General features: G+C 65.1%; 39 protein-coding genes and 4 pseudogenes (1 of these 43 running past the window's edge). 10 read left to right on the top strand and 33 right to left on the bottom strand.

The features are described from left to right. Positions 1 to 1,455: 1,455 nt before the first annotated feature. The 6 genes and pseudogenes from QM841_RS35365 to QM841_RS35340 all read left to right on the top strand — a co-directional run bounded on the left by QM841_RS35365 (position 1,456) and on the right by QM841_RS35340 (position 5,722). Complete coding sequence (locus QM841_RS35365) at positions 1,456 to 2,424, top strand: hypothetical protein (RefSeq protein ID WP_283335543.1); 969 nt, start codon at positions 1,456 to 1,458, stop codon at positions 2,422 to 2,424. Positions 2,425 to 2,441: 17 nt separating this feature from the next. Then, positions 2,442 to 3,719 carry a CHAT domain-containing protein gene (locus QM841_RS35360; RefSeq protein WP_283335542.1) on the top strand — a complete coding sequence of 426 codons (1,278 nt, stop codon included), beginning with the start codon at positions 2,442 to 2,444 and terminating at the stop codon, positions 3,717 to 3,719. Beyond that, a complete protein-coding gene (locus QM841_RS35355; RefSeq protein ID WP_283335541.1) occupies positions 3,695 to 4,024 on the top strand; it encodes a hypothetical protein in 330 nt (109 codons plus the stop codon). The genes QM841_RS35360 and QM841_RS35355 overlap by 25 nt, the downstream gene beginning before the upstream one ends. A gap of 215 nt (positions 4,025 to 4,239) precedes the next feature. Then, positions 4,240 to 5,049: a putative transposase gene (locus QM841_RS35350; RefSeq protein ID WP_283335540.1), complete on the top strand. Its 810-nt coding sequence runs from the start codon at positions 4,240 to 4,242 to the stop codon at positions 5,047 to 5,049. Next, positions 5,036 to 5,404: pseudogene (locus QM841_RS35345) on the top strand (IS1634 family transposase); the annotation flags it as partial. The gene QM841_RS35350 and the pseudogene QM841_RS35345, both read left to right, overlap by 14 nt. Before the next feature lie 147 nt (positions 5,405 to 5,551). After that, positions 5,552 to 5,722 carry a hypothetical protein gene (locus QM841_RS35340; protein ID WP_283335538.1) on the top strand — a complete coding sequence of 57 codons (171 nt, stop codon included), beginning with the start codon at positions 5,552 to 5,554 and terminating at the stop codon, positions 5,720 to 5,722. A 9-nt stretch (positions 5,723 to 5,731) separates the two neighbouring features. Here the strand turns inward: QM841_RS35340 and QM841_RS35335 are convergent, their stop codons facing one another. From QM841_RS35335 to QM841_RS43595, 24 genes are all read right to left on the bottom strand, one after another. Continuing rightward, the gene (locus QM841_RS35335) at positions 5,732 to 8,866 is read right to left on the bottom strand and encodes a phage tail protein (RefSeq protein WP_283335537.1); all 3,135 of its coding nucleotides are present in this window, start codon (positions 8,864 to 8,866) and stop codon (positions 5,732 to 5,734) included. Between the two features lie 635 nt (positions 8,867 to 9,501). Next, positions 9,502 to 11,781, bottom strand: a complete 2,280-nt coding sequence (locus QM841_RS35330; protein ID WP_283335536.1) for an ATP-binding protein — start codon at positions 11,779 to 11,781, stop codon at positions 9,502 to 9,504. Next, a complete protein-coding gene (locus QM841_RS35325; RefSeq protein ID WP_283335535.1) occupies positions 11,778 to 13,736 on the bottom strand; it encodes a hypothetical protein in 1,959 nt (652 codons plus the stop codon). Before QM841_RS35325 ends, QM841_RS35330 begins: the two co-directional genes overlap by 4 nt. A gap of 3 nt (positions 13,737 to 13,739) precedes the next feature. After that, on the bottom strand, positions 13,740 to 14,960 hold the full coding sequence (locus QM841_RS35320) for a hypothetical protein (RefSeq protein ID WP_283335533.1): 1,221 nt from the start codon (positions 14,958 to 14,960) through the stop codon (positions 13,740 to 13,742). A gap of 22 nt (positions 14,961 to 14,982) precedes the next feature. Next, positions 14,983 to 16,521, bottom strand: coding sequence for a COG1361 family protein (locus tag QM841_RS35315; protein ID WP_283335532.1), 1,539 nt, complete (start codon positions 16,519 to 16,521; stop codon positions 14,983 to 14,985). Next, positions 16,521 to 18,236: a hypothetical protein gene (locus QM841_RS35310; protein WP_283335531.1), complete on the bottom strand. Its 1,716-nt coding sequence runs from the start codon at positions 18,234 to 18,236 to the stop codon at positions 16,521 to 16,523. Before QM841_RS35310 ends, QM841_RS35315 begins: the two co-directional genes overlap by 1 nt. Further along, positions 18,233 to 19,435 carry a hypothetical protein gene (locus tag QM841_RS35305; protein ID WP_283335530.1) on the bottom strand — a complete coding sequence of 401 codons (1,203 nt, stop codon included), beginning with the start codon at positions 19,433 to 19,435 and terminating at the stop codon, positions 18,233 to 18,235. The genes QM841_RS35310 and QM841_RS35305 overlap by 4 nt, the downstream gene beginning before the upstream one ends. Positions 19,436 to 19,456: 21 nt before the next feature. Continuing rightward, the gene (locus tag QM841_RS35300; RefSeq protein ID WP_283335529.1) at positions 19,457 to 21,643 is read right to left on the bottom strand and encodes a phage tail protein; all 2,187 of its coding nucleotides are present in this window, start codon (positions 21,641 to 21,643) and stop codon (positions 19,457 to 19,459) included. After that, positions 21,640 to 23,685: a putative baseplate assembly protein gene (locus QM841_RS35295; protein ID WP_283335528.1), complete on the bottom strand. Its 2,046-nt coding sequence runs from the start codon at positions 23,683 to 23,685 to the stop codon at positions 21,640 to 21,642. Before QM841_RS35295 ends, QM841_RS35300 begins: the two co-directional genes overlap by 4 nt. After that, positions 23,682 to 24,119 (bottom strand): GPW/gp25 family protein, encoded by a 438-nt coding sequence (locus QM841_RS35290; protein ID WP_283335527.1) that lies wholly within the window; start codon positions 24,117 to 24,119, stop codon positions 23,682 to 23,684. The genes QM841_RS35295 and QM841_RS35290 overlap by 4 nt, the downstream gene beginning before the upstream one ends. Position 24,120: 1 nt before the next feature. Further along, positions 24,121 to 24,474, bottom strand: coding sequence for a PAAR domain-containing protein (locus tag QM841_RS35285; protein ID WP_283335525.1), 354 nt, complete (start codon positions 24,472 to 24,474; stop codon positions 24,121 to 24,123). Between the two features lie 47 nt (positions 24,475 to 24,521). Continuing rightward, positions 24,522 to 25,100 (bottom strand): phage baseplate assembly protein V, encoded by a 579-nt coding sequence (locus QM841_RS35280; RefSeq protein ID WP_283335524.1) that lies wholly within the window; start codon positions 25,098 to 25,100, stop codon positions 24,522 to 24,524. After that, the gene (locus QM841_RS35275; RefSeq protein WP_283335523.1) at positions 25,101 to 26,219 is read right to left on the bottom strand and encodes a phage late control D family protein; all 1,119 of its coding nucleotides are present in this window, start codon (positions 26,217 to 26,219) and stop codon (positions 25,101 to 25,103) included. Further along, positions 26,216 to 26,905 carry a CIS tube protein gene (locus QM841_RS35270; RefSeq protein ID WP_283335522.1) on the bottom strand — a complete coding sequence of 230 codons (690 nt, stop codon included), beginning with the start codon at positions 26,903 to 26,905 and terminating at the stop codon, positions 26,216 to 26,218. The genes QM841_RS35275 and QM841_RS35270 overlap by 4 nt, the downstream gene beginning before the upstream one ends. Further along, entirely contained in the window at positions 26,906 to 27,109 is a 204-nt protein-coding gene (locus QM841_RS35265; RefSeq protein WP_124395755.1) for a hypothetical protein, read from the bottom strand. Position 27,110: 1 nt separating this feature from the next. Then, the gene (locus QM841_RS35260; RefSeq protein WP_124395756.1) at positions 27,111 to 27,551 is read right to left on the bottom strand and encodes a phage tail protein; all 441 of its coding nucleotides are present in this window, start codon (positions 27,549 to 27,551) and stop codon (positions 27,111 to 27,113) included. Then, positions 27,544 to 29,235: a phage tail sheath family protein gene (locus QM841_RS35255; protein WP_283335520.1), complete on the bottom strand. Its 1,692-nt coding sequence runs from the start codon at positions 29,233 to 29,235 to the stop codon at positions 27,544 to 27,546. The genes QM841_RS35260 and QM841_RS35255 overlap by 8 nt, the downstream gene beginning before the upstream one ends. Next, on the bottom strand, positions 29,232 to 29,669 hold the full coding sequence (locus QM841_RS35250; protein ID WP_124395758.1) for a phage tail protein: 438 nt from the start codon (positions 29,667 to 29,669) through the stop codon (positions 29,232 to 29,234). Before QM841_RS35250 ends, QM841_RS35255 begins: the two co-directional genes overlap by 4 nt. 19 nt (positions 29,670 to 29,688) lie before the next feature. Beyond that, complete coding sequence (locus QM841_RS35245) at positions 29,689 to 31,332, bottom strand: phage tail sheath family protein (RefSeq protein WP_283335519.1); 1,644 nt, start codon at positions 31,330 to 31,332, stop codon at positions 29,689 to 29,691. Between the two features lie 30 nt (positions 31,333 to 31,362). Further along, positions 31,363 to 32,337, bottom strand: coding sequence for a serine/threonine-protein kinase (locus tag QM841_RS35240; protein WP_283335518.1), 975 nt, complete (start codon positions 32,335 to 32,337; stop codon positions 31,363 to 31,365). Then, positions 32,334 to 32,951, bottom strand: a complete 618-nt coding sequence (locus tag QM841_RS35235) for a Pvc16 family protein (protein ID WP_124395761.1) — start codon at positions 32,949 to 32,951, stop codon at positions 32,334 to 32,336. Before QM841_RS35235 ends, QM841_RS35240 begins: the two co-directional genes overlap by 4 nt. A gap of 126 nt (positions 32,952 to 33,077) precedes the next feature. Next, positions 33,078 to 33,470 (bottom strand): hypothetical protein, encoded by a 393-nt coding sequence (locus QM841_RS35230; RefSeq protein WP_283335517.1) that lies wholly within the window; start codon positions 33,468 to 33,470, stop codon positions 33,078 to 33,080. Further along, a complete protein-coding gene (locus tag QM841_RS35225) occupies positions 33,467 to 34,546 on the bottom strand; it encodes an outer membrane factor lipoprotein domain-containing protein (RefSeq protein WP_283335516.1) in 1,080 nt (359 codons plus the stop codon). The genes QM841_RS35230 and QM841_RS35225 overlap by 4 nt, the downstream gene beginning before the upstream one ends. Positions 34,547 to 34,664: 118 nt before the next feature. Further along, on the bottom strand, positions 34,665 to 35,339 hold the full coding sequence (locus QM841_RS43595) for a LuxR C-terminal-related transcriptional regulator (protein WP_502943306.1): 675 nt from the start codon (positions 35,337 to 35,339) through the stop codon (positions 34,665 to 34,667). Positions 35,340 to 36,137: 798 nt separating this feature from the next. Here QM841_RS43595 and QM841_RS35220 point away from each other — a divergent pair. After that, entirely contained in the window at positions 36,138 to 36,329 is a 192-nt protein-coding gene (locus tag QM841_RS35220; RefSeq protein ID WP_283335515.1) for a hypothetical protein, read from the top strand. A gap of 426 nt (positions 36,330 to 36,755) precedes the next feature. Further along, positions 36,756 to 38,684, top strand: a complete 1,929-nt coding sequence (locus QM841_RS35215) for a WD40/YVTN/BNR-like repeat-containing protein (protein ID WP_283335514.1) — start codon at positions 36,756 to 36,758, stop codon at positions 38,682 to 38,684. A gap of 3 nt (positions 38,685 to 38,687) precedes the next feature. On the opposite strand, the gene QM841_RS35210 is transcribed toward QM841_RS35215, so the two are convergent. The 3 genes and pseudogenes from QM841_RS35210 to QM841_RS35205 all read right to left on the bottom strand — a co-directional run. Continuing rightward, on the bottom strand, positions 38,688 to 38,882 hold the full coding sequence (locus QM841_RS35210) for a hypothetical protein (RefSeq protein ID WP_283335513.1): 195 nt from the start codon (positions 38,880 to 38,882) through the stop codon (positions 38,688 to 38,690). A 419-nt stretch (positions 38,883 to 39,301) separates the two neighbouring features. After that, positions 39,302 to 39,655: a transposase family protein gene (locus QM841_RS43590; RefSeq protein ID WP_502943307.1), complete on the bottom strand. Its 354-nt coding sequence runs from the start codon at positions 39,653 to 39,655 to the stop codon at positions 39,302 to 39,304. Between the two features lie 262 nt (positions 39,656 to 39,917). After that, positions 39,918 to 40,304 (bottom strand): annotated as a pseudogene (locus QM841_RS35205) (alpha/beta fold hydrolase); the annotation flags it as partial. 84 nt (positions 40,305 to 40,388) lie between these two features. On the opposite strand from QM841_RS35205, the pseudogene QM841_RS43585 reads away from it, so the two are divergent. Continuing rightward, positions 40,389 to 41,455, top strand: a pseudogene (locus QM841_RS43585) (lipase family protein); the annotation flags it as partial. Here the strand turns inward: QM841_RS43585 and QM841_RS35185 are convergent. The 4 genes and pseudogenes from QM841_RS35185 to QM841_RS35175 all read right to left on the bottom strand — a co-directional run bounded on the left by QM841_RS35185 (position 41,456) and on the right by QM841_RS35175 (position 42,720). Then, complete coding sequence (locus QM841_RS35185; protein WP_283335510.1) at positions 41,456 to 41,587, bottom strand: hypothetical protein; 132 nt, start codon at positions 41,585 to 41,587, stop codon at positions 41,456 to 41,458. A 32-nt stretch (positions 41,588 to 41,619) separates the two neighbouring features. Next, positions 41,620 to 41,769, bottom strand: a pseudogene (locus QM841_RS43580) (alpha amylase C-terminal domain-containing protein); the annotation flags it as partial. Positions 41,770 to 41,983: 214 nt separating this feature from the next. Next, positions 41,984 to 42,274 (bottom strand): hypothetical protein, encoded by a 291-nt coding sequence (locus QM841_RS35180; protein ID WP_283335509.1) that lies wholly within the window; start codon positions 42,272 to 42,274, stop codon positions 41,984 to 41,986. Positions 42,275 to 42,543: 269 nt separating this feature from the next. After that, positions 42,544 to 42,720 (bottom strand): hypothetical protein, encoded by a 177-nt coding sequence (locus QM841_RS35175; protein WP_283335507.1) that lies wholly within the window; start codon positions 42,718 to 42,720, stop codon positions 42,544 to 42,546. A 291-nt stretch (positions 42,721 to 43,011) separates the two neighbouring features. Here QM841_RS35175 and QM841_RS35170 point away from each other — a divergent pair, with 291 nt between their 5' ends. Beyond that, positions 43,012 to 43,971 (top strand): hypothetical protein, encoded by a 960-nt coding sequence (locus QM841_RS35170; protein ID WP_283335506.1) that lies wholly within the window; start codon positions 43,012 to 43,014, stop codon positions 43,969 to 43,971. A 333-nt stretch (positions 43,972 to 44,304) separates the two neighbouring features. On the opposite strand, the gene QM841_RS35165 is transcribed toward QM841_RS35170, so the two are convergent. Both QM841_RS35165 and QM841_RS35160 read right to left on the bottom strand, forming a co-directional pair. After that, positions 44,305 to 45,564, bottom strand: coding sequence for a glycoside hydrolase family 183 protein (locus QM841_RS35165; protein WP_283335505.1), 1,260 nt, complete (start codon positions 45,562 to 45,564; stop codon positions 44,305 to 44,307). 13 nt (positions 45,565 to 45,577) lie between these two features. Beyond that, positions 45,578 to 46,954, bottom strand: partial view of a M15 family metallopeptidase gene (locus QM841_RS35160; RefSeq protein WP_283335504.1) — the 3' portion only. 138 nt of this gene lie beyond the right edge of the window; the window shows 1,377 of its 1,515 coding nt (coding positions 139-1,515); its start codon lies off the right edge, out of view — the gene reads right to left on this strand; it ends in the stop codon at positions 45,578 to 45,580.

The following is a 46,954-nucleotide window of genomic DNA, read 5'->3' as shown; positions in this document are numbered from 1 at the left end:
GCGCTGCCCCCGGCGCTTCGCGCCGTGAGGCGGGGGCGAGTCGCGTCGCTCCCCGCCCGGGAGCCGCTGCGCGGCTCGCAGTGGGCCGATTCCCGTTGCCGTCGATCGAGTCGCTTCGCTCCTCTGAGTTTCCGAAATTAGCTTCTCACCTGTGCTTTTAATCGTTCCGTTCGATCCGGTCCCCCGGAAACCCAACGAGGCTGGGGACTCGGGGGTGCGCCCGACTCCCCAGCCACTCGCCTTCCCGCTCCGTGTCATACCCACAGCATACCACCCACCCCCACATACCCCAAAACAGTCGAAAATCTCAAAACACCCAATTTTGTTGATCAACAACAGATTACGAACCTTGCAAGCTGACATTTGTGCACAACATACGTAAAACCTTACTTAACAATTAGTTATCCAAACATGTTGTCAATCAACAACTTTCAAAAACGGCGAAATCGGACGAAACAGACACCCGCGCGCCCGCCGACACCCCGGCGCCGGCACTCCCCCGACACCCCCACATCACAAACCGGGGACATGTCATCACACCAGGTCACAGCACCATTACGCCCGCAAGTACCGACGTCGCGTTGATCCCACCCATAACCCCTATTCGCTGCCCAGGACCACCCAGAGCAGGGAATTCAGCAGCGGTTCGCGTCGCGCGGCGACGCTCGGGAAGGCGTGCGTGATGTTCGAGAGATTCTCCGATCAAGCCCGCCAAGTGGTCGTCCCCGCCGCCCACACACACCACCACGACTCCGTCGGCACCGAACACCTGCTCGCCCCAGATCCTCGGCGCCGGCGGCCCCGCAGCCGCAGCACCGACCTCATAGGCTGTCACCCCGCCCTCGACAACAAACTCGACACCGGTACCGGCGCCGATCGCCGGGCCGCGTCCCCGATGCCGGTGGTTGTGACGTCTGTCGACGTTGCGGTTTGCCGTGAACGAGACGTGAGGGCGGACGGCTGGGTCCGCGGTCGGGAAGGTCGCGGTAGTGCCGCCCGAACGAAACGCACTGCATGCGTATGCAACCCATCCCATCGAGGGATCCGGGTATGGTTGCCGCCGAATTCCCCTTCCCAAGGTTTGATTTCCCCAGAAACCCGTGGCGAAACACAGTTTCGGGCCGCGAATCCAGAACTCAAGCCCGCGCCTTCATCATCGCTGCGCTGTCAGCAGCGTTTTCAAGAATAATCGGAGTCGGCCAATCGGCTGAAAAGAGCAGTCGACAAGGTTAACACTGAAAGGGTGAACGCCAAGGAGACGTGGGCCCCTGCCCACTCCTATACGACGGGGTACTCGCCTATCGCGCACCAGCCTGAATCGCCGGAGAGGGTCTTCGGACGCCGCGGGTCGACCAGATTCGCCAATGTGGGGCATACCGAACGGTGGCCCACTCTTCCTTGCAGGGTGTCAAGCAAGACCTCTTCGGTGTGGCGCCAATGCCTACGGGGGCGGAAATGGCAAGAATGACAAGAGAGCCAGCATCGCCTAGCGCACGTTACGACGCCCTGTTGGCGGTGATCCTATTCCTTGCCATAACCCTGAGCCTCTCCGCGATCGTCTGGATGCTTAACCGGACGCCAACGGCTCAGACCTTGACAATCATAGGTGGGCTCTCCGGAGCCAGTGCTGCGCTCATCGCGCTAATGTTGCGCGCTGCTCAAACCCCCGAGGCAACCGCTAACATCCGCTCAAGGCGCATCTCTGCAGTGTTTACTTACCCTGCGGGGTTTCTCGCCGGGGCCTTCTCACTGTTGGCATCGCTAGCCACCCTCGGCCTTAATGTTAGTAACGCCAGTATGCCCGGAGCAGCCATGCTTGGAGGTCTCTACGGTCTTGTCCTCGGAGCATACTGGGCCAAAGCCGTCGAATCAGCCGCCGCGAGCGATACGCTGCTAGCTCCAAGCGTAAGCGCATTGGAGAGTAGGTTCACGACACCTGCCAGTACGCGCACCAATTGGTCCGGCGACGTTGTGATCTCCGCCGATGGCGCCAAGGGCGATGTTGTCGTTGGAGAAATACGGGTTCGATTTGAACCCAAGCTCTTGCCGAAGCCTGGATATAATGGACCGCGACGAGAGGCGAGAGAGAAGTCCGCCGTCGCGCTCTCCCGGACACCACTCAGAATTGAAGATGGAAACGACGGAACCCATGCGGAGTTCGTAATTACAGTTTCCGGAGGAAGTGGCCGATCCGCTTTTCCTCGTCGTCAGGTGGCGCGGGTGCCAACCGACAAAGTCTCTCCCGAGTACCTCTTCAAATTAATCACAGACGACATGGATAGGGATGCACCAAGGCATGGTGAGGAGCAAATAGAAGAGCGCTCGATTAATACTTCTGGGCCCATCCTCGTAGATATCTCCATGGCAGGAAGAACAGTTCAGGTTGTTGAGACGCATTTGACCTGGCCGGAACAACGGCCATGAATCGCACATCACCGGCCATGCTGATATTCGAATATATCCAGGACCAGCAAGCCTTGGTCCTTACGGGTGAAGCTGTGGCAGCTTGGGATGAGGCGGACCGGATGATCGGTAGGCTAAGCATGGCGGAGCTGATGGAACACAAACGCGCCTTCCGGAATGATGTTCGGAACTTGGAACAGAGACACAGTAAATGCCTGAGCTATAAGCACCATCCCGGCTATGTCGCCGCCATGTTGACAGAATTGTTCATGGCTGGGCGTAAATTCTGGAGAACAGTTTCCGGTGGTCAGCTTCCTTGGCTCTTGCCTCTCGGGGAGGCACTCACACACCACATGGGCGCCCAATGGTGGATGATTGAAGACGCTCGTGCGATCAGCAGCCATGTCTATCACATTGAGAGCAAGGGCCCACCGCAGGCGTTGTTGCCACTGGACTCCCTGCCGTTGGGTGAGATGGAAAAGGCTGTGGTCTCGTCTGATGAGGCCGACGTTCGTTTGCTAGCCGCCCTTTTCGGAGGCTTTAACTCGATCGTCCGCTATACGCCTCTCCAGGCTGGAGAGTTCCTTCATCCCCACGTGCCTGGAAAGATGGTCACACTCTTCTTGCGAAGTACCGCCGTTGATGCTCTTGATGAGATGCGTGCGGTTCTAGGCAAGGGGAAGGGCGTCCTGTTAGGACCTTTCCCATCGCGCGGGGCTTATGAAGATCCGGCCGACATAGCGAGGTCCTTGCTACTTTCGGAGCCTGCCCGCGGTCCGAACCCTCTAGTTCCGGACTTGGTGCAGATATACGCCCATGCAGCGGAGAATCCGGGTCTGGCCGCGTCCTTGACTATCACCTTCGCTTTTGGGAGGAACAAACCCGTAACGGTCATGCGAAGTAGCCACGTAGAAAATGTACTCATGGAGTTAGAACGGCTCCGGCGCGGTGCAAGAATCACTGAACTGGGCCCGCTTGTCATATTCAACGCGTGCGAGGCCCTCGGAACAATCGGTAACGAACCAACGAGCACTGGGCTGGATCTCTCCTTGAACGGCAGCAGGGCAGTAGTCGGACCCAGGGAAGAAGTCCTCGCCCAGTTCGCAGTTCGTTTCAGCGAAACTATTCATACAGCATTGGACGAAGGACACTCCATAGGCGAGGCGGTCGTCAGGGCGCGATGGACCACACTTGGCGACCTTCTGAATCCATCAGGCTTACTCTATGCGACATTTGGGGACGTTGAAACGACCAGAGGTGTTCCCTTCGAAGACCCGGGAGGCGAAAAGACATGGAAACCAGTGCCACTGTCATAAGCATCGGCGCGATCTGCTTTGGCCTTGTAGTAGGTTTTGTGACATACAGAACCCTCGTCTTCAAGGAAGGCGCGTCGGTGAGCGATATTGCTGCGGTGGTAGCGGCCTTAGGCGGTGGCGTCGTAACCGTGTGGTTCGATCGCGCCGAGGGAGATAGTTTCGCTTGGTATTCGATAGGCCTTTTAGCCGGAATGGTCGTTTACTATCTACACACGACCTTCCGAGGCACCAATGATCAGAAGCGCAAACTCAAGGCGACACAACAAGACGATGGGCTTCCGATCCTTAAGGCGCCCCCCAAGTAGTACGCGAAACCTATGTCTATGGCGCGTGATGACGTCGAAGCCACCCCGTTTCGTGACCGACCTGGCGCAAGGGCCCCGCCGACGACGTCGACGAGGCCCTGTTCGCCGAACACACCCACACCGACTCTCGCGGCCGCCGCCACCGCTGGGAACTCGCCGACACCCGGGTCGAGCTGCCCATCGCCGACGGGCCACGCCAGGGTGAGGTGTTCGGGATGCGGCAGATCAGCCTGTTCGACCCCGCCCGGACCCGGCAGATGCACATCCTGACCACCCGCACCGACCTGCCGCCCGCGGAGGTCCGTTACCGGATGGGATCACGCTGGCGGCAGGAAAACTACTTTCGCTACGCCCGCATGCGTTTCGATTTCGATTCCCACGACACCTACCGGACCGGCGACGACGACGGAACCCGGATGGTCCCCAACCCGGCGAAGAAGCTCGCCTACCGCGACGTCGAGAAGGCCCGACGGACACTGCAACACGCCGAAACAGTCAGAGACAGTGAACTATTGAAGGTGTCGTCGCCGCCGCCCGGCACCTCGGTGGTGTTGACCACCGAACTGGTCAACGCGATCAACGCCGATGTCCACACCGCCGACAAGACACTGGACGCGGCGCTCGCGGCCCACCAGGCGATCCCCGCCCGGTTACCGCTTGCGCAGGTCAACCCCGGTCAACAAGTCCTCGACACCGAGACGAAACTGATCCACCACGCCATCCGGATGGCCGCGTTCAACACCGCACAATCCCTCGCCCGCGCCATCACCACGGGCACCGGCTACTCCCGCGCCGACGACGAAGCCCACACCCTGATCCGCACCGCCCTCGCCGGCTCCGGCGACATCATCCCCGACGGCGACACCCTGCACATCCGCCTCGACCCGCTCCCCGCACCCCGGCACACCGCCGCCATCGACGAACTCTGCCAAACACTCAACGACACGAACACCGTCTACCCCGGCACCACCCTCACCCTGCGCTACAGCACCAAACCCCACCAGCGACCGCACATCAATTCCTGAACCCATGTCCGGAGTCCTGGTCATGGAGCCGGGCGAGGTCATCGCCAAGTATCACGACCTCTGGCACGTCGAGCAGTCGTTCCGCATGTCCATGACAGATCTACAGGCGCGGCCGATGTTCCACCACACCCGCGACGCCATCGAAGCACACCTGACCATCGTGTTCGCGGCACTCGCTGTCGCCCGCTGCATTCAGGACCAGACCGGAGTCTCGATCGCGAGACTGGTCAAACAGCTCCGGCCCCTGCGGACCTCGACCATCGTCATCAACGGGGTCACCGAAGACTTCCCACCCGAGATTCCGCCAACTCAGCACGAAATCCTCGCCCGCCTCGGCCTCGACTCGGGGCACTAAGCGAAATGTCCTAAGTCAGGTCAACGATGGGCTACACCCGGATGGGCAACTGCGGCCTGAACTTCACCTCCAGCGGAACCCCAGAAACCAACGCGAATGCGGTGGCGTACAGCACGGCGCACAGCGGCAGGGTCAACGGCGGGGCTCATGACCACCAACGACGCCTACGGCGACTCGGTGGCGGCGGCAGCGAAGGCGATCTGGCCTCGGCACGGCAGCGCGGCGGGTGACATCGGCCTCGGCGGCGGGCAGCTCAGAGTTGGTGAAGAACGGGTGGTATCGCCATACCGGGAACAGCGAACGCCAGCGATGAAGTAAAAGGAATCCTTATGGAGCCGATTTCGGGGTTGCTTGGTTTAGCCTTTCGTACGCAGTCTTGATCGCCCCAGTCTTTGCACCCTGGATGTTACTGCACGATTTGCAGTGAATATTCGTCGTCTGTCGAGCCGCCTCTCCGTGGATTCCTGCATCTGCCAGAATCTCACCCGGAATCTTAGCCAAGACATAACTGGGCGGTATGTGATCAACAACAAACCCACCTGTTATCACCTTTCCGCATGAGTGACACCGCATTGGTCCAGTCATGAATGGCAGCAGTTCCTTTGCAAACACCTCTCTCTCCTTCTTTGTGGTGTGCGAAACGCGCGGTTTCCACTTCTCATGAGAGATCTCAGGTGCGATCTTGAGGCCAAGCGCGTAAGGACCGCGGCGCATTAATGGGTCCTTTAGACGCTTAACAAGTTCTTCGCGCAGTTGAACCGGGTCCATCGCCTTGGCAGAGGTCAGCTTCGTCTTCTTGGGATTCACTTCGCCAACAACAGCCCAGTTCGTCCCAACTTTCACGAGCTCGAGTCGATTAAGGCGGTAGAGCACTCGAATTGTGGCCAGAGTCGGACCAAGCACAAGCTCTCCGACTGCCTTGCCCGAAAACTTGTTGACCACGGATACCGCGGCGGCCATCCCTCGATCAAGCCGCTTCTGACCTGAAGGGTCGCCTTTTTCGTCCTTCCCGAATCCAACCGCCTTCGCGATCGACTTAACTAGACTTACGGATTTCTTTATCAACCAGTCGATCATCTTATTGACTGGCTCTTGGATCTTCTCAATCACTTTCTTGATGTCCGCACTCAAGTTGCCGAGACCGGCAAGGCTTGCGAGGAACCCAATTGCCACAGGTACAGCCTTTGCCAAGGCTCCTTCAACTGCCTCTGCCGCAACCCCGATCTGCCCTTTCGCGATCGCCAAGACAGAGTCCAGCACCGCGTTCACGAACTCCAGAATCTGCTGTCCGCGGTCGATAATGAAGGAGACGATGTCGACTATCGCCATGCAGGCTTTGACGAACGCGCTCGCTGGGTTCAGTAAGCCTAGAAGCCATTTCAGGCCCGCCTTGACGACGCTTTCAATGACGAATGATTTGATGCTTTCTTTGAGTGTTTCCAAGAGTGTTGCAGCTTGTTCTTTGACGTACTCCCACAGCCCGGCTGGCCCTTTGGTGATCAGGATGGTCACGACCTCGGACGCCGTTTCAAGTGCTTTGACAACATTTTCACCGAGGATGGCGACCGCACGTTTGCGGATGTTCGTCCAGGTCAGTCCCAGTACCTGAAGGACGATGCTCATCAGTCCGCTTAGGTCAAACTTGTCGGGCAACTGGATTCCGGCGCCGGCGAGTGCGCCGAAGAGCCACTCGAGCAGTCCTTTCTTGAGGTGGGTGCCGATGTTGTTGACGAAGTTCAGTACCCCTTGTTTGATCCCTGCCACAAGGTTGCTGAGGAAGCCGATCGGGTCGGCGATGATGAGGTCGATTGCCTCCTGCGCCTTGGCAAGCGCGGAGAGCAGCAGTTCCTTCATTTTCAGGATCGTGTCGATCACTCCGCTGACCGACTCGAGTGCGAGATCGATGAGTGCTCCGACGGGGTCGCGTAGGGCGCTGATCGTCGCGTCGACTTCGTTTTGGGCGGCAAAGTATTTTTGCGCGATTGAGTCGATGATCTCCTGCTGCTTGTCGGCAACGGACTTCTCGAGCTCGGAGAACTGTCCTTGGATGGTGGTTTCGACCTCGCGGGCGACTTCCTGCTCGGCGGGGTCCATCGCGGCGACTGCTGCGTCGAGTTTCGCTTTGCCGGTCTTGACGAGTTCGACGATGTCGTTCAAGCCGGCTTCGACCACGTCGGCGACTTGGTCGATCACCCGCTCCATCGCCTTCATGTACGTGTCGCGACCCTCTTTGAATATTGATTCCTTGGAGTCGCCGCCGGTGAACGCGTCTGCGATCCATCCGCCACTGACGTAGTACACGAGCAGGTTCGCGGCGATGAAGATGTAGAAGTCCGATTTCGCCGTCGATGCGCCTTCGTCGAACGTCTTGGCAACGTCGTCATCGAGTTTCTTCAGACGGTCGTCGACAGCGGTCTTCGTCTCGGTGTAGATCTGACTCAGCTGTGCCGAGATCCGCTTCCGCGTCTCTTCGTGCTTGGTTTTCCCGTCGGCCTGTTTGGCCCCGGAGGCGGTCAGCCGTTCGGCCCGTGTGCCGTGCATTCCGGCGAGTCCAGCACGTGTGGTCGTGGCGGCGTCCGTCGTTGCGTCAGCGAGAACGGCATTTTCGTTCGCTCGGGCTTTGTCCGGCAGCGCCGCGGATTCGGTCTTCGCTTGTGTGCGGGCGTCGGCTGCCTGTTGGAAGGCCGGCTCGTTCGCCTTCGCGAGTTGGTCGGGCGTAACGTTCGCGGCGGCCATCTTCTCGTCGATCGCCTGGCACTGGACGCCCACGGTGACGTTCTCGCTGGGCACTGGCGGGGGCACGGCCCTGGTTCCGTCTACCTCGGGTGACTCGCCGATCTTCGGTCGCGGAAGGGTTGTTCCTGGTTGCGGGGTGCCGGGTGTTGGCTCCTGTTTGGCGGCGGCGTCGATTCCGCCGGCCGCCTGTTTCTTGCCCTCGGCCACAGTGTCTTTCACATCGGCATTGAGTTGGCCTGCTTTGTCGCCTTCCTTGATGTTTTTTGAATCCTCCGCCTGGAGTGCGCGGATCTTCTCGCGGAGCTTGGTTTTGAATGCTGCCCTGTCGAAGGTGCCTGTTTTCTGTGCAGACATCGTGTCGACCTGCTGCTTCTTGCCTTCGCCCTGTGCCTGCTCGGGTGTGACGTCGGCGGCGTTCTGGGATTCTTGTGCTGCGCCTCCCGCTGTGCCGTGGGTAGCCTCTTGGCTTCCGACGGCAGTTAGTTCGGAGGTGACGGCTCGTAGGCCGGCGGCGCGGTCGCCGGTTGCCGGTGGTTCTCCGGTCCCGGGAGTCTCCGCGTGTCCTTCACCTGAAGTGGCATGCGCATCCGCGACTTCGGGCGTTCCCTCCACCTTGTTGCGAGGCGCGCCTGCTGGTGGTGATGCTTCGTGATCGGAAATTGTCGCAGGACTGGCGGATGCGGCCTTCTCGTTGGCTGTGGCGGCTGCGATGCCCGAACCGTCCACGCTCTGCCGGTTCGTCTCGGCTGTTTCCGATCTAGCCGAGTTGGCATCAGGTTTCGGGACTTTCGGTGTGAGAGAATGGGGGCGTTCACCGATCGCTGGTGCGGATGTCGCGGGCGGGGCCGTCGGTTTCGTGTCGTCGAGTGACTGACCGCGCCAGTGCGATCGTGTTTTTGTGGCGTTGGCGGTCGGTGCGGTTGATTGCGCCGCCGTGCGTGGTGTTGGCGTCGCGGAGGTCGTCGGTGGCCGTCGTTCCGCCGAGGCGGGATGTTGTCGAGTTGGTTCCGTATCATGGTTGCTCGGCGTCGGCTGGGCAGGGGCCGTAACGGGTGCCCGGGTTTCGGCCGAAGAACCGTTTGCGCGTGTCAGCATGCTTCCGGTCCGGGCGTTGCCGGCCGTGTGTTGCATCGCTCGTGTCATCTTGGCGCGTACCGGGGCACTGAGTGGAGACGTTGATAAGTCGGCGGCTCGCGTCTCGGCTGGGTGCCCGTTAGGCGGGGGCAACGCGGTGCGCACGTTAAAGGTGGAACCTGCCTCAGGGCTGGGTGCGGGCGCACGGTACGACTGTTCCACGTCCGACGTCTTCGTCGCACTGTCAGGTGCCTCAGGTTCAGCCTTGACCTTGCTGGCGAGCATTGTCATCCACCTGTAGGGACGCTCATCAGGACGTCTTCGGTGATCCACTCGTAGAGCTCCGCACCGAACTCCCCTGCCGTCAGGGGTTTTCCAAGTTTTTGGAAGTCACGGGCGAGCGATGCGGCGATATGCCGAAGTGTGATTCGGGGCGGAACTTCTCCGGACGCGAGCGCCCGGAAGGCGGCGTCCACCACTATGTTGCGGATACTCCCACCCGGGATTCGGAAACGTTCGGCCAGCTCCCGCAGTTCTTCGGCGGCCGGGCTTTCGATTTCGCCGGTCGATGTGAGCATCCGTTGCCATATATGCAAGCGGGCGTCGGCATCGGGGAACGGGAACTCCACCACGACATGGATGCGACGGAGAAACGCCTCGTCGATGTTTTGCCGCAAGTTGGTGGCGATGATCACGATGCCGGCGTACTGCTCGACACGTTGCAGCAGGAAGTTCACCTCGTTGTTCGCCCAGCGGTCCTTGGCCTCCAGCACTTCGCCCCGCTTGCCGAAGAGCGCATCTGCTTCGTCGAAGAAGAGGATTGCGTTGGCGTCCTCGGCCTCGCGGAACACTCGGCGGAGATTTTTCTCGGTCTCACCGATGTACTTACTGACGACCTCTGCAAGGTCGATCTTGTACAGGTCCACGCCCTGTTCCTGGGCGAGTAGTTCGGCGGCCATGGTTTTGCCGGTTCCCGATGACCCTGTGAACATCACCAACAGCCCGTTGGCATGGGGAAGGCGACGTTCGAAGCCTGTGTTGGTGAGGCGACTTCGCAATGCGATCCTTGCGCGGAGTTCGTCGAGTTGCCGCCGGTTCGGCCGGGCGAGGATGAGGTCGTCGAAGTTCAGCCCAGGGCGTGGTTCCATGCGCTGCGCGAGCTGGATGAGCCTCCTGCCCGACTGCAGTCGGCACCCGTCGGCCAGATCCTCGGTCGTCAGGAGGCCTCGGGCTGGATCCCGCACGGTCGCGCTGGCGTGAGCGGACGCGACGGCTTCCACGATCTGTCCAGGGGTGAGCTGGTAGGCGCCGGCCAGTGACTGCACCAGAGCCGCGCTGTCGGGTACCGGCGTCGCGAACTCCTCATGCGACGGCAGGTAATGCTGCCAAACCTGGAGCCTGGTGTCGTAATCGGGATCCGGGAAGGACAGACGGAGGATCGGCGTGCGCGAGTGGTCCGTCGGTTCCCAGTTTTCGATAGCCTCTATGAAGGTGAGAACGCCAGCCGAGGAAGCTCGGTCGAGGAGCTGGGTGAATTCTTGCGTCGGTTCGCCTCCGTTGAACAGTGCGTCGGCTCCCTGCCACAGCAGCGCTGCCTTTCGCAGGCGGGCTTCCCGGTAGCAGAGCTCAACGGCGAATGACCAGTGTTCTCCCTCTGCCCGAAGGATCGCGATGTCGGCCTGAACGAGGGCGATTCCCGCGCTAGTGGCAACGACCTGTGCGGCGGTGGTTCGTCCGCTGCCACGTGCACCATGCAGGAATATCACTCCCCCTCCGGCGCTGGCCCGCCGTGAACACCACATTCCGATCGCGTTCAGCTGGTTCAATCGATCGTCTGGCGCCACGTAGCCGTCCCAACCCCGACCGGGTGCACGCTCGAGTGCGCGAAGGGGGCCGTCACCTGCAGTGTCATCGCCGAGCATGTAGCGGACGATGCGTTCGTCCGCGGCCACGCGCCGGCGGCCCAGCGCCTCAGCCGCAACTTGCTCGGCGTCAACTCGGAGCAATCGGCCTAGGCGCAAGGGAGCTCCGGCAGCAAGCCGCGCCAGCACGACCCCGGGATTTGATGCGACCGGTTGAAGAATCTCGGTGAGCAATTCGACGGTGGGTAACGCCCTGCTGGCATCGTTTTGTAGGTAGCCGTACACAAGTCGGTATCTGGGGTCGAGCTCGGGCAGTGTGGTGAGCAAGAGAAGGTCCAGATCGATTGGCTCGAGGCCAAACGCCGCCACGAGGTGCGGCAACCGGAACTGAGAAATGTGCACTGTCTGTACTTGCCGGGCTTCGATGTCCTGACCGGCGGCGAGATACGCTTCACGGAAGGCCGCGACGGGCCCGTCCGCGATATCGATCCGCCGGTCCGGTGCAGCGAACCCCTGGTCGAGGTATGCGGCGACCTCTTCGTCCGAGATATGTACCAACCCCCAGTATTCGGCTGGTTTTCCGGCGGCGGCCTGCAGTTGACTCCATCCGGCCACGCGGGCTCGCACCAGGAACTCGACGCGGGCCAGCTCGTCCCAGAGGTACTCCGCGTCGTCCTGGTATGGCGGTGGTGTCTGGTCGTTCATTGAAGGTCGCCGACCTGAAACTCGATCCGGCGCGCCAACAGCCCCGGCAGCGATTCGATGGGCCGCAGATATCCACTGATCTCGAGGACGGTGTCCAGGGGGCGGCGGGGTAACCGCACTGTCACCCGGTCGCTCGCTGCGGTGACGGTTCCCGGCCTACGCACGAACTGCTCGAGGATGAAAGGTATGGAGGAGTTTTCGAACCCCCTCAGCCAGCGCACCCAGATCCGCAGCAGAGCCTGTGCGGTGTGGTCCAGCGGATCGTCTGCCGCGACTGTCGGAGACAGTCCGTGGAGCGCTAGCAGGTCGTCTATCGCGGTTCTCCACGCATTGTGGCCGGTGGAACCGATGCCGCGCCATGCTGCTGTGAGCTCATCTACTGTTCGCGGGCCCGTTCCGCCAGCCAGTAAACGAACGGCCGGATCGATTCGATCATCCACACTGCCCAGCGCCCCCGCCCAGCACAGCCCGACCACGGCAAGCAGATATTCGGGACCGGCCGCAGGGTAATCGTGCCGTTCGGCGAGGCCAGCGAGCCGGACATCGAGCAGAACGCGCTGCAGAAGCAGCACTCCAGCGACCGGGCTGACGAACGTGTCGCCGCTACCGGCCGCGGCGTCGCCGCCCATCGCGGCGAGGACGTCGGCGGCTGGCTCACACCACTGCGTGGCTCTAGCCAGGGTCTCGCTGACAGCGGGCTCGCATTGTCGCAAGTTCTCGGGTGCCGTATCCGTCAACCCCGTTCCCTCCCACGCAGCAATCGCGCCGACCAGATCGGCCGCCGCCACCGCCCGGAGTAGGCGTTGCGGCTCCCGCGCGGCGATGACCTGCGCCCATACGGCGAGCATCTTCTCGATGATTACCTGTGCCAGTGGGTCATCCGCCCACGCAGGCTCGGATGCCGCCAGCGCGGCCAACATCCGCGCAGCATTTGCGCCGGCGGTCGGTGTTGAGGCGTCCAAAGTCGGCCGCTGATCGTCGATGGCCCGCGCCAGCGCGGCCAACAGGTCGCGTTGCCGGGGTGTCGCCGTGGCGCTTCGACGCGGCAAATGCGCAGCATCGGTCTGATCCCGCCACTGAGCGGCGAGCGCGGATCGCAACCGTGGAAGGTCGAGCCAGTCCAATCCGGCCTCGGCCGTGTCGAGTCTGAGTAAGTCCTGCGAGTCAGGAGTGTGTGCGGCTCCCGTCCGGGCGAACCACGCGATGATCGCCATAACGGCGTCGGTCAGAGCGGCGGCGTCACGCCAGTCGGGCTGCTCGCGCCCCGTGCTCGCCCACTGACGTAACACGGCTTCAGGGGCAGGCGCCGCTGCAATCCACAGGTCCAGCACCCCAGCGATATGCGTGGCAGCGGCCACCAACGGCCGCCACCCTTCTGCATCCGGCTCAGCCAGGGACTCGGAAGCAGGGTGAAGAGCGAGCACCTTGGTGTCGATGAGCGCAAGCATCGGCTCGAGCATTCGACGCCGCACAAGCGCCGCGAGAATGGCAGCGAGGCGATCACGGTATTCGACCAGAACCGCTTCGATTGCCGTGCGGGGGGATTCGCCACGATGGTGCACGAATGCGCCGAAATACCACCGTTGCCACGCCTTTCCAGCGATCATGTCGGAAACGAAGGCGGCGACGAAGTCGGCGTCACTGGCGAAGCGGACGACGTTCGTGCCGTCACCGGAATCGTCGATGATGGTCCGAGCGACGGAGCGGCCGAGGTCTCGGCACCAACGATGCGCGAGGGCCGGGTCGGACGGCGTTGCCAGGTTCACGGTAGTCCGGGCGTGCACGCGACGGACAACATAGACCGTCTCCTCGGCGTCGAACGCCGCCAGCGCGGGCTCGAGTCCTTCCGATATCCGCTCTGCAGCTAGTCGGTCGAGCCGCCGGACACCGACCGGGTCGAGAGCGGTTCCGTGGATCCGGTACCGGCGGTGGAGGGTTGCCACTCGGGTGGACATCGCTCACCTCGTCGGCTCGGGAGGCGGTTCGTAGAACGAGCCGACGATGCCCGTGGTGACACCCATGCCGCCGTGGAACGCGGCGTTGGCACTCGCCTCGGCGGTGTCGTCGAGCGCGGTATCACCGAGCCGGAGGATGTTGCGCTCGCTGTCGTAGAGGTTTCCCTCGACCACGAGGTCTCCGTGGACGGTGACCGTCTCCGACCCGATTGTGAGACACGGAGAAAATCGCGGCTCCTGCGACTCGCCCGCCGTGGTCCACGTGCCGATTACCACTTCGCTGTCCGTTGCGCCGAGCGGGCCGTCCATCTCCATGCGCAGCTCGTGTCCGCCCGTGTCGTCCGCGACGTGTGAGATGGTCCACGGCCGAGCAACCAGGGACGAGAGATTTACGGTTGGCCCTGGCGTGAACTCGACAACGCCCCCGACCTCGACATTGCCAAGCAAGAAAGCCTTACCGACGATCATCACCCCGCCGTCCTGCAGGACGGCGAGGCGTGGCACTTCCGGAGTGTCCTCCAGGTCCAGGACTCGGACAGCGAATCGGTACGGGTCGCCCTCTTGTTCCGCGCCGACTTGGACCGAGGTTCGGCCGGAGGGAGCCCGGATTTCCTCGCCCACCAGCCCCGCATACGGCCGGTCGTCCAGGTCGATCGTGTAGCCGTCCCGCCCGTCCTGGCTGCGCCGGGTCACGCTCCCGAGAAATACAGGCCAGTCGTGAATCGGGTCGTCCGGCGGTGTCCGTTCCGGCCCGAAGTCCCGGTCCCCGTCCGGCACCGTCGCCGGTCTGCGCCTGTCTGTTTCGTCCGGGTCCGGGTCCGTGTATCGGATCAGGGGCTGTTCCACGAGCCGGTACGTGGTGTCGGCGCCGTCGGTGCACGAGGCGTAGCCCTGCGGAGCCGGATCGGTGGCGGCCAGGTTGTATGCGAGCCACACGTCGAGGCGGTCGGTGTTGCGCGCGGTGAACGCCCTGGGTGCATCGAGCGGGGTGCGTTGGACGAGGATCAGTTCCCTGCCATAGCCGTCCACGGCCATCCCCGGTTCCACGAACGGTCTGCCGTCCTGGAGTTCGATGGCGAGGCCGGTCACGATCCCCATCGTGTGGTGTCCGATGTTGTGGCGGCGCCGCATGGCGATGTGGTACCGCTGTTCCTCGGTGAAATCGGGTGTGCGAAGGAACTGGCCCGGGAAGTAACGCACGCGGGCGGTGTCATCGCTGGCCATGACATGCCTCCTCTTGCGGCAGCTAGTCGATTGGGGGTGCTAACACGATGTCGTAGGGCTGCTCGCCCGTAGCGCTGACGACGTTCGCACCAGGGCTAACTGCCAGGGCTATCGCGCTGACCTTCAGCGTGCCTTCCGCCGCGGGGGGCACTCTGAAGGTCCCCGACTGCGGGCCCGAGACCCCCGGTTTGAAGGTGGCATTTGCGACTAATCTCTCGAAACGCTGAGCCTTGAAGGGCTGATCCTCTTCCGCGATGCTGATCGTTACGTAGATTTGTCCGCTCGTCGCTGCTACGGATCCGGAATTCGTGACGGTCACCGCGTAGCTGAAGTTTTCGCCCTGGGTAGGGGTGTCATCGCTGCTGACCGTCACGGCCAGCACGATGTCGGTCAGCACGCCCGCGATCCCGCGGGCGGCGCTGGTGAAGCCTTGGACGAACCCGTCGACCGCCGCGCCGGCGTATCGCGGGTCGTTCCGATCGACGCTGGCCGGGCTTCTCCTCAGCTGACCGCGGACTTCGATGCAATCGTGGGCGATGACGGTGCAGTCGGCGTTCACCGTCAGGCACGGGTGGAACACATCGGACTCGTCAGACGCGTCGCGTGTTCCCACGATGAAACGGTTGCGGGTGGGATCGCCACCGTCACCCGGGTGCGCGATCTCTATCCGCAGTTGATCCACGGAACGACCTTGGCGCACGACTCGCGTGCGGTACAACGTCCACGGCGACGCCGCAACCGGTTCCTGGGTGTGTGCGAATTTGATCCCCGTGTGCGTGTCCGCTGACGCCTTGGCTGGTGGGTGGATCACCAGGTCGCCACCCAGCGTGGTGGTGCCGCACACCGATACATTCCCGGTCGCGTCAACGCAGAGTCGCGTGGTGAGCGGGAAGGGTTTTCCATGCGCCACCTCGTCTTGCGTCGCCTGATTTCCGGTGGCCTTCACCTGCTCGGTGGCAACTGCGAACCGTGTCGTGTCGTTCGACGACTCCGCCCCGATCTGCATGCGGGCACGCCCGGACGGCGCCACGACCGCCTCGCCCCTCAGACCGACACAGACCCGGTTGTCCGCGGTGGTCGAAATGCTCTGGTCATTCCAGCAGACCGTGCCGAGGTAGACGGGCCAGGGCCCGGGCGGGGACCAGACGGCCGAGTGCGGACGGGAGGCAACGTCTGTTGGCGGCACCCCGACCGGGTGACGGGGGTCGAGTGTGTCGGGATCGGCGGGTGTGAGACACACGGTGGCGACGTCGCCGCGGTTGCTGGTGGACTCGAGAGACAACCAGACATCGCGTTGGCCTCGCGTATCGACGTCGACTTCGATACGGATCGGCGCGGTCACGGCCACTGCTCGCCCGTAGCCGTCGATCGCGACCCCGGGCATGACCGAGAACGCGCGGCCGCTGTGGGCGAGCTGAAGCCCGGAGACGATTCCCCACGAATGCCCACCGAGGCGATGGCGACGCTCCGCGTTCTCCCGGTAGGCCTGTTCCTCGAGGAGGTCGTCCGCACCGAGGAACTGCCCTTCCGTGAATCGAACACGCACAACGTGGTCGTTCATCACGCGCCGCCCGGTCCATCGCCGCCCGTGTCCTGGCGTCGTCGTTGTGCCTCGGCCACGATCTGGGCCGCTTTGGCCCGGGACCCCCTGGGCAATGCCTTTTCGACTCGCGCCACCGCTTCAGGGTCGGTGGCGATGGTCTCCAGCGTCAGACCGGCGCCGAGCAGGCGTTCGGCGCCCACATCGGTGACACCGCTGAGTTCCCGCAGCCGGGCGGACTCGTTGGTCCGCGAATGCTCGTCCGGAGGGTCAGACACGGCCGGGGACGCGGCATCCGGCTTATTCACAGCCGCGCCTCCGGAATAGCCGGTGCGGAATCCGATCACGATCTTGTCCGTGTCCCAGTCCTCGTCGAATCTCGTCACCAGCACGGTGACGGAGTCTCCGCATTCCACAATGGGGTCGCAGTCGGTCTCGAACTGCTCCAGCAGACCGTCGACGCCTTGTTCGAGAGCGAGCGTCTTGCATGTCGCCGAGATACCCAGGTCGGCGAGGTGGCGGCACGCCTCGCCCCAGCGCTCTCCGATGATCGAGCCGATGTTGGTCTTGCCGACCGGTGCCGGCAGTGTTGTCGGGGATATTTTCCGGCGGAAGGGTGGGTAGTTGTCGATGTATCTGACTCGAGGTGGCCTATCCTCGGCCAGCTGGCCGAGATACACGCGAGCCAGCCGGACACCGGTCGTCGCGTGCTCACAGCTGTGACACCGCTTGCGGGTGTAGGCACCCCGGCAGTCCAGGACGAGTTTGACGAGGATTTCGAGGTGCCGGTCTGCCAGTTCATCGTCGGTGAGCGAGCAGATCAGCTCGCGCAGGTCGCAATACACGTGTGGCGGGTGTCGGTCGATCCAGTCGAGGAGCCACCGGCGCATGACCGACCAGTCGCCGCCGGACTCGCCGGAACTGCCGGACTCGCCGGACTCGCCGAAAGCGTCGGCGAATTGATGCAGAACGCACAGACACTGTTTGTAGCCCCTGCACCACGCCTGCGCTGCGGTGTCGGCTGGATCGGCGCCACCGGGTTCCCAGTACAGCTCGTAGGACTCGCGGGTCTTCGCGGCCTCGCATTGGGGTGCTTCGACGCAATCGGTGTGGCGGAGGGTCGCACGGGGGTCGGCGTCTTCTTCTCTGTACGTTGCGAACACGTCGACCCAGCGAGTAGGCGCTGTGCCGGCGGAGTCGTTCCCGTCCTGCTTCCCCGGGTCGGCGAGCCGGCTTTGCACCTCGGCGATAGCGTCTTGCGTCGCCCCCGATGCCGAACCATGTTGGCCGACTCTGCCGATCAGGTCGGCGCGCTTCCGCCGCTCCCCTTCGCCCTCGTATTCGACGGCCGCGGCTTCCGGGTCCGTGCAGGGGTTCGGTTCATGCCACACCATGTCGAGGTCCAGTTTCTCCTCGGTGCAGACGATGATGTCGTCGCCGCAGCAGCTCACCGCGTAGCCTTCACCGACGATCACGCCGGTCGGGTTGTCCGGGTCGCCGCGGACTTCGAGTCCGCAGGCGACTCCCCACCCGTCCCGGAAGCGCTGCAACTGCAGTTTCCCGGATGTCCAGTCCACCATGGTGGTGAGGTCCTCGTCGAAAAGTAATTGGCCGCAGAAGAACCGGGGTCGAATGTGGCATTCGAGGTTGCACGGCATGTCCTCACAGCACGCGCCACCGCAGGAACAGGGCTGGGTGTGGCGCGTCGATGTGTGCGCCTTGGTCCGGGTGGTCATGATGCCGACTCCTCGTTGTAGCTGCTCTGGATTCGGAACCAGCTGCGGAACGTGCCTCCGGGGGCGCCGTTGCCGGAGGGCAGGCGTCCGGCGACGTGGTTTCCGTCGACCGCTTGGCCGTGGCAGTCGAGCACCATGTCGGCGAGCAGGGTGACATAGATCGTGCTGCCCATCAGTCCTCCGCGTCGTCGGCCGCCCAGGAAGTTCAGGTCGATCGCGTACTCTGCCCGGCACTCATCAATCAATTGGGGCGGGTGTTCAACGTCGTAGGGCACGAACTCGAGGTTGTCGCTCTCGCCGGCATGCTGAACGAGGAGCGTCTCGGAATTGATGCCGGTGGCGAACCCCTCCGCCTCGGCAATCTTTCGGTCGAAACGAATCTTCAGCGTGCGCAGCTCGACGAGCTCATCCAGGGTCATTGTGCCGCCGTGTACCCAGTTCGTGTGCACCACGTGAGTGAGATTCTCGGGTGGGGGTCGCAGTCGGCGGCGCCCCTGGGTGTCGATCACGAGGTACCCGGCATCGCCTGGTTCGAGGAGGGCGAGCGGGACGCGGACTCCGCATTCGCATTCCGGTTCCACGCAGCCTTCCGCACCTGCCGGAAGCTCGGTGTCGCAGTCGTCGCGGCAGCGGGTGTCGCCGCCGCCCGGAACACCCCAGCAGGACGGGTCGAAGTCGGCGAACGGATGCGCTTCGAGTCGGACGGTCTCCCGTATGCGGTTCGCCTCCCGTCGGTTCGGTTCGCACTCGCAGTCGTCATAGATGACGGGGACCGGCTCGATCTCCTCCTCCGCGTATACCGCGCAGAGCAAGAGTTGCCGGCTGGCGCTCTGGTCTGCACCTTCCTCGTCCGTGTGTGCGTCGTCGGCCGATGCAGCAGCGTCGTGGCACATCTGGATCCGGACCGGGGTGCGGTCGCGGAGGATGAGTTCTCTTCCGAAGCAGTCCAGGGCGACTCCCGGCCCGACGATCACCCAGTCGCGGCATTCCTCGCTCGGATGGGTGGTCACGCCGAACCCGCACGCCACGCCCCAACCGTGCAGCAGCCGATTGTGAAGCCGATGGTGTTCTAGGGTGTAGTCCTGGTCGGCACGGAAATCTCGTGCCGTCATGTATTTTCCGGTGAAGAACCGGTTCCGTTCGCTCATCGGTGAACGGCACTCGTCGGTGCACAACTCGCCGTCTTCTTGCTTCCGCACGTCGGGCCTCCCTCATCTACCTCAGAGCAATGTCACGTTCGAATCGAGCGGCGTCGGCACGCGCCGATCGCGCCGTCGGGCGGTGCCCCCGCGCAGGACGGTGTCGATGCCGAGTCGTCCGCTCGGCGGGCGACTGGGGGCGCGGGTCGTGTCGTGCCGGCACGCTAGCCGGGTTCGCGGAATTGCCCCGATGACGGTGTCGAGGCCGATGGTCGACTGGTGTCCGATCCGGATCCCCGGCGTGATGAGAGCGAGTTCGTACGCGGTGTGGGCGGGCTTTTCTGCCTCGATCGCCCGGTGCAGCGCCCGTTCATCGGCGGCCGTTCGCACCCAGGGTGCCGGGACGATCACGCGGAAGCGGTGGGCGTAGTGATGGAAGACGTCGCGGTCCGGGTCACCGGTGCTGACCAGCCGCACCTTCCCCACCGTGGCGTATCGATCGAGTTGGAGCCGCGCCACCTTTCCGGAACTCCACGGTGCCGCGCGGCCGCCGACAGTATCCTGGCCCGTGAGCCAGATGTGGTTGCGTTCGCGATACCCCTCCACCAGGTGCGGGAACTGGTCGTCCTTCAATGGCAGTCCCGTGAGGTTCTCGAGGTAGGCGCGCAAATAGCCGCGCAGGGCATGCGGAGTTCCGCGGCGGCGGAGGGCGGGCGCGATGGTGCGGAGCAGGTTGCGGCGCTGATCGGTGTCCCAGTCGCCCTCGAGTGGCAGTGCCAGCCAGGACGACAGCGCATCGACCATCTGCGGCGGTGCGGCGTCGGGGTCGAACAGGCCGGCCACGTCCCGGATGAGGTGCTCGACGGGTTCGAGCTGTGTCTGAAACACCGACAGGAATCGCTCCAGGAATCGGCGGGCGGCGTCATCTGCGGAGTACACCGCCGGCAGCAGCTCGAGATGCGAGCGACGAGGATAGTGAACCCGCGCCGACGCCACGGCCGGCGTGTCATAGCCGTCGCTGTGCAGTTCCAGCCGCAGCCACAGGAATCGCCCCTCCCTGCTCAGTACCGCCATGTCGCCCGTCAGGGTCCGCTGCTCACGCCCCCGCGGCCGTGCGGGAGGCCCGATGAGGTCAGGTACCTGCGCCCACAGTGCGTTCGGCAACGCGAGAATGTCGTCCCTCTGGCGTTCGGTTGCGTCGGTGTAGGTGCTGACCCTGATCCGGGAGCCGACTGGGAGCCGGTTCAGCTCCAACTGAATTCGGTGCCACTGGCAGCGGTAGATCTCGCTGTCCAGGGGGCCGCCGATCCAGGTCCCCTTCTTCTGGAAGTGCGTTGGTCCGATCCATTCGTCGTCGGCGAAGACGGCGGGGTGACCGGTGGAGGTGTCGAACCAGGTGCCGTCACCGCTGGTGTCTGTCACCGACGGGCAGCTGGTGAGCAGCCCGGCCGGAACGTGAATGCGTCGCCGGTGATCGGCGATGACCAGTGGCGGGTCGAACCGGTCCGCGACCTCGCCGCCGTCGACGGTCGAGCGAACGAACTCGCCGTCGGGCCGGAAGATGTCGAGACGAGGTTCGCCCTCCGCATGCAGATACAGATATCCTCTCGCGTCGACCACCAGACGGCGCCACCGACCGGCGCCGGCCGGCCGAATGATGATTGGTGAGCCGATGGGATCACTGAAGCGGTAGACGACACCATGGGCGGCATCGAGCACGTGTGCCCCGGTCGGGCCTGCGTCCACTGACACCGGATCCCAGACCTGGGGGTGGTCCGGGGGTACCGGATGGTTCGACCCGTCGCGCGCCTCCCAGACCGCCCGCAGCGACAGGGTGGGGGTGTCGAACACCACGACGCGGCGGTTTCCGCGGTCGGCGACGAGCAGGTTGCGGCCGCTCGCGGCAATGGCGACGGGTGTCGCCAGATCCCGTGCACCCGAACCGGGTTCGCCCGATGCGGGTAAGGGGAGGAACATCCCGGAGTCGGCGTCGAATCGGCGCAGGTAGGGCGGGTTCGGTGCGAGTGTGAACAGTCTCGCGGCTCCGTCGGCTGCTACGAAGTCGGGCAGCACCAGTCGACCCAGGCTGCCATCGGGCGAGGTCAGTGCGCGCGGGCCGTGGGGATCGGCCTGCAGCCGAAGTCCGTGAACGGCGTCGAAGGCTATCCCGCCGTCGTCGGCGGGCGGCGGCGTGTCGCCCGTCGAGCCGATTGTCCGCCAGCCGGTGCGTGCGTCGAGTAACCAGAAGGTCGGGCCCGCGGGTCTCACGGCGCACCTCGTCGTGTGCGTTCCGGCCTCGGAACGACGGCGATTTCATGGTTATCGGCGCCGTACAGCAGTTCGTCGGGGTCGAGCGGAATCGCCTTACCGATGTCGTCCCACGGGCTGCCGTCGAGTTCGACCCACAATTGGGGCACCGACGCCACGTCCTGCACGTCGAGAATCACGCCGAACAGGCTGGTCGGCGCGAAGGCGAGCCCGAATTCGCGGCCAGGCCCCCGGGTGTCATGGGGTGGCGCCTGTTCGTCTGGCGTTGTCACAGTCGAACGGCCCAGTGGATCGAGGAAGCCGTTGATGGCGCTCTTGACCGCTTGCTCCACTGTCCCGGCGCTGGCGTATGGCTCCGCCTGAACCTCGGTGACGACCTTGATGCGTCGATACCGCGGCCCCACCACGTGCAGCTCGGTGGAGATGGTGCGCATCCCGTTGAGGTGGCGGCACACCTCCTCGACCAACTCCGGAGACGGCTGTGGAGCCGCCTCGGTCCCGTCGGGCACGATGACGACCGTGACAGCCCCCGGCACATCGACATTGCGGTGCTCGGGGTGCGTCAGCGGGAGCGCCGTGGCGCGCGCCACCGTGCTCAACTGCACTGCGAGCGCCGCGTAATCGGCGCTGGTGACCGCACGTTGGAGCGTTCGCAACTCGGCGGGCGCCGCCCGTCGGAGCTGGTCGATGTCCTGAACGTCGGCGCCGCCCAACGACGGTCGCGGGTTGGTGACACTTTGCACGCCGGCGACGTGGGAGTCCAGCGTCGTGATGAGGTTCGCCGCCATGTTTCCGGCAGCCGACGCCCCGTAGCGATACTCTCGGGCCACGATGAGGGCACCGGCCACGGGGATGCGTCCGCGGCGGCCGTCCCCGAAGCGCACCGTTCCGCTGGCGCCGTCGATCGTGTAGTGAGGGTCGTTGGGTGCCGAGGCAAGCAGATCGCGCCGTTGCTCCCAAACAGCGAAATCCTCCGCCTCGGCGATCTCGAGTACGAGTGATTCGGGCTGCATGGGGGCCTTGCCGAGGACGAACGACTGGTCGGGATGTCCTTCGCTCTCACCGAGCGCCTCATGACGGATGGTGGCCAGGTTCTCGGCGCGCACGGTGTTGGGCCGGATGAAATCGATCTCGGGCGTGCTGCTGGACGGGTAGGAGCCGGCGGTGAGCCGGACCCGGATCCACAGGCGTGGGTCGGTGACCGCTCCCACGTGCGCGACGGGTTCGATGGTGCTCGGCCCCTCGAGGACAAGGTAGCCGCCGCGGGTAAAGGCGTTTGTGCCGTCCTCGTAGGTTTCCAGCCGACGCCAGCGGACGGCATTGGGTCCGCGTCGGTACTCCCACTCGAGCGTGGCCGGGGGTGCGGGTGGCGTTGTGTTCGCATCACAGGCCGTGGCATGACCGGCGGTCGCGGGACCGAAGACTCTCAGGCGGATCAGGTCCGGGAACACTCGCCCGTTGATCGGTGGGTCCGGTGGAGCGAAACCCAGATACAGTGCGTTGCCGAGCTGTGGTGTCCACCCGAGTGGCCGAAAGGACGTTCCCTCGGGACCGTTGAGCTCGGTGACGTCGGTGAATGCCCCACCGTCGGCGACCTGCACCGAGGCGAGTTCTGCGCGTACCAGGTCCAGCGCGGCGACGGTCTCGAAGGTCAGGGGTTCACCCCCGGCCGGTGGCTGGGCCAACACTTGTGTGCGCCGGGGAACGGTGATGCCGGCGGCGGCCGGGGGCGGCACGAACCGTGGTTGCGGGGTGAATGTGAGGTCGACGGTGGCGGCGCGGGCGGGGCGCAGTTGCAGGCCGACGAGTTCCAGGAACTTGACGTAGGCCAGGTCGGGAAGGCGGTTGAGGCGGTGGAGGATTACTTCCGCGACGTGCGCCCACAGCTGGATGAGGGTCGTACCGGGGTCGCTTTCGTTCCAGTCGGTCCAGTCGGTGATCCCGCGCGCCAACTCCGGTGTGTACGTGGGGATGAGTTGTTGCAGTTCCCGGAGCAGCTCCTCGAACCGCCGGTCGTCGAGGTCCGGTGTGGGAAGTGTCATGTCGCACCTCCGGCTGCGGTACCGGCGTCGGCGGCGAAGCCGACGCCCTCGTTGACGAAGAACGGATACACGAGGTTGTAGAAGGCGTTGTTGCTGCGAATCCGGTAGTCGATGCCGATGAACAGGTGATTGCGTTCGCCGTCGTCGGTCGTCACCTGCACGTCGATCACGTCGATGCGTGGCTCCCAGCGGGTCAGGGCGTCGCGCACCCGCGCCTGGACCATCCCCCGCACGGCCGCCGAGTTGGGTTCGAATACCAGGTCGTGGATTCCGCAGCCGAAGCTGGGGCGCAGCAGCCGCTCGCCCGGGGCGGTGCCGAGGATGATCCAGATGCTTTGGCGGATGCGGTCCGCTCCGGTGACCAGCGGGAGGCGCCCGTCCGGGTCGGGGAGGAACGGGAAGGCGAAGCCGCGGCCGAGGTACTCGCTTGCCATGTCAGCCGCCGATCAGGACCGTGCTGGTGGCGATCACGGATCCCACCGGAAGGGGCACGGGGTCGTTGCAGGTCAGGGCGGTGTCGCCGTGTCGGCAGGCCGGTCTTTTGTTGATGAACACCGTCGCGCTGCCGCGGATGATCGTCGCCCGATTGGTCGGCGGGTTCACGAATGTGCCGCCCTGGGGGATGTGCACGGGGGTGTTGGTGGCGGTGCTGTTCAACGTTGCCGCCGGCCTGCCGTTGATGTTGACGTCTCCGCTGAGCCCGCCGTCGAGGATTCCGCTGAAAGGATGCGGCACGGGCGCTGGGGCGGTCGGGCCGGGCGCCTGGATCAGGTGGATGTCGGTGGCCATGACCCGGTCTCCTTGTTTGGCCGCGGGTTGTCCCATTTCGGTGCTCCTCAGTTGATGTTGACGGTGGCGCCTGTGACGGTCAGCGTCCCGCCCGCCTCGATCTGCAGCGACGACGAGGCCTTGATCCGCACCGTGGCGGCGTCGATGGTGACCGTCCCCGATGGCGCCTTCAGGTCGATGTCACCGGTGCTCGCGGTGACCTCGATCTTCGGTCCGGACGAGTCGAGCACGACACGCAACATTCCGCTCTGGTCTATGATCTCGACCTTCTCGGCTCCTGCCGTGTCGTCGAGTTTCACGAGATGGCCGCTGCGGGAAACGATGAACCGCCAGTTGTTGGCCGCGGGGTCCCCGTCATCGGTAGCGGGCTCGTCGGCCGAACTCCAGAGCCCACCCATCACGTAGGGCCTGCGTTTGTCGCCCTGCTCGTGTACCACCAGCACCTCGTCGCCCACCTCGGGGGTGAACCGGAAGCCGCGTTTCTTGCCGGCCATGGGGGCGGCAACGCGCGCCCAGTTGCTGAGCTGATCGTCGTAGTTCGGGTACGTCACGCGAACCCGCCCGAGTCGAGCCGGGTCGTCTAGATCGGCGACGATGCCCACCACGATGGCGTTCTGTTGCTGCATCTACAACTCCTCACGTCTGCACCCGAACTGGGTGGTGTAGCCGCTGTCGCCGATCGCGTGGGTGGTGGTGGTGACGAAGTACCGGCCGCTGAATCGATCGCCGAGTCCGCCGAGGTGTAGCACGCTGCCGGACCGCAGGTCGGGCAGCCCCACAACCGAACCGGTGCCGGTGACGAGATCCTTGGCGATGTGCTCGAGTGTCTGCACCGCGAGTGTCCTGGCCTCCTGCGGTGTGTGCACCGGCCGGTCGGTGATGACTTCTTCGCGGGATTGGACCGCGTTCTCGACCGCTTGGTTGCCGCTTTCCCGGCCGAGGCCCTTGGTGGTCAGCTCACCGCGTGTCGCGGTGTGCGTGATCGGCTCCTTCTTCGTGGCGTCCCACCCCTTGACGGTGACCTTGCCCACCTGGTTGGCGGTGGACAGGTTGGGTTGGAACTGCACCAGCGAACCGCGGTAGTCGAGTTGGTAGCTGGGCCGCTGCAGGCGGGTGGACGGGCCGAAGTACAGGCGCCGGGATCCGGGTTGGTCGCCTTCCTCGACGAGCAGGTCGTATCCGATGCGGCGCGCCCGGCCGAGCAGGAACAGGATGTCGTATTCGTTGTCCTGGAGCAGGTACTCGATGCGCTCCTCGCGGGTCTCGGCTGTCGGGTCGGTGCGGAGGTCGACGTTGAGGTCACGCGCGATGCTGCGGGCGATCTCGGAGTCGGTTCTGTTCTCGTAGGCCTGGGATCGTTGCGCCGTGCGGAAGCGGTGAAGGAGGTTGAGTCCGCTGATGGCCAGGGTCGGCTGTCCCGATGCCGGGAAGGCGGGTCGTAGCGAGGTGATCTCCCCGGTGATCATGCGCCGGAACCGGTTCGGATCGCTGAAGTAGCCCATCCACAGTTCCACTTCTCTGCCGGGGTCGAAGATCCCGGAGTCGATGTATTTGAAGTCGCGCGTCTGGGCGTCCCAGTTGTTGATGGTGATCTCGAAGCTGTCGATCGAGGTGATGTCGTCGGTGTACGAGACCTGCGTGATGTCACGCACGACGTCGGCGCCCAGTGACCGTCCGCGCAGCCTGACTTCGAAGGTGGGGACGTAGAAGTCCCCTGCGGTGTGGATGGGGACGGCCGCGCTCATCGTGTCACCGGCCCCGGTCCGGCGTCGACCGCCGGGATGATCAGGAGCGCTCCCGGCCGCGGGGTCAACGGGTCGATGCCCGGGTTCTCGTCGGCGATGGCCCGCCAACGGTGCGCGTCGCCGAGCTCTTCGGCGGCGATCCGGCTGAGCGTGTCGCCCCGTTGCGCCATCCGGGTCCGGGTGTGGTCGCTCGATTGGAGATTGAGCTCGGCGACCTGCTGGTCGAGCGTTTTGTATTCCCGAAATGTCACGGACACCGTCGCCCGGAGCGGAACACCGTTCGGATTGAAGAGGGTGTATTTGCGCTGCACCGACTCGACGATCGCCTTGAACGACAGTCCGACACCCCACGTCACCCGGATACGGGGCGGGGCGTGGGTCTTCGGCTGGATCTTCACCAGCTCGTAGATGGGCCGGACAAGCCGATCCACCGGCGTGGCCGTCTCGTCCCGGCCGGCATCGGTCGAGTCGTAGAACAGTTCCAGCGTGAGTTTCTCGGTGTCGCCGCGGATGAATTGCTGGATCGGCGAATCGAGCCCCGGGATGGCGATTTCGGCGATCTGCGCGCCTTTCGACAGAGTGTACTCCGTCGGGTTGAACTGCACCTCGATCCTCGCCGGCAGACCCCGTACGGCGTCGATAGCCTGTTGGTCGAGGATCTCGATGACCGCCCTGGTGAGCGCCATTCACACCACCCCCGTGCCGGGCGCGGGTGGCTCGGACATCGGCCGCAGTCTGGTGGCCGCCTTGCCCTGCTCCCTGTCCCGCTTCCGCTGATCGATGCGGGCGATCACGAAGTCGGCGATCTTCTCGAGCTGCGCGTGGGTGAGCGGCAGGTCGCCGTCGACGACGGTCACTTCGCTCACCATCTCCTCGATGTGGACGGTCATGTCAGGTCCTCCGCTCCAGGCCGTTGTGGGTGAGCTCGAGCGTCTCGATCGCCACCGCCGACTGTGACGCGTTGAGATCGGGGCCGCTCCACTTCGAGGGAAATGCGCGCCGCAGCTGCCACTCGGCGACGGTGCCGGTGCCCGCCTCGTCACGGATGATCACCGAGCCGTCGAGGAACTGCGCCTTGCCCTGCGAGACCTCGAAGAACCAGTCCCACAGCCGGCGATCGACGATGCCCTTCTTCAGCACGATGGGCGACTGTTTCGTGCGGGTGGCGAATTTGTGGAGCCGGTCGTTCAGCCCGCCTTCTGCGTACTCCTGCACCTCGGTCTCGAGCTGCAGTCCGGTGCATTCGGCGAAGCCGCCCGGCGGCAGCCCGATGAAACTCACCTCGAAGCGGAAGGCGCGGACCGGATCCGTCCGCGCACCGGTCTCAGGCATCGATTCCTCCCCTCACCACGGACGGGGCGCCCTCGGCGCTCAACGTCACCCGCACGATCACGAACTCGGCGGGAGGCGGGGGACGCAGCGCGATGCGGCAGGTGAGCCGACCGAGCTCGATCTGGTCCGGCGGGTTCGTTTCGGCGTCGCACCGCACATCGAAGGCCTCGGCGGCGGTGGCACCGTCGAGCATTCCCGCACGCCAGAGGTCGTCGAGGAATCCGCGCACGGTCCGGTCGACCTGCGCCCACAGGTCGGCGTTGTTCGGCTCGAAGACCGCCCACGCCAGGTCCTCGCCGACGGCCTCCTCGATCATCGCGACCAAGCGGCGCACGTTGACGTATCGCCACGGCGACCGGCACGAGAGGGTGCGGGCACCGGCGACCCGGATGCCGCGCCCGTCGTAGGGGCGGATGAGGTTGAGGCACGCCTCGTTGACGATGCCGTGAATTAGGTCGTCGGCCCGGAAACCGACGTCGGCAGCCAGTTCCAGGGCCTCGTTCGCCGGCGGCTTGTGGACGCCGACCGTCAGGTCGCCGCGGGCGTACACCCCCGCAACGTGACCGCTCGGTGGTACCGGGCGCACCAGCCGGCCGGACAGCTGCAATGGGTCGGGTGCCAGTACCCAGGGGAAGTAGGCGGCGGCGAATGCGCTGGGCATCAAGGCATCACGCCACGCGATCGCGGTCGCAGGGTCGGACGCACCACGTGGTGGGTCGAGGATGGCGAACCGGTCGCGGGCGCGCTCGCACTGGGCGATCAGCTCGGCCTGCCCCGCTGCGACATCCAGTGGCGGCGGGAACTCGGTCGGGTCGGTGTCGGGCGGGGCCTGCGCTACGGTCGCGTCCAGCACGTCGCATCGGGGCACCGGGAGAGCGGTGCGCACCGATGTCCGCGGTGCCTCTTGCAGATCGGGAACGGCCAGGATCGCGATCTCGTCGATTTGTTCGAGCGCGGCGAGACCGCGCGTGACGTCGACGGTGGTCAGATCGGACAGACCGTCGACCCCACCCGCAAAGGCCGCCGGCCGGATCGTCGGTGCGGGCGGGGTACCGGGTCCGCTGAGCAGTGCGGCGGTGGCGAGCCGTGATCCGGTGGCAATGTCGTTGAGGATGTCGGGCACCTGGCGCGGACCGCTGGTTCCGAGGTCGCGCCAGTGCTCGGTCAGCCCATCGGGTGCCCGCAGCGTGAGGTCGAATCGGTCGCCGTCGCGTGCCACGGATGCCGTCATCCGGTGCGCCCAGGTCCCCGGGTTCGGCAGCGCCGTTTCTGCGCCCACTCCGGACCAGGCGGCGGTCAGTCGCACCGTCGGGTGGCCGGCATCGTCTGCGAGGTCCAGCTGGGCAGGAAGCGCCGAACTGGGATGGGCGGTGCGCACCACCCAGGCCGTGCGTCCGCCGTTGGCGAAGAACGCCTCGACCGCGTAGGCGAGATAGCCGGCGGGAGTGTGCCGACCGAACGCGGCGACGAACTCTCCCCAGCTCTCGACCCGGACCGGCATGTACAGCGGGCCGCGGCGGGCGATGCCCACGAACCCGGTGATGTCGGTGCGACGCGGGCTGATCGCCTGCCGCGCCTGTGCGAACTCGACGGACACGCCCGGCGCCCGGAACATGGACGCCGAGACTGTCGTGACGGTGTCGGCTGGCAGCAACGCGGCCGCGAGCAGTCCTGGACTGGTCACTCGAGCTCCATTCCCTCGTGGCAGATCTCGAGCGTCTCGATGGCGACCTCGTTGGTTTTGCCGTTGAAGGTGGGCCCCTCCCACTTGGACGGCCAACCCTCCCGGAAGTTGAACCGCAGGGCGGGCTCGCGGGCTTCGTTGAGCAGGGTGATCGTCCCCGTGTGGCGTTCGGTCCGGCCGTTGATGACCGTCCGTCGCCACTCCCACAGGTCATGGTTGTCGGTGAACCCTCGCTTGAGGACGATCATCGGGAACTTCCGCAGGCCGGGGAGCTTGGTGACGAACGTGTCGGTGTCCCCGGTGCGGTAGTCGATCGGATCGGTCTCGTTCGTCAGGCCGCTGCACTCGGAGAAGCCGGCGACGGTCACCCCGTCGACCTCGACCAGGAAATTGAACGCTGAGTACGGGTCGGTCCGCGCACCGGTTTCGGGCATGATTCATCCCTCCTTGTTGTCAGGACGCTTCGATGGTCTTCTGGCTGAATCGGAAGATGACGAACTCGGCGGGTTTCACTGGGGCGACGCCCACCAGGCAGATGAGCCGTCCGTTGTCGATATCGTCCTGGGTCATCGTCGTGTGATCGCATCGGACGAAGAACGCCTCCTCCGCCGTGCCACCCTGGAGCGCCCCGCTACGCCACACGCTGGTGAGGAAGTTGGAAATGCTGCGGCGCACCCGGGCCCAGGTCGGCTCGTCGTTGGGTTCGAATACCACCCACTGAGTTCCCTCCTCCACCGATTCCTCGAGGAAGATGAACAGTCGCCGCACATTGACGTACTTCCATTGCGCGTCGGGGGACAGGGTGCGGGCACCCCACACCTGGATGCCGCGCCGGTCGGCGCGGAAGTCCCGGATCACGTTGACGCCGCGGGGATTGAGGACGTCCTGCTGTCCCTTGGTGACCGACACCGACAGCGGACCCCGGTTACCCGGCAGGTCGGCGGTGATGATGCCGCGCACGATCGCGTTGGCGGGTGCCTTGTGGACGCCGCGTTCGATGTCGGTGCGGGCGTAGACGCCGGCAACATGGCCGCCCGGCGGCACCAGGTAGGTTTCGCTGGTCGCCGGGTCGAGCACCCGCACCCACGGGTAGTACACCGCCGCGTAGGAGGTGCTGGCCGGAGGGGTGACGCTGGCGGGATCACCGCCACCGACGTCATTGGTGAATTGAAGGATGCCGAAGCGGTCCTTGAGGCGCTCGCATTGCTGCACGATTTCGCCTCTGAGGGTAACGCGGACAGCCGGTGGGATATTGGCGTGGCCCTCGTCCGGTGTCGACAGCAGGGAGATTTCGTCGATGGCCTCGATGCCATGCAGGCCCGAGCCGCGGCTCGTCGCTGTGGGCGGGGACCCCAGGAAGTCGTTCAGGGCCATCGCAGCGGTGCCGTCATCGCCATTTGCTGCGGCGATGTAGGTGTGTTCCCCGTCGGCGAAGCCTGTGGGATCCGGCAGCCCGGGACCGGTCTGCGGGTTGAAGTCGGCGGTCACCAGCGTCGAGCGCCGCAGCGCACCGACAACGAAGTCCGATCCTCGCGGGTCGACCTCGAGATCGTCGAAGTCCTCGACCACGTCCGGATCACGGCGATTGGGATTGACCGCGTTGTCCGGGTTGAGCGGGTCGACAAGCGGGTTACGAGGCGCGTCGTAGTACAGCAGGATGAGCCGGAAGCGATCGGGGTCGGCCTGCCCGGGGTCGCTGGGGTTCCGGCGGCTCGCTGGCCCCACCCACGCGAACAGGCGATCGTTGAGGTTGCCCGGACCCAACGCCGTGAGAACGAGATCCGCGTTATTGGTTGACAAGGTGATCGTCGACGAGACTGCGTCGCTTCGGTGCACCCTTGCGATGTAGGCGCGCCGCCCGCCGTTGTCGAAGAACCCCTGGGCGGCGAACGGCAGATACGAACCCAGCACATCGGGATCGGCCAGACCCCCGTACCAGCGTTGGAAGTCGAGCCAACTGGTCACCAGTCGCGGTTCGGTGGGCCCGCGAACGGTCTGCCCGGCCAAGCCGGCGGTGCTCGTGCTGACACCTTCGATGGGAACCGGCCCGGTGGCGATCTCTTCGATGTAGACGCCGGGGGCTAGATACTCGGGCATGGTGAGGCTCCTTCTGGTTGCTCGCCGTCCTCACGGGAAGACGAATGGATCCACACGGGTGGTAGCGCGGGGCCGCACCTGGCTGTCGAGGACGAGTGCCGCGCCCTGAGGGGGTGTGGCGGTCACGACCGCCGGTTGCGGGCCGGCGGTCGGCAGAAACTGCTCGGTCGGGAGCCACAGTTCCCACCTCCCCTCGGCGTCGGTGAGTGTGGATATCCCGGGCGCCACATCCGTCGTCACTGTGACGCCGGGCACTGCCGCTCCGGTGGCGCGTCGGGTGCTCCCGGCCAGCGACGCCTGGCGCAGGGCTGAGGTGTCGCCGCGCGTAATCGTCACCTCGGGAACCACGATCAGTGGCCCCCCGGTGGGAGTGATCTCTACGTGCGCCGCTGCGGTGGTCGTCACGTCGTCGGCGAAGGGCAGCACCCAGTTGCCCGTGGCATCGGTGGTATAGACCGGGTTGGGAGTCGGCTGGTGTGCGGGCGGCGGGTTGACTCGCACCGTTGCCGATGCGATTCCGGTCCCGTCGGGATTGCGGAGGGTGCCGCGCAGCAGGGTCGGCCCGGTGCTCCCGGGAAGACTGGTGGCGGTGGGGAACTCATATGCCCATCCCGGCTCCAAGGCGAACCGCTGGGGAGTGTCCGGGCGAGGAAGCGACGCGATCACGGTCTCGACCCGTTGGTATCGCTCGGCGGCGATCTCCACGACGATGGCGGGCGGCGGGTCGGGTCGGTAGCGACGGACGAATCCTTCCCGACCGGTCACGAGCCCGAACCACAGGTCGTAGCCGGCGGTGTTGCGCACCGTCACCATGTTCAGCGGTTCCGGGAGGCCGGTCCGAACGTGGTTCGCCTCGGTTGCCACGATGCGATAGCGCACCCGGCCGCGTACCCGGGGGTTGGGGCCGACGATGCCCCGATCTCGGGCGTGCCGGTCGACCAGGTCGAAGATCAGGGACGGCGCCGCTGTCCTGCGCTCCCAGACGGTGTAGGCGGGGGTGGTCATACCGGTTCCGATTCCGGCACAGGCCCGTAGTCACCGGAGAGCTCGACCACGCGCGCGTTGGCGGGCTGGCGACTGGAGTCCAGTCGGGTGACTTTCACCTGGTAGCACACCGACAGCCGGTACGGTTCCTTGAGCGCGTCCCAGATCCGCGTCAACTCCTCGAGTGTGTGGCGGTGGAGGGTGATCCGCAATTCCTCGGCCACCGAGGCCGCCTGGTCGACCATCAACGTGCTCGCGTTGTCGTACAGGGCGAGCATCGACTTGCCCAGCAGGAGATGGTCGGACTCGCCGGACTGCGCGAATGGTGTCAGCAGGTACATCAGGTTGAGGGCCATCGGGGGGAAGTCGTCGCGGTAGCGGCCACGAGCGTCGGCCGGGTCGGGATTGCTGCCCCGGATCATCGGCTGGTTCTTGACGAACTCGTCCTCCACGACCTGGTACAGCCACAGCGATAGCCGATTGGCGGAGTCGAGCGCGGTCTGGGTGGGGTTGGAGAACACGATCGCCTGCTCGGCGCCCACAATTGGAAGTGTCACGGGGTCTGCGGATATTTCGTTCCACAGAACCTGGCGCAGCGCCTCGCTGACCGAGCGGATCACCATGTAGCTACTCACTGTTCGTTCCCGTCAACGCCTTACCTGCGCACGAGACGTCGTGTCCTCGCCGAGTAGTCCGATGGTTCCGTCTGTGCACGGACGCCTTACCGGCGGACGTGGGGCGCCGCTCGCGCTGTCGGTTGCTCACTGTTGCACCGCCGTCGTGTGCACCGCTGCGACCAGGGTGCGTGGTGACAGCGCGCCGAGCGCCTGGCGCTCGGGCCGCAGTTGCCAGACCGACCCACTGTCGCCGTCGGACACAACCGTCACGACCGAACATGCCGCCGGCGCTCCGAAGTACTCGGGGTGGCCCGCCAAGAGTCGGTCGTCGTCGAGCTGCCAGACCACCACATCAGGGCGGAGCCGATGCACCACCGTTGTGAGCCGGTCGCCACTGCTCCCCGACAGCTCGTGGAGCACCCGCACGTCTGGATCTCCCGACAAGGTGCCGCGGATCAGATCGCCGAGGACTCCCGAGCAGCCCACGAGAACAACTCCCAGCGGTCTGACATCGGGTTGGGCGGACAACGGAATCATTTGCCTTGCTCCAGCTCCATGTTCCAGCGGCGCCGAAGTTCAGCCACCCGATCTGTCGTGAGCGCGGCATAGCGCACTTTGAGTCGGTCGACGTCACTCTGGCAGCCCGCAACGGTCTTGGTGGCAACACGCGCGTTTTGCTGTGCCCGTTCCACTGCATTCCACTGGCTGACAAGTTGCTTTTCATATTCGCCCGGGGTGGGCAGTTGTCCGGCGAGTTCTTCTGTCTGACGAATGATTTCGCGGTAGATGGCGAACGCGCCGAAGGTGTCAGCATTGTCGATGGCGGCTTTGAGCTGGCTTTGCAGCGTGGTCAGTCCCCCGGCCGGGGCCGCGTAGTCCTTTGTCAGGGACAGCGACTTGCCGAACGACGCGGTGGCCGCGGCGAGCCGCTTGTTTGCCGATTCGAGCTTCCGGTTTGCCGATTCAAGCAGCTGGATTGCCGGTTGCTTTGCATCCGTTTTCGATTCGCGTTGCGGGTTCGCCGCTTGTTGTGTGTCCGTAGCCGAGTCCGGGGACTTGATCTGCCCTTCCAGTTCAGACTTAACTGTGTCGACTTCCTTGGCGAAGTCATCTACCAGTTTCCGAGCTTTTTCCAGCCGCGGACCCAGCTTGTTTTCGATGCAGGCGAGCTTTTCGTCGGCAAGGCTCTTGGCTGTCGCGATTGCCTTCGGGTAGTCCGCTTTGGCATAGGCGTCGACCTCCTTGACGATGTCCTTCCGGTTGGTGGTCAACGCCCCGATCGCGGCCGTCAGGGCCTTGACATCAGCGGCCACCGCGGCGGCCCTGGCCTTAACACTGGCCTCTTCCTCCAGCAACTCTCGGAGCACAGCGTCTGGATCAGGAGGTTTCTCCGCATCCTGCGTAGGCTGACTCTTTTCGACTGCTGACGACACTTGGGCCTCGGCACTACCAACGCCAGATCCGTCCACCATCACTCCGCCTCCCAGCCATCGACGCAGACCGTGCATCCAGTAATGCGCAATCGGCAGGTCGACCACAATGAACCGACGAGTCCATAGGTGGACCACTAGATCCGGATCCTCGGAGTAGCCACCTGCATGAATCGGTTCCATCGTGGGTGCTGGATCCGGATCGGTCCGGGCATGCTCGGCGCAGCACAATGCGATGCTGATGTGTCAGCGATGTAGGCCCGCGTCGATCGAACCGGACCCAAGCGTGGGTGTGGGACCGCTACCCGCCGTGCCGTGTATAGGCTAATACCTCGACGCGGTGCCGAACTCCGAGCTTGTCCAAGATGTGGTGCACATGGTTCTTGACTGTGCACAGCTCAATGCCGAGTTGCCGCGCGATCTCCCGATTCGCGAGGCCGAGCGCGATGAGGTCCACTATCTCTTTCTCCCGAGCCGTAAGCCGAGGGAGAGGCCGCGCCGCATGACCAAGTTCCGCTAGGACAGCGATTCGCCGCATGAGCCCCGCAGAGATCTGCGCTGAGCACACAGTTTCACCACGCGCAACGGCTCGTACAGACGCCACCAGATCATCGAGAGAACCGTCGCGGGAAACGTAACCCGCGACACCCAACTCGGCACAAGCCACCACGTGCGTCTCGGTCTCCGGTACTCCGAGCGCTACAACCTTTGCCCCGGGCACGACCCGGACGAGTGAGCGGGCGGTCTCAGAGCTATCCTGCAAGGACATGTCCAGCAGGACAACATGCGGTGAGAACTGGCACACCCGAGCCAGACCGTCTCGGCCACCCGCAGCTGTCCCCACCTCAGCGACGTCCGGCAGCTTACCCAGGACTTCTGCCAACCCTTCGCGGTAGAACCGGATCGCCACAATGAGGAACAGGCGCAACAGATCTGGCGCCCTGCCCGTTTCACATTGCGCCCCACCGAGTGTCATCTCCCGAACCGTGTGCCTCACGCCAAGTCATCGGCAGGGGACAAGGGTGATCCCACGATGAAAGCAACACGAACCGCCGGGGACCACCTCGGCTTCCCGGACTCGTCCGGCGGAACGGCTTCGGCAATCGTCATCGGACGAGCACCACCACCGCCGGTGGACTCCATGCGTCGCCCACCGGGTGTGGCCCATGGTCTCATGATCCGATAACCCCCTCGCTAATCATTTGATGGTCCGGCGCCGCTCTGCATCGAGACCGGTCTGTCTGATTCTTCCTCTTTCGGACGACCATGTCAGCGATAGTTCGCCTCTCGAATCGTTTCGGCCGCGGTTCGAGCGTCTAACCTGCGTTGGTGACGCCTCGGGGTCAAGGCCCGGCATCGGGGCAAGCAACCCCAACGAACGCATCAATTCGTTGCGGAAAGGGGATGGAGATTGAAATTCTGCACGAAACCATCTCCGCCTCAACCTAATCGCCCACTAACAGACATTAGGTCGGCTGTGTCGGCGAGTCCCGTTCGCTGCGATTCCGAATCTCCGTGTCCGGGTACGGAAGCCATTGCTCGCCCGCGCCCACAACGAGAGAAATCGAATCCTGCAATATACCAACGACCAAGCCCGGACTTTGCGAAAATGAGCACGGATCTTGGAGCTGCAAGTCGGGTATGCAGCAGTAGTTATCGGTATCCACCTGACGCACGGTCGCCAACTACCGCGCCGTCTCGACGCCTTCCCGGGGGGTCCAACATGAGGACTGGTGTGAGAACACTCGGTGCTGCTCTTTACATTCTCGCGGCGGTGTCAGCTGTCGGGTTCGCGATGAACGTGGTGTTCGGTCCGCAGTGGATCGAGGCCCTGTTCGGGATCGAGCCGGACGGTGGTGACGGTTCGCTCGAGGCGCTGGTGGTGCTGGCGCCCGCCGTTGCCGCCGCCGGGTTAACCGTCGCTGGGTTCGTTTTGAGGCGGCGGCCTCGTCCGGAAGCGGGGTAACCGCATCTATCCGCGCGATGTCCGAGCGTGACATGCACGGGGTGCGCTCGTCGCGATTTTCGGCGGCAACCGCACAGAGCCCGACCCAGTCGGCCGCCTGCCCACGCCACGACGCTCGCGGCGCACGGCCGATTGCACAGCGCGATTTGATCGAGGAGGTACATCTCCATGGCCCGCAAGACAATCGTCGTGCAGCAGCGGTACGCCGACCGGCCCCGGAAATCGGAATCACCGACCGCTGGACCGGATCCTACGACCACGCACAAAGTCCGCAGCGACTGGTTCCAGGCGAGGGAGGCTTGGCCCCTTCGGGAGTCGCCTATCGATGTGCTCTTGCAAGAACGTGCCCGGGCCCAGGCGGAGGTGCCGCCCGCACCGGGTAGCGACCTGTGGACCTCGGTGGGGCCATCGAACATCGGCGGGCGCATGACCTGCTTGGTCTGCCACCCCGATCACCCGGAACGCCTGTGGGCCGGTGCGGCTGGGGGCGGTGTCTGGCACAGCCCCGATGCGGGCATGACATGGCAGTCGTTGTGGCACGACCAACCGTCGTTGAACGTCGGCTCGCTCGCGATCGATCCGCAGCAGCCGGACACGATCTACTGCGGTACTGGTGAGGCGAACCTGTCCGCGGACTCGCACCCGGGGATCGGCGTGATGCGCTCGCTCGACGCGGGCGCGACCTGGCAGATGCTGGCGCCCGCGGCCACACTCGGTCTGCCCCGTCGGATCGGTGCTCTTGCCGTCGACCCGTTCGATTCCCAGCACCTGCTGGCCGGTGGTGTCGGCCACCGCCCGCAAGATGCCGCGGGCCTCTTTGTTTCGCGGGACGGTGGCCTGTCCTGGGGCCGGGTGCCTCTGGCCGGCCCGGCGGGGTATCGCTGTCATGACATCCAATTCCGCACCGACGATGAGGGGCTCATCTACGTCACGATCACCGCCCAAGGAGCGAAGAGCGGCATTTGGCGGAGCCGGGACGGCGGCGTGACGTGGCAGCAACTCGGTGGCGGGCTCCCGGCGCCCGCCGCAATCGGCCGCACCTCACTCGCGCTCGCGCCATCGGATCCGAATGTGCTGTACGCCCAGATAGAGCGCCAGAGCGCCGTGCTGGGCATCTTCCGCACCGGGGACGGCGGCGACACGTGGACCGCCGTGGGCGGCAACCATTTCGCTGACGAGCGGCAGATGTCCTACAACAACACCATCGTCGTCCACCCCTCGAAAGCGAACTGGGTGCTCTGCGGCGGCGTGGACCTGCATCGCACGAAGAACGGCGGCAACACCTGGACCAAGGTGACACGTTGGGACTCCGACCGAGGTAATCCGAACTACGCGCACGCCGACCACCATGCGCTGGTCATGCCGACGGGGGAACCGGGTTCGGTGTACGACATGAACGACGGCGGGATGGACTTCAGCGCCGACGGCGGAACAAAGTGGGAGAACCGAAGCAACGGCCTGGCCACCAACATGTTCTACGACCTCGAAGTTGCCCAGACCAGCGGCGACTTCATCGCCGGCGGCGCTCAGGACAACGGAACACTGGCCACCCTCGATGGGCAAGCGCACACGTACTTCGAGCTCTCCGGCGGCGACGGCGGCTGGGTTGTCATCGACCCCCAGGATGCCAATCATCTGTTCACTACCTGGCAGTTCATGGGAATGGCCCGCTTTCGCGCCAGTGACGGCTGGAAAGAGGTGTCCCCGCCGGAGGACCAGGCGAAGCCGTGGATGATGTTCGTGGCGATGGACCCGAAGAACCGCAAGACGCTGTTCACGGGGTCGCGGCGGGTGTGGCGAACGAAGAACGACGGCGACAACTGGACGGCGGTGTCGGAGGTCCTCGACGGCAGCGACATCACCACCGTCGAGGTCGCGCGAGCCGACACCAACCGTGTCTACATCGGCACCGAGAACGGCGGATTCTTCCGCAGCACCGACGGCGGCGCGACCTGGAGCGACAACCTCGCCAGCACACTTCTGCCCGGCCGCACCCTCACCCGGGTGCAGAGCCGGGCAGGCGATGCCGACGTCGTTTACGCGACGGTCGCCAACTTCGGCACCCACCACGTCTTCCGTTCCGCCGACGGCGGACTGAACTGGACCGACATCGACCGCGGAGAGCTCCCCGACGCCCCCGCGTTGTCGATCGCGCTGCCGGCGGCGCATCCGGGACGGATCTACGTGTGCGGTGACGCGGGGGTTTTTGTCTCCGACGACGACGGCACCAGCTGGGCAAACCTGACCGGCAACCTTCCGAATGTCACGGTCGTCGACCTCGTCTACCACGAACAGGAGCGCTTGCTGACCGCCGCGACCTACGGCCGGAGTATCTGGCGCCTGCCGGTGGACTGACCGTCACTCGCCGCCGCCGTGACGGGTTTCGAACCACTTCGACCGCTGCTCGAGAACGTCCGGAGCTTCGCCGAGCTTCGGTCCGGGCGCACCACGCCGATAGAGCCGGAAGCTCGTCGGCTCCGGCGCTGTGCGGACGACGACGCTGCCGCCGGACGGGATCAGCCCGAGTGTCGCGGCGCCGTCTGGCAATGCCACGACAAGCGAAGCGGCGGGCTGGGCCCACGACAGGAGAAAGCTGTTCACAACGCCGGAGGAGGAGGGATCGACGAATAACACGTCCCCTATGCCGCCCGAAGGGTCGAGTGTTGCGAGTCCCTGATCGGTAAGTTCCCGGGCCGAAACGACAATCGCCCGCCCGCCCTCGGCTGATCGAAACCGCCGACATCCGACAGACGCGTCGACAAGAGCCGCGTCAACCCGGTCCAACGGCCCGTCTCCCCGGTCGGTCGTGCCGAACGACTCGACCGGCTCCCAATCTCCGCGCATACTCACCTCCAGTGAGGTCTACCACTGACAGCCTCGCATCGTTCCCGGGCCCGCGCAGTCGTCGCCAGCAACCGGAAATCTGTGCCCCCACCGAATCGGCCACATCGTCGCCGCTGCACTCGTCATCCTCACGATGTGATGCGTCGTAGCGCTGTGAAGCTGGACTTCAGCGGGGCGTCGGCGCACTCGGCGGGTGCTCGTAGCGCGAATGAGCAGGTTCCGGGCGCGGTTGTCGATCGCGGGGTCGGCGCCATTGAGGGGACCTGGATGCCGTCCCCGGCGCCGGTGTAGCCCCTGTCCGCCAGAGTGGGCAGTCCAGCCGCTGCGGCCGGGTAGAGGGCAGGCAGCGCGTGGGCTCGAGCGCAGGTGATGTCGTGGACCGACCCCGGCTCGACCGGTGAAATCCCGACCGGGTACCCGGTCGGGTCGGTTACGACCTGAATGTTCCCGCCGTGGGCGTGGCGCTTTCCGGAGTACCACAGATCTTGTCCCGCAGCCTATTTCGCACTCGTCAGGTCGGGCGCGAGCTTTGGCGATCACCTCGATCGCTTCGTGCAGGTACCGGCTCATAGCACGCGCTCGGGATCTGCCCGGCGACCGCCAGGCCTTGCCACGGGGGCGTGAGGAGGTCCTGCTCGCCGGCGATCACCAGCGTCGGCGCGGCGACCCGGCCAGCCGATCGAGCGTGTCGTGCTCTTCGTCGGCCCGCCACTGCTCGGCGGTGGTGCGGATCTGCGTCTCGGTCTATGGGAACAGCGGACGGAACTGCTCCATCATCGACTCGAACTCCGGGCTGTTGAGCAGCTCGGGTGAGAAGGCGAGACCGAGCGAGGTCAGCGCGGCCTCCATGTCACCGGTCGCCCACGGATGTCCCAGGGCGGTGAGCATCGCCCGCATGTAGCCGTCCGCCCGTCCCCAGGTCCCGTTCAGCACGAGCCCGCCGACGCGGTCGCCATGGGCGAGGTCGAGATCCTGCGCGACGGCGCTGCCGAGCGACCAGCCCAGCACGTGCGCCCGCTCGATCTCGAGCGCGGCGAGCAGTGCCGCCGCGTCCGCCGCCAGCGACGCCATGGTGATGCGCCCCTCGCCGCGCCGGATCGGCCGAGCCCCCGATTGTCGAAGGCGATCACGCGGTGGCGTGCCGCGAGCGGGGCCACCAAAGGTTCCCGCAGACCCAGGTCGACTCGTCCTGTTTGCTCATTGGGAGTGGAACTTATGAGGCGACGCTCGGGCGGATTCCTCATGGCGGTTTCTTGGTGCACTTGTGTTCGGGGTGCTGACCCCCGTTCCCGCGATCGCGCAACCAGCGCACCCGGCACCCGACCCCAACCCCATCTACCGCGCGCCCGCCGACCTCGGCACCCGTCGTCCCGGTGACATCGTGCGCACCCGCCGCATCGACGCCTGGATGTACGCGAACTCCGACGGCTGGCAGATCGCCTTCCGCTCGACGAACTCGGCGGGCCACCCGATCCTCGCGGTCACCACGGCGCTGCTCCCGCGGGGGTGGCGAACCCGCCGCTGGTGTCGTACCAGGCCATCGTCAACTCACTCGGCACGAACTGTGAGCCATCGCACTCACTGTTCAACCTGGAACTGCAGGAGTCGCCGGGACGCTACCTCGCGCTGCAGCGGGGCTGGGCGGTGTCGGTCCCGATCACCTCGGCCCCACCGGTGCGGCCAGGCTCGGCGGCATGATCACCCTCGACAGCGTCCGGGCCGTGCAACGGCTTCCCGAGCTGGATTTGGCGCACAGTCCGGTGGCCCTGGCCGGGTACTCTCGCGGCGGGATGGCGAGCGCGTGGGCTGCGGCGCTCGCCCCGAGTTACGCGCCGGAACTCGACATCGCCGCGGTGGCGGCGGGCGGGATTCCCGCCGACCTCGAGCAGATGGCCGAGGGACTCGGGTTCAATCCGCATCCCGGATTCGGGCACGCGTTCGCCGCCGCGATCGGGCTCGAGCGCGAATACCCCGACCAGCTTCCGATCTCGTCGCAGCTGAACGCGACCGGCGTGTGAGCGCGTGACTGGATGTCCAACGAGTGCCGGCGCTTCCTGCTGTTCCACGGCGCGTTCCGCAGCGCCGGACATGCTGGCGGCGTCGACAACCCTGTGGGCAGAGCTCGACGGCGCATCAGGTGTTGCGGAACAACAGTCTGCGCTACTTCCGCGACGTCTCCGACCGCACCGCTCTACCTGTGGCACGGCACGCTGGACGGCTTGACACCGTACGACCCCGTCGCCGACGTCGCGCGCCGCTACTGCGCCGCCGGGGCGCGGATACTACGTCTGCTGGTCGCCGCGGTCGGTCGCGAACACCAGGATGCTGGTGGCCGGGATGGTCAAGTGTGCGGAGTGCGGCAGGCCGTGCAGCGGTGTGCCGTCGGCGCTGATTCCGCCCTCGTTGCCCTGCACCCAGGGTTGGGGAAGTGATCGTAGCCTTCGCTGTTGAAGACCTCGTGCCAGTGTCCGGGCCGCGGGAAGCCGGGCCCATAACCGTGGACCGTCGACTCGCCGAGACTGACTACGACCACGACATCGCGCCCCACGTCCGGCACCCATCGGTGAAAGGCCAGCACCCGATTCGCCTCGTCCATCCCGTAGACGGTGATCGGATCGGCGCGCAGCGCCGGGTGCCGCCGCCGCAGCCGGATCACATCCCGGGTGAAGCGGTGGAAGTCGCTCATGCGGCGGTCCCCGCCGCCGAGGCCGTCCCACCAGATCAGCAGGTCCGCCCGGCTGGGGTTGTCGGACCACAGCTGTCCTCGAGGAACTCCTGCCCCATGAACAGCATCGGCACGCCCGGTGCGGTCAGCAGCAGGCCGGTGGCGACGCGGGCGCGGCTGCGGGCGTACCAGGACCGGGGTCGGTAAGGACCGCGAGGCCGTGCAGGTGGCAGATGTCGATGAACGCCTTGAGCTGGTTGACCTGCCCGCGCAGCTGCGCAGGGGACAGCGGCGGGCAGCCCTTGTTCGCCAGCAGCGCATTCGCGGTCTGCAGATACGGGGCGAGGTCCGCCGGGTCGACGCAATAATCCATCTCCGGCGAGAACAGGTCGGTGCCGTTGTAGCCCAGGCTCCACTCGCCCTGGAATTCGACCACGGGAAGCGGCTGGAGCCGCGGTGACGCCCAGATCGGCGAGGTACTCCACCCGGTCGAGGACGTCGAGGAACTTCGCCACCCGACCCGGCCGGCGATCGCGGCCCCGGCCGTCGGCGGCGTAGAACCGGCCCACGTGAAACTGGTACACGATCAGATCCGCGAACGCCGTTGGGCGGAAGTCGACATCGTGCCACGGATAGGAGTCGCGGTCCCGCACGATAGCGTCGCAGTCGGGATACCCGGACAACTCCAACTCCCGCGCCCACGGATCACGCTTGAACCCCTCCCCGCCCGGTCACGAAGAACCCCCATTTGGTGCCGTCCACGACACCCGGGAAGTAGCCGGTCCAGTGGCCACTGGCCGGATCCTTCACCAGCTCGTCCGGCGGTACCGGGCGATGGCCGGCGGCCATGCTCGCCAGGTTCTGCGACTGTGTACCGAGCATGACGTCCTTGCGTGCGCCCGTACGCGCATTGGCGAATTATACGCTTCTCCAACGGTTTTCGAACATCGCTTGAGTAGTGATCGCCCAGACTGTGCAACCGCGAAATTCATTCTCAACCACTTTGCGCAGATCACAACGTTACGGTGAGGAGGTCGGTGATTCCCGAATGGGAAGCGTTGAGCATTGGATGCGGTCCGAGTTGCAGCCGATGTCGAATCCGTTGACGTTCGTGGCCTGGACAGCGAGGTGCCACGATAATCTAAATCAAGTCCGGAACCTGCGGAGGTCAACATGAACTTCGATGTGACAGCCAACCGTGTGGTTCTGGTGGCCATTTGTCTGGGCTACTTCGTCATCATTCTGATCACCAACCGCGGACTGATCGCCGCGCCGCGCTACCGGCTGCTCAGATCGCAGATCAAGGACCTACGCGACCGTGCCTGCATCATGGTCGATCAGGCCGGGACAGAGCCGCATGCGAGGTCCGCGTACGTGTCGATCCTCATGTCTCTCAACGATCTCAAGGGCAGTAAACGGCACCCCGTTCTCGAACGCCTCGGGTGGGTCTTCAACGTGCCGCTCACCAAGCTGGTCGCCGACATCCAGAGGCTCAACGCGCTGCAGCGCAGATTGGTGCAGCTGGTCCCGGGCGACGACCTGTCGGCATATGCAGAACCCATCCTCCTGAAACTGTGCGCGCTCGATCAGGACACCGAGCAGAGGCTGCGCACGCTGCTCGGTGAAGCGACCACCCCCGGCACCAGGCGCATCATCATCGAGGGTGCGCACAAACTGGTGCACGAACGAGAAGAAGAGGGACTGGCCGCCGAGCTGGAAAACACACGTATCACCCTGTGGCTGGCCATAGTCGGCCTGTGCGGGATCATTGCGGTCGGAATAGCTCTCGGACACGAGCAGACGATGCTACTCGGTGCACTCGGCGGATTCCTCGCTCCGGCAGTGACCACGCTCACCGGGAAGCGGGCATCCTCGTCGTGGGGTGTGATGGTTCTCAGCCCCGTCGGTGGTGCTCTGACCGCGGTGGGAGGACTACTGCTGGTGCGATTCCTGTCCGACCCACGAATCAACATCCTCGGCAGCGTCTTCCTGGACAACTCGTGGGACGCTCCCTACACCCCGATCGCCCTGGCGCTTGCGCTGCTGTTCGGCTTCTCCGGCCGATTGTTCTCCAGCATGGCGATCTCGGCGACCGCACAGTTCGACGGGACGAACAAGACCGGGGATGCATAGCGTCGAACGATCGAACGAGGCCCCGATCTTGTCATTCCGCGTTGCCGGCGAGGATTTGGGAGCGCCGATCAACCATAACTCTCCTCGTGAAATGAGGAAGTCGGACATCCCTCCGGCAGGGGCCAGCGTCCGGATTCGTCAGCAGTGTTAGCGATTCAGTCGACACCTTCTACGAAAAGTTCTCCAGCCGTTGCGCAAAATGGGTACGACCAGCGCCCCTGCAGTCGTGGCCGGCGTCCCAGGCCGAACCAGCGGCGACGGGCGGGCACCCGCCGAGGCCGGCGGAGACGTAGCGGGAGCATTTGCGTCGTGCCACCATCCGCACGGAACGTGTTACCCCAGCACCTGATCGACGTCGATGCCCGCCTTCTCGCACAGCGCTCGGAGCAGTTTGTTGTTCTGCTCGGCCAGGGCGTGAGTGGACAGAATGTGGCCGAACTGATCGTCCTGGCGGTCGGCGGGCACCGGGCGGCCTTCGAGACCGAGGTTGGTGACCTCCTTCCACAGGATTTCGGCGATGGCCTCTCGCAGATCAAGCTTGCGCCCGGATCCGTCGTAGAGGGCGACCGGGTGGTCGTCCCGGAACGCGGCGGCGACTTCGCGTGCACTCATGTGTTCGTCCTCCTCGATCGGTACTGCGGGTTGAACCTGTACCCGAAATTGCATGGCCCGATACGGCCATCCGGATTCGGCCCATTCGGACACGATGATATGAAAGTTGTCGAACGTGCTGTCCGGGTGCACGTATCCGCCGTACAGGCGGGTCACGACGTCGGGGCCACCGTTTCCCGACGGTCCCCGTACCGGCCGGAATGTCGGAGCGGTGTGCCAGTTGTCGGTGATCTGTCCGACGACGCGGATGGTGATGTTGTATTCGGCTTCGTTGAAGTAGCTGAGCACCCAGTTGTTCTGCATCCGGCGCAGGCACAGTTCCCCGACCTTGGACCCGACCGGCAGGATCGGGGTGGGCGGATTGCCCCACGCCCAGGAGCCGTTGCTGAACCCCCAGGGCTCGTAGAAGTCCCGGTCCAGCAGCTGGTCCTCGGGGCAGCGGAACAGCAGCACGTTCTTGTCCCGTTCGAGGCCGCCGGTGGTCATCACGTAGACGAACCCGTCCCCGCCGCGTTCCCAGGTCAGCATCCGGCGGTGACCGCCGAATTCCCATCCTTCCCACCGGGCCTTGGGTCCGCCGTGGGTCCAGGTCTCGCCGTTGTCGTCGGAGTATTGGATCTCGGTCCACCGGGTGTCGGGCAGGCCACGGACCGCGAGGACGTGCAGGTAGATCCGGCTGCCGATCACGATCGCGTCGGTCGGGAGTACGGTGTTGAACTCCGGGTTGTTGTGCGGGTAGTCCCAGAGCTGTTTCGCATGGTTGCCCCCGGCCGCGCGGTGAAACCGCACCCCGTCATCGAGGTCGTGGGTGTGGCTGTAGAGCAGTACCGGGCTGCGCCAACCGGGGCCGCCGACCCGGTTCTCGGCGAAGGTGTCACCGAAGAAGAATCCGATCTCGCCCGTGGGCACCCGGACCGGGATGCCCAGGTCGGTGCCGCCCACACCGAACTGCGGCACCGGAGTGAGATCCCTGATCTTCATGACCGCACCAGGTTCATCGGCCGAGAACCTCCCCGGCGATGTAGTCCCACAGCGCCGCGTCGTCGACCGGGAACGGTTCCGGACCCGGGGGCGGGGGGCCTTGCCCCAGACCGAGCATCGCTTCGAGTTCGTCGGTACTCAGGTCGGTGTAGTTGAGGTCGCAGCGTCCGAACGGTGGGCACGGGCCGTTGTCGGTGTACTGGTGCGCGAAATAGCCGTCCGGCTTGATCTTCGGCGATCCGGGCTCCCGGCCGTAACTGGGAGTCACCAACCGAAGACCTGGTGGGCGGGTGCGCCACAGGTCCGCGTTCGACACCGGGTTCCAGTAGCCGATCACCCGCCTGTCGCCGAGCCATTCGCGGGCCCGCCGGATCTCGTCGTTGACCTCCGCCGACTGGTCCCCGGTGATCGCCCCGGCCGCGTCCTCGACGTCGGCCATGACGACCATCCGCGGATGCGGCCCGCCCTTCTCGGTGACCATCTGCATCAGTAAGTCGATGTTCGCCTGACCGGGCCGGAAGAACCAGTACACGATGAAAAACCGCAGCCTGCCGTCCTCACACGCACGCACCGCCCAGTCGTGGTTCGCCGCGAACTTCGAATCCCGCATGTTCCCGCTGTTGGATCGGAAACAGAAGATGTCGTACGGATACGCGTCGGTGGCCGGGGTGATCTGGTACTGCGACACATCCGCCCAGGTCTTGCCGCGCACCACCGGCGGCGGCGGGGTGACCGGTCCGCCGAGGTCAGGGCGTTGCCCGTGGCGGATCACGACATTCCATTCGCCCTCGAACACATAGCCGGTCACCGGCCATCCGTTCAAGATCTGCAGCGCGGTCGCTGCGCGGGCGGTGTCCGTGTCCCAGATTCCGGTTTCCGGTATCCCGCAGGTCTTCTGCCAGCGCCCCAGGCCGTCCTTCCAGGATTGCGGGTCCGTGGGGAACAGGCCGCTGATAGACTCGGCGGGTCCGTCGAGCGGACCGTAGTAATACCCCGCCGGGAGGGGAAACGCGTCAGGATCGGGCGGCCCGTACACCCAGAGGTAGCCGTTTTCGAGCCGGGTGGCGAAGGCGTCCAGCCGGGTGTCACCCTCGGGGAGGTTGATCTGGGTGTGCATCGGGTCCTTGGTGGCCCAGTCCTCACCCCAAAACACGGTGCCCTCGAACTCGGTGAGCATCTGGCGGACCGCCGCGATCTTGTCGGCCGGCATGTTCACCGACGCCCGCACCTTCCAGGGCAACCGGGTGGCATTGAGATCCACGGCCGTCCCGCTCAGATGGTTACTGTTGGCAATATCGTTGTCCCAGCTGAATCCCCAGTAGTCGCGGGGCCGGTAGCTGTCGATCCGCCAGATCCGCCGATGCCAGAGCGCGGCCCAGGCAACCAGGAT

Source organism: Rhodococcus sp. IEGM 1307 (assembly GCF_030056915.1).
Taxonomy (GTDB): Bacteria; Actinomycetota; Actinomycetes; order Mycobacteriales; family Mycobacteriaceae; genus Rhodococcus_F; species Rhodococcus_F opacus_D.
This window is presented reverse-complemented; position numbering and strand designations above follow the sequence as displayed.

Bases quoted from the DNA above. Each gene is read 5' to 3' on its own strand.
- QM841_RS35365 (WP_283335543.1), top strand. From the start codon at position 1,456: ATGGCAAGAATGACAAGAGAGCCAGCATCGCCTAGCGCACGTTACGAC.
- QM841_RS35360 (WP_283335542.1), top strand. From the start codon at position 2,442: ATGCTGATATTCGAATATATCCAGGACCAGCAAGCCTTGGTCCTTACG.
- QM841_RS35355 (WP_283335541.1), top strand. From the start codon at position 3,695: ATGGAAACCAGTGCCACTGTCATAAGCATCGGCGCGATCTGCTTTGGC.
- QM841_RS35350 (WP_283335540.1), top strand. From the start codon at position 4,240: ATGCGGCAGATCAGCCTGTTCGACCCCGCCCGGACCCGGCAGATGCAC.
- QM841_RS35340 (WP_283335538.1), top strand. From the start codon at position 5,552: ATGACCACCAACGACGCCTACGGCGACTCGGTGGCGGCGGCAGCGAAG.
- QM841_RS35330 (WP_283335536.1), bottom strand. From the start codon at position 11,781: ATGAACGACCAGACACCACCGCCATACCAGGACGACGCGGAGTACCTC.
- QM841_RS35325 (WP_283335535.1), bottom strand. From the start codon at position 13,736: ATGTCCACCCGAGTGGCAACCCTCCACCGCCGGTACCGGATCCACGGA.
- QM841_RS35320 (WP_283335533.1), bottom strand. From the start codon at position 14,960: ATGGCCAGCGATGACACCGCCCGCGTGCGTTACTTCCCGGGCCAGTTC.
- QM841_RS35315 (WP_283335532.1), bottom strand. From the start codon at position 16,521: ATGAACGACCACGTTGTGCGTGTTCGATTCACGGAAGGGCAGTTCCTC.
- QM841_RS35310 (WP_283335531.1), bottom strand. From the start codon at position 18,236: ATGACCACCCGGACCAAGGCGCACACATCGACGCGCCACACCCAGCCC.
- QM841_RS35295 (WP_283335528.1), bottom strand. From the start codon at position 23,685: ATGACACTTCCCACACCGGACCTCGACGACCGGCGGTTCGAGGAGCTG.
- QM841_RS35290 (WP_283335527.1), bottom strand. From the start codon at position 24,119: ATGGCAAGCGAGTACCTCGGCCGCGGCTTCGCCTTCCCGTTCCTCCCC.
- QM841_RS35285 (WP_283335525.1), bottom strand. From the start codon at position 24,474: ATGGCCACCGACATCCACCTGATCCAGGCGCCCGGCCCGACCGCCCCA.
- QM841_RS35280 (WP_283335524.1), bottom strand. From the start codon at position 25,100: ATGCAGCAACAGAACGCCATCGTGGTGGGCATCGTCGCCGATCTAGAC.
- QM841_RS35275 (WP_283335523.1), bottom strand. From the start codon at position 26,219: ATGAGCGCGGCCGTCCCCATCCACACCGCAGGGGACTTCTACGTCCCC.
- QM841_RS35270 (WP_283335522.1), bottom strand. From the start codon at position 26,905: ATGGCGCTCACCAGGGCGGTCATCGAGATCCTCGACCAACAGGCTATC.
- QM841_RS35265 (WP_124395755.1), bottom strand. From the start codon at position 27,109: ATGACCGTCCACATCGAGGAGATGGTGAGCGAAGTGACCGTCGTCGAC.
- QM841_RS35260 (WP_124395756.1), bottom strand. From the start codon at position 27,551: ATGCCTGAGACCGGTGCGCGGACGGATCCGGTCCGCGCCTTCCGCTTC.
- QM841_RS35250 (WP_124395758.1), bottom strand. From the start codon at position 29,669: ATGCCCGAAACCGGTGCGCGGACCGACCCGTACTCAGCGTTCAATTTC.
- QM841_RS35245 (WP_283335519.1), bottom strand. From the start codon at position 31,332: ATGCCCGAGTATCTAGCCCCCGGCGTCTACATCGAAGAGATCGCCACC.
- QM841_RS35240 (WP_283335518.1), bottom strand. From the start codon at position 32,337: ATGACCACCCCCGCCTACACCGTCTGGGAGCGCAGGACAGCGGCGCCG.
- QM841_RS35230 (WP_283335517.1), bottom strand. From the start codon at position 33,470: ATGATTCCGTTGTCCGCCCAACCCGATGTCAGACCGCTGGGAGTTGTT.
- QM841_RS35225 (WP_283335516.1), bottom strand. From the start codon at position 34,546: ATGGAACCGATTCATGCAGGTGGCTACTCCGAGGATCCGGATCTAGTG.
- QM841_RS43595 (WP_502943306.1), bottom strand. From the start codon at position 35,339: ATGACACTCGGTGGGGCGCAATGTGAAACGGGCAGGGCGCCAGATCTG.
- QM841_RS35215 (WP_283335514.1), top strand. From the start codon at position 36,756: ATGACCTGCTTGGTCTGCCACCCCGATCACCCGGAACGCCTGTGGGCC.
- QM841_RS35175 (WP_283335507.1), bottom strand. From the start codon at position 42,720: ATGCTCGGTACACAGTCGCAGAACCTGGCGAGCATGGCCGCCGGCCAT.
- QM841_RS35170 (WP_283335506.1), top strand. From the start codon at position 43,012: ATGAACTTCGATGTGACAGCCAACCGTGTGGTTCTGGTGGCCATTTGT.
- QM841_RS35165 (WP_283335505.1), bottom strand. From the start codon at position 45,564: ATGAAGATCAGGGATCTCACTCCGGTGCCGCAGTTCGGTGTGGGCGGC.